50 protein-coding genes (1 of these 50 running past the window's edge) are annotated in these 52,403 nt (G+C 66.8%); 34 read left to right on the top strand and 16 right to left on the bottom strand.

What is annotated here, in order from left to right; genetic code table 11:
* Positions 1-59 precede the first annotated feature (59 nt).
* Positions 60-785: an enolase gene (locus tag ACVOLJ_RS07535; RefSeq protein WP_475277770.1), complete on the top strand. Its 726-nt coding sequence runs from the start codon at positions 60-62 to the stop codon at positions 783-785.
* 60 nt (positions 786-845) lie between these two features.
* Here the strand turns inward: ACVOLJ_RS07535 and ACVOLJ_RS07530 are convergent, their stop codons facing one another.
* Positions 846-1,292, bottom strand: coding sequence for a copper chaperone PCu(A)C (locus tag ACVOLJ_RS07530; RefSeq protein ID WP_475277769.1), 447 nt, complete (start codon positions 1,290-1,292; stop codon positions 846-848).
* Positions 1,293-1,326: 34 nt separating this feature from the next.
* Between ACVOLJ_RS07530 and ACVOLJ_RS07525 the strand changes: the two genes are divergently transcribed.
* The 4 genes from ACVOLJ_RS07525 (at position 1,327) to ACVOLJ_RS07510 (ending at position 5,233) form a co-directional block, all read left to right on the top strand.
* Positions 1,327-2,103 carry an enoyl-CoA hydratase/isomerase family protein gene (locus ACVOLJ_RS07525; RefSeq protein WP_475277768.1) on the top strand — a complete coding sequence of 259 codons (777 nt, stop codon included), beginning with the start codon at positions 1,327-1,329 and terminating at the stop codon, positions 2,101-2,103.
* Positions 2,104-2,361: 258 nt separating this feature from the next.
* Positions 2,362-3,315, top strand: coding sequence for an acyl-CoA thioesterase II (gene tesB, locus ACVOLJ_RS07520; RefSeq protein ID WP_475277767.1), 954 nt, complete (start codon positions 2,362-2,364; stop codon positions 3,313-3,315).
* A gap of 4 nt (positions 3,316-3,319) precedes the next feature.
* A complete protein-coding gene (locus ACVOLJ_RS07515) occupies positions 3,320-3,835 on the top strand; it encodes a pathogenicity-like protein (protein ID WP_475277766.1) in 516 nt (171 codons plus the stop codon).
* A 174-nt stretch (positions 3,836-4,009) separates the two neighbouring features.
* A complete protein-coding gene (locus ACVOLJ_RS07510) occupies positions 4,010-5,233 on the top strand; it encodes an RNA polymerase sigma factor (RefSeq protein ID WP_481563829.1) in 1,224 nt (407 codons plus the stop codon).
* Positions 5,234-5,284: 51 nt separating this feature from the next.
* Here ACVOLJ_RS07510 and ACVOLJ_RS07505 read toward each other — a convergent pair whose 3' ends face one another.
* Positions 5,285-5,848, bottom strand: a complete 564-nt coding sequence (locus ACVOLJ_RS07505) for an EF-hand domain-containing protein (RefSeq protein WP_481563828.1) — start codon at positions 5,846-5,848, stop codon at positions 5,285-5,287.
* 155 nt (positions 5,849-6,003) lie between these two features.
* On the opposite strand from ACVOLJ_RS07505, the gene ACVOLJ_RS07500 reads away from it, so the two are divergent.
* Complete coding sequence (locus ACVOLJ_RS07500) at positions 6,004-6,759, top strand: arginyltransferase (protein WP_481563827.1); 756 nt, start codon at positions 6,004-6,006, stop codon at positions 6,757-6,759.
* 38 nt (positions 6,760-6,797) lie between these two features.
* The gene (locus tag ACVOLJ_RS07495) at positions 6,798-8,003 is read left to right on the top strand and encodes an endonuclease/exonuclease/phosphatase family protein (RefSeq protein WP_481563826.1); all 1,206 of its coding nucleotides are present in this window, start codon (positions 6,798-6,800) and stop codon (positions 8,001-8,003) included.
* Positions 8,004-8,117: 114 nt separating this feature from the next.
* Here the strand turns inward: ACVOLJ_RS07495 and purT are convergent, their stop codons facing one another.
* Entirely contained in the window at positions 8,118-9,305 is a 1,188-nt protein-coding gene (gene purT, locus ACVOLJ_RS07490; protein ID WP_475277761.1) for a formate-dependent phosphoribosylglycinamide formyltransferase, read from the bottom strand.
* Between the two features lie 146 nt (positions 9,306-9,451).
* Between purT and ACVOLJ_RS07485 the strand changes: the two genes are divergently transcribed.
* The 5 genes from ACVOLJ_RS07485 to ACVOLJ_RS07465 are packed head-to-tail and all read left to right on the top strand — an operon-like array spanning position 9,452 to position 12,176.
* Positions 9,452-10,333 carry an SPFH domain-containing protein gene (locus ACVOLJ_RS07485; RefSeq protein ID WP_475277760.1) on the top strand — a complete coding sequence of 294 codons (882 nt, stop codon included), beginning with the start codon at positions 9,452-9,454 and terminating at the stop codon, positions 10,331-10,333.
* Positions 10,334-10,378: 45 nt separating this feature from the next.
* Complete coding sequence (locus ACVOLJ_RS07480; RefSeq protein ID WP_475277759.1) at positions 10,379-10,558, top strand: type II toxin-antitoxin system antitoxin; 180 nt, start codon at positions 10,379-10,381, stop codon at positions 10,556-10,558.
* A complete protein-coding gene (locus tag ACVOLJ_RS07475; protein WP_475277758.1) occupies positions 10,555-10,734 on the top strand; it encodes a DUF4177 domain-containing protein in 180 nt (59 codons plus the stop codon). The genes ACVOLJ_RS07480 and ACVOLJ_RS07475 overlap by 4 nt, the downstream gene beginning before the upstream one ends.
* Before the next feature lie 29 nt (positions 10,735-10,763).
* Positions 10,764-11,357 carry a PH domain-containing protein gene (locus tag ACVOLJ_RS07470; RefSeq protein WP_481563825.1) on the top strand — a complete coding sequence of 198 codons (594 nt, stop codon included), beginning with the start codon at positions 10,764-10,766 and terminating at the stop codon, positions 11,355-11,357.
* A 9-nt stretch (positions 11,358-11,366) separates the two neighbouring features.
* On the top strand, positions 11,367-12,176 hold the full coding sequence (locus ACVOLJ_RS07465; protein ID WP_481563824.1) for a M15 family metallopeptidase: 810 nt from the start codon (positions 11,367-11,369) through the stop codon (positions 12,174-12,176).
* 496 nt (positions 12,177-12,672) lie between these two features.
* On the opposite strand, the gene ACVOLJ_RS07460 is transcribed toward ACVOLJ_RS07465, so the two are convergent.
* From ACVOLJ_RS07460 to ACVOLJ_RS07445, 4 genes are all read right to left on the bottom strand, one after another.
* A complete protein-coding gene (locus tag ACVOLJ_RS07460; RefSeq protein WP_481563823.1) occupies positions 12,673-13,044 on the bottom strand; it encodes a DUF423 domain-containing protein in 372 nt (123 codons plus the stop codon).
* Between the two features lie 104 nt (positions 13,045-13,148).
* A complete protein-coding gene (locus ACVOLJ_RS07455) occupies positions 13,149-14,222 on the bottom strand; it encodes a polyketide cyclase (RefSeq protein ID WP_475277754.1) in 1,074 nt (357 codons plus the stop codon).
* 233 nt (positions 14,223-14,455) lie between these two features.
* Complete coding sequence (locus ACVOLJ_RS07450) at positions 14,456-15,097, bottom strand: response regulator (RefSeq protein WP_025873873.1); 642 nt, start codon at positions 15,095-15,097, stop codon at positions 14,456-14,458.
* Positions 15,097-16,302, bottom strand: coding sequence for a sensor histidine kinase (locus ACVOLJ_RS07445; protein WP_475277753.1), 1,206 nt, complete (start codon positions 16,300-16,302; stop codon positions 15,097-15,099). The genes ACVOLJ_RS07450 and ACVOLJ_RS07445 overlap by 1 nt, the downstream gene beginning before the upstream one ends.
* A 150-nt stretch (positions 16,303-16,452) precedes the next feature.
* On the opposite strand from ACVOLJ_RS07445, the gene ACVOLJ_RS07440 reads away from it, so the two are divergent.
* From ACVOLJ_RS07440 to ACVOLJ_RS07420, 5 genes are read left to right on the top strand one after another with little or no spacing between them, the layout of a single operon-like run.
* Positions 16,453-17,049 (top strand): GNAT family N-acetyltransferase, encoded by a 597-nt coding sequence (locus ACVOLJ_RS07440; RefSeq protein WP_475277752.1) that lies wholly within the window; start codon positions 16,453-16,455, stop codon positions 17,047-17,049.
* Between the two features lie 2 nt (positions 17,050-17,051).
* Complete coding sequence (gene minC / locus ACVOLJ_RS07435) at positions 17,052-17,837, top strand: septum site-determining protein MinC (protein WP_481563822.1); 786 nt, start codon at positions 17,052-17,054, stop codon at positions 17,835-17,837.
* Between the two features lie 35 nt (positions 17,838-17,872).
* Positions 17,873-18,682 (top strand): septum site-determining protein MinD, encoded by an 810-nt coding sequence (minD, locus tag ACVOLJ_RS07430; RefSeq protein ID WP_475277751.1) that lies wholly within the window; start codon positions 17,873-17,875, stop codon positions 18,680-18,682.
* A gap of 2 nt (positions 18,683-18,684) precedes the next feature.
* Complete coding sequence (minE, locus tag ACVOLJ_RS07425) at positions 18,685-18,945, top strand: cell division topological specificity factor MinE (protein WP_005408532.1); 261 nt, start codon at positions 18,685-18,687, stop codon at positions 18,943-18,945.
* A gap of 44 nt (positions 18,946-18,989) precedes the next feature.
* The gene (locus ACVOLJ_RS07420; RefSeq protein WP_481563821.1) at positions 18,990-19,469 is read left to right on the top strand and encodes a hypothetical protein; all 480 of its coding nucleotides are present in this window, start codon (positions 18,990-18,992) and stop codon (positions 19,467-19,469) included.
* A gap of 224 nt (positions 19,470-19,693) precedes the next feature.
* Here the strand turns inward: ACVOLJ_RS07420 and ACVOLJ_RS07415 are convergent, their stop codons facing one another.
* The 3 genes from ACVOLJ_RS07415 to ACVOLJ_RS07405 form a co-directional block, all read right to left on the bottom strand.
* Entirely contained in the window at positions 19,694-20,950 is a 1,257-nt protein-coding gene (locus tag ACVOLJ_RS07415; protein ID WP_475277749.1) for a DUF819 family protein, read from the bottom strand.
* A 106-nt stretch (positions 20,951-21,056) separates the two neighbouring features.
* A complete protein-coding gene (locus tag ACVOLJ_RS07410) occupies positions 21,057-23,135 on the bottom strand; it encodes a S9 family peptidase (protein ID WP_481563820.1) in 2,079 nt (692 codons plus the stop codon).
* Between the two features lie 171 nt (positions 23,136-23,306).
* A complete protein-coding gene (locus tag ACVOLJ_RS07405) occupies positions 23,307-25,271 on the bottom strand; it encodes an OPT family oligopeptide transporter (RefSeq protein ID WP_475277747.1) in 1,965 nt (654 codons plus the stop codon).
* Positions 25,272-25,474: 203 nt separating this feature from the next.
* Here ACVOLJ_RS07405 and ACVOLJ_RS07400 point away from each other — a divergent pair, with 203 nt between their 5' ends.
* Both ACVOLJ_RS07400 and ACVOLJ_RS07395 read left to right on the top strand, forming a co-directional pair.
* Positions 25,475-26,626 carry an acetyltransferase domain-containing protein gene (locus ACVOLJ_RS07400; protein ID WP_475277746.1) on the top strand — a complete coding sequence of 384 codons (1,152 nt, stop codon included), beginning with the start codon at positions 25,475-25,477 and terminating at the stop codon, positions 26,624-26,626.
* Positions 26,627-26,724: 98 nt separating this feature from the next.
* Complete coding sequence (locus ACVOLJ_RS07395; RefSeq protein WP_475277745.1) at positions 26,725-28,479, top strand: peptide MFS transporter; 1,755 nt, start codon at positions 26,725-26,727, stop codon at positions 28,477-28,479.
* Between the two features lie 54 nt (positions 28,480-28,533).
* On the opposite strand, the gene ACVOLJ_RS07390 is transcribed toward ACVOLJ_RS07395, so the two are convergent.
* The 4 genes from ACVOLJ_RS07390 to ACVOLJ_RS07375 form a co-directional block, all read right to left on the bottom strand.
* A complete protein-coding gene (locus ACVOLJ_RS07390) occupies positions 28,534-30,519 on the bottom strand; it encodes an alpha/beta hydrolase family protein (RefSeq protein WP_481563819.1) in 1,986 nt (661 codons plus the stop codon).
* A 67-nt stretch (positions 30,520-30,586) separates the two neighbouring features.
* Positions 30,587-32,572, bottom strand: coding sequence for an alpha/beta hydrolase family protein (locus ACVOLJ_RS07385; protein WP_481563818.1), 1,986 nt, complete (start codon positions 32,570-32,572; stop codon positions 30,587-30,589).
* Between the two features lie 95 nt (positions 32,573-32,667).
* Positions 32,668-34,659: an alpha/beta hydrolase family protein gene (locus ACVOLJ_RS07380; protein WP_481563817.1), complete on the bottom strand. Its 1,992-nt coding sequence runs from the start codon at positions 34,657-34,659 to the stop codon at positions 32,668-32,670.
* Between the two features lie 166 nt (positions 34,660-34,825).
* Positions 34,826-35,461, bottom strand: coding sequence for a LysE/ArgO family amino acid transporter (locus ACVOLJ_RS07375; RefSeq protein ID WP_475277741.1), 636 nt, complete (start codon positions 35,459-35,461; stop codon positions 34,826-34,828).
* Between the two features lie 141 nt (positions 35,462-35,602).
* On the opposite strand from ACVOLJ_RS07375, the gene ACVOLJ_RS07370 reads away from it, so the two are divergent.
* From ACVOLJ_RS07370 to ACVOLJ_RS07305, 14 genes are all read left to right on the top strand, one after another.
* Positions 35,603-36,508 (top strand): LysR family transcriptional regulator ArgP, encoded by a 906-nt coding sequence (locus ACVOLJ_RS07370; protein ID WP_475277740.1) that lies wholly within the window; start codon positions 35,603-35,605, stop codon positions 36,506-36,508.
* A gap of 102 nt (positions 36,509-36,610) precedes the next feature.
* A complete protein-coding gene (locus ACVOLJ_RS07365) occupies positions 36,611-37,195 on the top strand; it encodes a hypothetical protein (protein ID WP_475277739.1) in 585 nt (194 codons plus the stop codon).
* 79 nt (positions 37,196-37,274) lie between these two features.
* Positions 37,275-37,721, top strand: a complete 447-nt coding sequence (locus ACVOLJ_RS07360; protein ID WP_481563816.1) for an N-acetyltransferase family protein — start codon at positions 37,275-37,277, stop codon at positions 37,719-37,721.
* A gap of 189 nt (positions 37,722-37,910) precedes the next feature.
* Entirely contained in the window at positions 37,911-39,608 is a 1,698-nt protein-coding gene (gene mqo, locus ACVOLJ_RS07355) for a malate dehydrogenase (quinone) (RefSeq protein WP_475277737.1), read from the top strand.
* Between the two features lie 254 nt (positions 39,609-39,862).
* Positions 39,863-42,067, top strand: a complete 2,205-nt coding sequence (locus ACVOLJ_RS07350) for a TonB-dependent siderophore receptor (protein ID WP_475277736.1) — start codon at positions 39,863-39,865, stop codon at positions 42,065-42,067.
* 202 nt (positions 42,068-42,269) lie between these two features.
* Positions 42,270-43,913 (top strand): malonate decarboxylase subunit alpha, encoded by a 1,644-nt coding sequence (gene mdcA / locus ACVOLJ_RS07345; protein ID WP_481563815.1) that lies wholly within the window; start codon positions 42,270-42,272, stop codon positions 43,911-43,913.
* Positions 43,914-43,923: 10 nt separating this feature from the next.
* Positions 43,924-44,244, top strand: a complete 321-nt coding sequence (gene mdcC / locus ACVOLJ_RS07340; protein WP_475277734.1) for a malonate decarboxylase acyl carrier protein — start codon at positions 43,924-43,926, stop codon at positions 44,242-44,244.
* Positions 44,241-45,149: a biotin-independent malonate decarboxylase subunit beta gene (locus tag ACVOLJ_RS07335; protein WP_481563814.1), complete on the top strand. Its 909-nt coding sequence runs from the start codon at positions 44,241-44,243 to the stop codon at positions 45,147-45,149. The genes mdcC and ACVOLJ_RS07335 overlap by 4 nt, the downstream gene beginning before the upstream one ends.
* Complete coding sequence (gene mdcE / locus ACVOLJ_RS07330) at positions 45,146-45,856, top strand: biotin-independent malonate decarboxylase subunit gamma (protein ID WP_475277732.1); 711 nt, start codon at positions 45,146-45,148, stop codon at positions 45,854-45,856. The genes ACVOLJ_RS07335 and mdcE overlap by 4 nt, the downstream gene beginning before the upstream one ends.
* Entirely contained in the window at positions 45,849-46,499 is a 651-nt protein-coding gene (gene mdcG / locus ACVOLJ_RS07325) for a malonate decarboxylase holo-[acyl-carrier-protein] synthase (protein ID WP_475277731.1), read from the top strand. The genes mdcE and mdcG overlap by 8 nt, the downstream gene beginning before the upstream one ends.
* Positions 46,496-47,353 (top strand): triphosphoribosyl-dephospho-CoA synthase MdcB, encoded by an 858-nt coding sequence (mdcB, locus tag ACVOLJ_RS07320; RefSeq protein WP_481563813.1) that lies wholly within the window; start codon positions 46,496-46,498, stop codon positions 47,351-47,353. The genes mdcG and mdcB overlap by 4 nt, the downstream gene beginning before the upstream one ends.
* The gene (gene mdcH, locus ACVOLJ_RS07315; RefSeq protein WP_481563812.1) at positions 47,350-48,270 is read left to right on the top strand and encodes a malonate decarboxylase subunit epsilon; all 921 of its coding nucleotides are present in this window, start codon (positions 47,350-47,352) and stop codon (positions 48,268-48,270) included. The genes mdcB and mdcH overlap by 4 nt, the downstream gene beginning before the upstream one ends.
* 101 nt (positions 48,271-48,371) lie before the next feature.
* The gene (locus ACVOLJ_RS07310) at positions 48,372-49,739 is read left to right on the top strand and encodes an SLC13 family permease (RefSeq protein ID WP_481563811.1); all 1,368 of its coding nucleotides are present in this window, start codon (positions 48,372-48,374) and stop codon (positions 49,737-49,739) included.
* Between the two features lie 56 nt (positions 49,740-49,795).
* Positions 49,796-50,515, top strand: coding sequence for a GntR family transcriptional regulator (locus ACVOLJ_RS07305; RefSeq protein ID WP_481563810.1), 720 nt, complete (start codon positions 49,796-49,798; stop codon positions 50,513-50,515).
* Between the two features lie 92 nt (positions 50,516-50,607).
* Here ACVOLJ_RS07305 and ACVOLJ_RS07300 read toward each other — a convergent pair whose 3' ends face one another.
* On the bottom strand, positions 50,608-50,943 hold the full coding sequence (locus ACVOLJ_RS07300) for a hypothetical protein (protein ID WP_475277726.1): 336 nt from the start codon (positions 50,941-50,943) through the stop codon (positions 50,608-50,610).
* A gap of 154 nt (positions 50,944-51,097) precedes the next feature.
* Here ACVOLJ_RS07300 and ACVOLJ_RS07295 point away from each other — a divergent pair, with 154 nt between their 5' ends.
* A complete protein-coding gene (locus ACVOLJ_RS07295) occupies positions 51,098-52,045 on the top strand; it encodes a nucleoside hydrolase (protein ID WP_481563809.1) in 948 nt (315 codons plus the stop codon).
* A gap of 4 nt (positions 52,046-52,049) precedes the next feature.
* On the opposite strand, the gene ACVOLJ_RS07290 is transcribed toward ACVOLJ_RS07295, so the two are convergent.
* Positions 52,050-52,403: the end of an MFS transporter gene (locus ACVOLJ_RS07290; protein ID WP_481563808.1), read on the bottom strand. The gene runs 918 nt beyond the window's last position; 354 of the gene's 1,272 nt are visible here — the last part of the coding sequence; its start codon lies off the right edge, out of view; its stop codon occupies positions 52,050-52,052.

The following is a 52,403-nucleotide window of genomic DNA, read 5'->3' as shown; positions in this document are numbered from 1 at the left end:
ATACATCATGAGGTTGCCGGCCAGCGGCCGGCACTACCGACACTGTTCAAAGGACTGAAATGATCCACCAGACTGAACTGCGCGACCTGCTGCCCGGCATGGTCCCCTTCCCCACCGGCGTCTTTCCCGAAGACCAGGCCTGGCTCGGCCAGCACCTGCTGCCGCTGCTGAAGATCGACCTGGGGGTGCTGCGCCCGGAACTGGCCGGCCAGGTGGCGACGATGCTGTGCCCGATCGAGCCCTACGATGGCTGCATCGGCGACGAAACCGAAGCGCACCACAACGATTTTACCGGCACCAACTGGATCGCGTTCGAGCTGACGGCAGATAACCGCATGCGTTTCCTCGGCAATGCGGGTTACTTCATCGGTGATCAGGTGCAGGACGAGGATGCACTGGAACACATCGCGCAGATGCGCGGGAGCCATGCCAAGGCACAGGCGTACTTCCAGCAGCATGGCCGCCTGGCCAGCTACTCGCGCTATGGCGATGGCGAGCCCGGCGAGCAGGCCTGGCTGGATGTGCTGGGCGGGCAGATCTCGACCGGCAACTGGATCGAGACCGCCGAGATACCGGCAGCATTCGCACTGGCATTCACCGAGGCCGCCGACGACCGCCATGCACCTGACGATGCCGAGTGCGCCATCATCACCCGCGACGGCAACAAATTTTTCGCCGTGGCCGAAGTGGCCGGTTACAACTGGTGCGCCAGTGGCGCCGACGCGATCGTGATGCTGTACGAGCCGGTAAGCCGCACGGTGCTGTTCTCGTACGACTGGTCGTAAACCCGAATGACCGCCGCGCAGCGCGTTCGCCGGGCATGGCCCGGCGGAACGGGCGGTGCATCACGGGGCGATCTTGCGCACGGTCAACGTCGCGCTGGCTTCGGTATCGCCTTCCAACTGCAGCCGCAGCGGCAGCACCTGTCCTTCCTTCAACGCGCCCTTGCCCTGCATCAGCATCAGGTGCAGGCCGCCGGGCTTGAGCTCGGCACGCGCGCCCGGCGCCAGCGGCAGGCGCTCGATCGCGCGCATCCGGCTGACGCCATCGACGATCGTGGTCTCGTGCAGCGACACATCAGCGAAGCCGCTGCTGGTCGCGCCGGTAATCGCCACCGCCTTGCTGCAGCCGTTATGGATCACGCCGTAACCGGCGGTCATCGGCATCGCCGGATTCGGTGGCAGCCGCGCCCAGCCCTGCTCGACGGTGACGCACGTCGTTTCGGCGGCGGAAGCAGATGCTGCAGCCGCACACAGAACCAACAGTACGCCAACGAATGGTTTGGTTATCATCGTCTCAGTTCCCTCTTCGCAACGAGACCGCAGCATGACGACGCTCATCGAGGTGATCAACCATGGCCCCATCCGCGAACTGCGCCTGGCGCGGCCACCGGTCAATGCACTGGACACCGAACTGTGCCGGCAGTTGATCCACGCCATTGAACTGGCCATGGCCGAAGACGCGCACGGCATCGTGCTGTCCGGCAACGAGCGCGTCTTCACTGGCGGCATGGACGTGCCGCATCTGCTCTCGCATGGTGATGACAAGCACAAGCTTCTGGACACCTGGAACGCCTTCTTCGGCGCCGTGCGCACGCTGGCCGAGAGCCGTATCCCGGTAGTCGCGGCGATCACCGGGCACGCCCCGGCGGGCGGCTGCGTGCTGGCGCTGTGCTGCGATTACCGGGTGATGGCACGCAGTGCCGATCCGTCGCGTCCGTATGCGATCGGCCTGAACGAAGTGCAGGTCGGCCTGATCGCCCCCGAAGGCATCCAACGCCTGCTGCGGCGCGCGGTGGGTGCGCACCGTTCCAGCATCCTGCTCAGCACCGGTGCGCTGGTGCCCGCCGAACAGGCGGTGCAGATCGGTCTGGTCGATGAACTTGCCGAGGGTGACCTGGTGGTGGCGCGTGCGGTGGCCTGGCTGCAGAACCTGCTCAAGCAGCCGCGCCAGCCGATGCTGCTGACCCGCGCCATCGCCCGCACCGAGCTGCACGAGGCCCTGCACCCGGACCTGATCCAGCTGGACCGCTTCGTCGAGGCCTGGTTCGCACCGGATGCGCAGAATGCCCTGCAGGCGCTGGTCGCCCGGCTGGGCAAGTAACGCGCCGGGCTGCCGCCCGGCACCCGCAAAGGCAAAGTCAACGTCGAAAGCCGCTCCCCGCAGAGAGGCCGGATGGGGCCGATTGCGGGGGACGCTGCAAGTACGTCCCTGTAAGCTCGGTCGCGCCATCCATGGCGCTCACGCCCCCGCAACCAGCCCCACCCGGCCTTCGACAGTCGGCTGCGTGCCTGTTGTAGTGCCGAGCCATGCTCGGCTGAAGGCGTGGCTTCATGTAGAAAGCGGGAATGAGGGGGGCCTATGCACCGGTATAATCGATTCCTCTCTTCTGTTGTGGCCGCCCCCTTGAACGACACGCCCGAACCCGTCGTCTCCGAGCTGATCGACCTGCTCACCCTGGAGCGGCTGGAGGACAACCTGTTCCGCGGCCAGAGCCGCGACATCGGCACCAAGTACGTGTTTGGCGGGCAGGTGCTGGGCCAGGCGCTGGCCGCTGCCCAGGCCACGGTCGACAACGGCCGCCACGTGCATTCGCTGCACGCCTACTTCCTGCGTGCCGGCAACATCGACCACCCCATCGTCTACGACGTGGACCGTACCCGCGACGGCGGCAGTTTCTCGGTGCGCCGGGTTACCGCGATCCAGCATGGCAAGGTCATCTTCTTCTGCGCAGCCTCGTTCCAGCAGGCCGAAACCGGTGCCGAGCACCAGCACAAGATGCCCGAGGTACCGCAGCCGGAAGACATCGAGCCGAACCGCCCGCTGCCGGCCGAGGTGCTCGAACGCCTGCCGATCAAGGTCCAGCGCTGGCTCTCGCGCGGTGGCCCGTTCGAGTTCCGCCACGTCTACCCACGCGACGAACTGAACCCGCCCAAGCGGCCGCCCTACCACCAGGTCTGGCTGCGCCTGAGCGAGCGCGTCGGTGATGCCCCCGAGCTGCACCAGGCGCTGCTGGCCTATGCCTCGGACTTCCACCTGCTGGGTACGGCAACCTTCCCGCACGGCATCAGCTACTACCACCCGCACGTGCAGATGGCCTCGCTGGACCATGCGATCTGGTTCCATCGCCCGTTCCGCGCCGATGATTGGCTGCTGTACTCGCTGGACAGCCCCAGCGCGCAGGATTCACGCGGCCTGGCCCGCGGCCAGTTCTTCACCCGTGATGGCGTGCTGGTGGCCAGCACTGCCCAGGAAGGCTTGATCCGCGTGGTTCCGGACCAGGCAGCAGCGGCCGCCGTGCCGGCCAAGGATTGATCCGATGCGTCAGATTTTCAGCAGCCAACGCGTAGAGACCGTCGAAGGCGTGGCCGAGCTCCTGCGCAGCCACGACATCCAGGTGAAGGTCACCAACGGTCGCTCGTACAAGACCCGTCGCCGCGGCCAGTTCAGCTATACCGAGCTGGGTAACGCCAACGCCTACCCGGCGGTGTGGATCGTGCGCGCCGACGACCAGCCGCGGGCACGCGAAATCCTGCGCGAGGCGCGCCTGCTCGACACCACCCGCCGTGACCACCCGACCGCCGAGTTCGCCTTCCGCGATGATGTCGCCGCCCCCAGTGGAGGACGCAGCTGGGCCTGGCGCATCCGCATCGGCCTGCTGGTGGTGATCGCCGGTGTAGCCCTGGTGATTGGTCTGCGCCATCGCGGCGCTCCGGCGCCGGTCGCACCGGCCGCTGCCCCGCAGGCCCAGCCACAGCAGGCGCAGCCGCGGCCGGCCCCGCAAACGGCACCGGAAGAGGAAGAAGTGCGGGTCCGCATCCAGCCCGCGAAGTAACCGGGGGCGGTAGCGCCGGGCCATGCCCTGCGAGCGCAGCGGCCTGCGTCAGCAGCCGTATCGCCCTGTAGAAGAGCCGCCGGGCATGGCCCGGCGCTACCGTGACACATGGCCGGTCACAAACCGGCACGCGGCTCCGTCATGGGACACAATCCCAGCAGGAGAGCCGCCGCCATGACGACCTTCGCCGCATCGATCGACCAGACCCTGGAACGCGAACTGCCTGCGGCCGCGGGCGGCTGCCAGCATGCCTATGGGCGCATCGTGCTGGCCTGCCAGAACACGGTCACCGCCATTGCCCTGGCCATCACCGGCGACCGCCAGGCCAGCGAGGACATCGCCCAGGAAGCCTTCGTGAAGGGTTGGCAGCAGCTGCACCAGCTGCGCAGCGGGACCAGCTTCCTGCCCTGGCTGCGGCAGATCACCCGCAACCTGGCCCGCGACTGGCTGCGCGCGCAACGTGGCCGCCCGTTGACTGGCGAGGCGGCCGAAGTCGCACTGACCATGGCCGCCGACCCCACGCCAGGCGCCGTCGATCGACTGCAGCGGCTGGAAGAGGAAGTGGCCGCCGAAGACATCATCTCCGCCCTGCCCGCCGACAGCCGCGAAGTGCTGCTGCTGTACTACCGCGAAGGCCAGCATTCGCAACAGGTGGCCGACCTGCTCGGGCTCAGCGACGCGGCAGTGCGCAAGCGTCTGTCACGTGCACGGGTGCAGGTGCGCGAAGGCCTGCTGCAGCGTTTTGGCGAGTTCGCACGCAGCAGCGCGCCCAGTGCGGCGTTCGCAACGACAGTGGTCTCGATGGTGCTGGTGGCCGCACCCGGCACGGCCAGCGCAGCGATCCTGCTCGGCACCGGTGTCGGTGTCGGCGTGGGGGGCAGCAAACTCGGCCTCGGTGGCGCCAGCGTTGCCGGTGGCACCGCGCTGGGCTCCCTCACCGCCACGCTGGGCCAGCTGCACATGCTGCCGATGGCAAGCTGGATCGCGGTCATCGCGGGTGTGGTCGGCGGTGCGGTTGGCAGCTATCTCGGCGGGCGCTTCCTGATGTCCTACGCCGAGACCGAGGCCGAACGCGACGGGGTGCGCCGCTTCCTCTATCTCAACGTGGGCTCGAGCCTGGTCTGGTGCCTGGCGATGCTGTCGGCGGCCATCCTGCAGGCCCCGGTCTGGGCGCAGCTGCTGGTGCTGGCGGTGGGACTGGTCGTGGTCAACTACCAGTGCCTGGTGCCGCTGCAAAAGATGATGGCACCGATGATCGCGCGCGATTCCGCACGGCGCGGGCGCACCGGCATCAACTGGAAGTACGAATCGATGTACGGCCGCACCAGCCTCATCACCCTGAGCCTGCTGGTCGTCGGTCTGGTGCTGTACTCGCTGCTGCGCAGCGGCCGCCTGTAACCGACAACGCCGGCACTGCGCCGGCGTTGTCTCCTTTCATGCTGCTGGAACTCAGCGCTGCGGTTTCGGTGCGGCGCCATCACGCGGGCCGCCGTGGCGCGGGCCACCGTGCATCGGGCCCTTGGCAGCATCGAATTCGGCCTTGCTCAGCTGGCCATCCTTGTTGGTATCGGCGGCGGCAAACCAGGCATCGCGATGCTGCTTCATGCGCAGCTCGCGGTCGGCCTTGTCCAGGTAGCCGTCCTTGTTCACATCAAGCTGGTCGAAGCGCGCGGCCAGGCGCGGGTCGGCCTTGGCTTCCTCGCGGCTGATGCGGCCATCCTTGTTGGCGTCCAGTGCCGCCCAGCGCTCGCCACCGCGACCACCGTGGCGGCCGTGCTTCCAGCGCGGCATTTCATCGCGCGAGAGCTTGCCGTCCTTGTTCTTGTCCAGCTCGTCGAACTTCGCCGCCAGGCGCGGGTTGGCGGCCGCCTCGCTGCGGTCGATGACACCGTCGCCGTTGGTATCCAGCTTGGCCGGACGCTGCGCAGGTGCCGTCGGCGTGTCGGCCGCCAGCGCGATACCGGAGGCGGAGGTGCCCAGCAGCAGGGCCAGCAACAGGGGGGTACGGATCATGGGTCACTCCTGGGAATGGGGATGCGTCGGGGGTGATCACTTCACCCTCGGGAGACAACAACGCGTGGGGGCGACCCCGGTTGACGCGCCCGGCCGATCCATTCATCCGGCGGACAGTCGCCTCGCCTGCGACAGGCTGGGGCTATGCTGTGCCCATGGCGATACACGGTGACAGAGACGACGAACTGCGACTGTTCCAGACCGGCGAGCACCCCTGTGGGTACTGGCCGGACCGGGTTGCGCGCGACCTGGTGCTGGATCCGCACGACCGCCGCCTGGGCGAGCTGTATCCGCTGGCCCTGAGCTGGGGCTTCCGCCGCAGTGGCGACCTGGTCTATCGCCCGCACTGCGCGCACTGCCACGCGTGTGTGGCCGTGCGCATCCCGGTGGCCCGCTTTGCCCCCGATCGCAGCCAGCGCCGCTGTGCGGCACGCAACGCCGACCTGGAAGTGCGCATTACTGCTGCAACCCCGCGCGATGACCTGTTCGAGCTGTATCACCGCTACCTGGTACACCGGCATGCCAACGGCGGCATGGACGACCACGGCCCGCACGAGTTCGAACAGTTCCTGATCGGCAGCTGGTCGCACACCCGCTTCCTGGAAATGCGCCTGCCCGGCCACGACGGCCAGCCCAGCCAACTGCTGGGCGTGGCGGTGACCGACGTCACCGAGCAGGGCCTGTCGGCGGTCTACACCTTCTTCGACCCCGCGCACGCCGCGCGCGGACTGGGCACTTTCGCGATCCTGCAGCAGCTGGAATGGGCCCGTCGCGAGGGGCTGACGCATCTGTATCTGGGCTACTGGATCCGCGAACACCAGAAGATGGACTACAAGCGCCGCTATCGTCCGCTGGAAGCCTACGATGGCCGCCGCTGGCACGACTTCGACGACGAACTGGACGGACGCTGACAAACCACTGACACCGGGCCGGGTGCACAATACGCCCCATGAACATCCGACCCCAGATCCTTGCCCTGGCCCTGCTCTGCGGCGCCACCGCCCCCGCCTTCGCCACCTCTCCCGCGATGACCGAGAAGCCGTCCGCTGCGCTGCGTCTGGCCACCTACAACACCTCGCTTTACTCCGATGAGACCGGTGGCCTGATCAAGGAACTGGAAGGCGACAGCGAACATGCGCGCAAGATCGCCGCGGTGCTGCAGCAGGCGCGCCCGGACATCGTGCTGTTGAACGAATTCGATTTCGATGACGCCCACCGCGCCGCCGACCTGTTCCAGAAGCGCTACCTGGAAGTGGCCCAACCCGGCGGCGGCAAGCCGCTGCACTTCGCCTACCGCTATCTGGCCCCGGTCAACACCGGCGTGCCCAGCGGCCTGGACCTGGACAACAACGGCGTGGTCGGCGGCGAAGGCCGTGGCCGCGGCAACGACGCGTGGGGCTACGGCCTGCACCCGGGCCAGTACGGCATGCTGGTGCTGTCGCGCTATCCGATCGATGAAGCCAAGGTGCGCAGCTTCCAACTGCTGAAGTGGAGCGCGATGCCCGGCGCGATCCGACCGGTCGATCCGCGCACTGGCACGTCGTTCTACAACGATACGGTGTGGTCGCAGTTGCGGCTGTCGTCGAAGTCGCACTGGGACGTGCCGGTGAAGACCCCGGCCGGCGTGGTGCACGCGCTGGTCTCGCACCCGACACCGCCGGTGTTCGACGGCCCGGAGAAGCGCAACGCGGCGCGCAACCACGATGAGCTGCGGCTGTGGCAGGAATACCTGTCCAGTGGCGACAAGCCGTGGCTGTGCGACGACAAGGGGCACTGCGGCGGTCTGGCTCAGGACACGCGCTTCGTGATCCTTGGCGATCTCAACAACGACCCGGTCGATGGCGATGGCCGCCACGAGGCCATCGTCGAGCTGATCGAGAACGCGCGCGTGCTGCGCTACCCCACCCCACGCAGCGTCGGTGGCGAACAGACCAGCCTTGCCTATGCCGCCAAGGGCATCGAGCGCAAGGGCGCACCGTTCCACGCCACCGGCGATTTCGGCCCGAAGTCCGGCACGATGCGCCTGGACTATGTGCTGCCCTCGACCGGGTTTGAGTACATCGGCAGCGGCGTGTTCTGGCCGGCCAATGAAAGCCCGGAAGCGAAGATCGCCGATGGCAGCGACCACCACCTGGTGTGGGTGGACGTTAAATAACCTGGTAGCGCCGGGTCGTGCCCGGCGGCTTTTTCAAGCGTGAAGAGAGTACCGACCAACGGTCGGTACCCACCGAAATCCGGTAGGCGACGACCGTTGGTCGTCGCTCCTCCGTTACGGGCGCAGTTCGACGCCGATGGCTTCGGCTGCATCACGTGCGATGGCACGCGCTTGGTCGATGGTTTCCGCACGTGCCAGGGTCACGCCCACGCGGCGATGGCCGTGCACGCTGGGCTTGCCGAACAGGCGCACGGCAGTGTCCGGCACCTGCAATGCAGCGGCGACGTTGTTGAAGTACGGCACGCCCTCACCGTGCGCCAGCAGCGCGCACGAGGCCGACGGGCCGCTCTGGCGGATCACCGGGATCGGCAGGCCGAGGATGGCGCGCGCATGCAGCGCGAACTCGCTCAGTTCCTGCGACACCAGCGTTACCAGGCCGGTGTCATGCGGGCGCGGCGACACTTCGCTGAACCACACTTCGTCGCCCTTCACGAACAACTCCACACCGAACAGGCCCCAGCCACCGAGATCATCGGTGATCGCACGCGAGATTTCCTCGGCACGCGCCAGCGCCTTGTCCGACATCGGCTGCGGCTGCCAGCTCTCGCGGTAGTCGCCGTCCTTCTGCAGATGGCCGATCGGTGCGCAGAACGAGGTGCCATCGGCATGACGCACGGTCAGCAGCGTGATCTCGTAATCGAAGTCGATGAAGCCCTCCACGATGCAGCGGCCGGCTCCGGCGCGGCCACCGGTCTGCGCGTAATCCCAGGCCGGGGCGATGTCCGCCTCGCTGCGCAGGGTGCTCTGGCCCTTGCCCGAGGACGACATCACCGGCTTGACCACGCACGGCAGGCCGATGGCGGCCACGGCGGCGCGGTACTCGGCCTCGGTATCGACGAAGCGGTACGGCGAGGTCGGCAGGCCCAGGGTCTCGGCGGCCAGGCGGCGGATGCCTTCACGGTCCATGGTCAGGCGTGCAGCGCGCGCGGTCGGGATCACCCGCAGGCCCTGCTCCTGTTCCAGCTGCACCAGGGTCTCGGTGTGGATGGCCTCGATCTCCGGTACCACCAGGTGCGGCTGCTCCTGCGCGATCAGCGCACGCAGGGCCATCGCGTCCAGCATGTCGATCACGTGCGAACGGTGCGCCACCTGCATGGCCGGGGCATCGGCGTAGCGGTCGGCGGCGATCACTTCAACGCCCAGCCGCTGCAGCTCGATGGCCACCTCCTTGCCCAGTTCACCCGAGCCCAGCAGCAGCACGCGGGTGGCAGAGGGAGACAGCGGAGTTCCAAGCTTGGCCATGGCGGGGTTCCAGCAGCAATGTGAAGACGGGTGGGCATTCTATCCGGTCCGGGCGCAGCCCCCGGCGAATGAGCAACCGACGAACGGTTGCCCTAAGGTGATATCACTTTGATATCTTGATCTGGAACCCTCAAGGACGTACCGCCATGAAAGAGAAGTCACTGTCCTCCCTCAACGGCCTGGGCGCGCTCGCCGGGGCCCTGCTTGTGGCCGCCGCCGGCGGTGCGCTGTTCGTGCTGGGGGTCGCGGCGAAGGCCAGTACCGGCGCACCGAACGTGCTGCTGCTCCTGGCGGGGCTGCTCATCGCAGCGCTGGCGTTGATCGCCCTGGCCGGCCTGTACACCGTGCAGCCCAACCAGGCGGCGGTGATCAGTCTGTTCGGCAAGTACGTGGGCACGGTCAAGGACAACGGCCTGCGCTGGAACAACCCCTTCTTCAGCAAGCGCCGCGTCAGCCAGCGCGTGCGCAACTTCGAGAGCGGCAAGCTGAAGGTCAACGAGCTGGACGGCAGCCCGATCGAGATCGCCGCGGTGATCGTCTGGCAGGTGGTCGATGCATCTGAAGCGGTCTACAACGTGGACGACTACGAGAGCTTCGTGCACATCCAGTCCGAATCGGCACTGCGCGCCATGGCCACCAGCTACCCGTATGACCAGCACGAAGAAGGCCAGCTCGCTCTGCGCAGCCATGCCAGCGAGATTTCCCAGCACCTGAAGAACGAACTGGCCGAGCGCCTGGCCGATGCCGGCGTGCAGGTGATCGACGCGCGCATCAGCCATCTGGCCTACGCCGCCGAAATCGCCCAGGCGATGCTGCAGCGCCAGCAGGCCAATGCGGTGATCGCCGCGCGTACGCGCATCGTTGCCGGCGCGGTCGGCATGGTCGAGATGGCACTGGCCGAGCTGCAGAAGAACGGCGTGGTGCAGCTGGACGAGGAGCGCAAGGCACACATGGTCAGCAACCTGTTGACCGTGCTGTGCTCGGACCGCGGCACGCAGCCGGTGGTCAACACCGGTTCGCTGTACTGAGCCATCCTCGCAACGGGGCGCCCCACCGCCCCGCCAGGAGTCTGCATGAGCGAGAAAAAAGCCTATCCGCTGCGCATCAACGCCGAGGTCCTGGCGGCCGCACAGCGCTGGGCGGACGATGAACTGCGCAGCCTCAACGCGCAGATCGAGTACGTGTTGCGCGACGCGCTGCGCAAGGCAGGCCGCCTGCCCAAACCGAAGGCATCGCAGGAGGACAAGGAATGAGCAAGCGCTGGAGCTACCTGACCGTCGAGGTCAAGACCTCGCTGATGGGCCTGCAGAAGGCCGAGGACATCCAGGCCGAACTGAGCCGCCAGGGCCAGCTGGGCTGGGAACTGGTGAACATCATCATCCCGTCGCCGATGCGCCCGGCCCTGCTGGTGTTCAAGAAGGAAGCATGAGCGCGTCGCGCGCATAGGGAGATGACGTGATGAGTGGTAGTGACCCGAAAACCTTCGATGTTGCCGAGAGTTCGCCACTGCGGGTGTTGTGGGTGCTGCTGCCGCTGCTGCTGGTGCTGGGCATCGGCGCCTGGGCGCAGCTGCACGACAACCGCAGTGATGCCCCCTGGATCGAGATCACGCTGGCGCCGCCGTTTTTCCTGATGGGTGGCAGCGCGGCGTGGAGCATGGCGGTGGTGGTGTTGATCGGGGTCGGCCTGGGCTGGGCATTCTTCCGCCGCCAGGTAGCGCTGGCGGGCAACGTGCTGGACGTGCGTTCCACGCTGTACCGCCGTCGCACGCCGGTGGCCGATCTGCTGCTGGACCAGGCCGAGGTGGTCGATCTCGGCCGTGACCGCCGCTATGGCATCCGGTTCAAGACCAATGGCTACAGCATGCCCGGCTTCTACTCCGGGCACTTCCGCCTGCAGGGGGGCGGCAAAGGGTTCGCGCTGGTGACCGACCGCACCCGCACCCTGGTGATTCCGGTGCGCGGCGGCACTGCCCTGCTGCTCAGCCTGGAACGGCCGCAGGCGCTGCTGGACGCGCTGCGCAAGGTGGCCGCCCTCGCGCCACGGCAGTAAGCTGGAACGATGCACCGCACCGCTCCGCTGTTGATCAATACCGAGGCCATCGAACTGTGGCCAGCCACCCTGCTGCGCGCGCGCAGCAACCTGGATGCACGCCTGCTGTCGCGCGCGCGCTGGGTACTGCGGCGCAAGCAGGATGGGCGCTATCTGGCCGCTGTGCTGGCGCAGGGCGTGCATTCGCTGGTGCCGCGCCTGCCGCGCGAACCTGGCGTGGAGGAGGCCTTGGCATTGCTGGACGCGGCGCGCGCCCGTCCGTTTGCGGTCACGCTGGACCAGCAGTGGCTGCCGGTGGCGGGCCTGCAGCAACGGCTGCAACAGCTGGGCCTGGATGCGCAGCGCTATGCCGACCACAGCGGCCTGCCGCTGGAAGCCGAGCCCTGCCTGCTGCACTTCGCCGGCCGTGACCGCTTCGGCCGGCCCCTGTGGTTGCGCCGTGGCGCGGCCCAGGGCTGGCGCCGGATGCGCCTGCACGCCGCACGCGATGGCATCGCACTGGACGCCATTTCCGGCTTCCGCAGCCACGCCTACCAGCTGGGCATCTTCGAGCGGAAGCTGGCACGCGGGCTGAGCGTGCCGGAGATCCTGAAGGTCAATGCCGCACCGGGCTTCAGCGAACACCACAGCGGCCACGCGCTGGACATCGGCACGCCGGGCGACGCAGCGGCCGAAGAAACCTTCGAGGCGACCGATGCCTTCGCCTGGTTGCAGGCCAACGCCGGGCCGCATGGTTTCCAGTTGAGCTACCCACGCGACAACCCGCACGGGATCGTCTACGAACCGTGGCACTGGTGCTGGGGACCGGCCAACGGCTGAGCCCCTCGTGGCGGCTGCAAGGCGAAATCCATGGGGTTGTCCGGGCGGGTGGGCTGCGCAGGGGACGCCGTAAATACGTCCCTGTAGGCTCGGGCGCGCCATCCATGGCGCTTACGCCCCGGCGCAACCCACCCACCCGGCCACGGACAGATTCCGCGTGCGTCCGCCACGGAATGAAACAAGAGAGCAAAGACAAAAGCGGGTCGCCTTGCTCGAAGCCTCTATAACGGATCAGCGCGCGGCTGTTGGGTCCGCCTTCAAGCGAGCCGAGCACCGCAGGTCCGGCGAGGGCGAAGAGGTACGGGTGTCTGAGCGCAGCGAGTTCCCGGACCGCCCCTCGATGGGCCAAGGAGCACAGGGCACCGGTGCGCAGCGCCGGCTCGCGGCCGGCGGCGCGTTTCTTTTGGTTACTTTTCTTTTCGCGCGAAAAGAAAAGTAACGCCCATGAACGGTGCAGATCGCATCAGCATGGATTGAAGCGACAATCTCGATTCAGCTACCGCCTCAATGCGTTGATCGCCAGCAACACCCACCCGGCCATCAGCGTGGTGCCACCGATCGGCGCCAGCCGCGTCTGCAACTGCCACAGCGCGCCGCCCACCAGGCTGCCGGAAAACAGCAGCACGCCCAGCAGCAGCACGTACAACGCCAGATGCGCGATCGCGCCCTGCGCACGTGGACCCAGCGCCACCAGCACCGCGCCATGCGCGAACGCGTACAACGCCGCCATGTTCAGATGCTGCTGCGCCAGCGGATCGGCAACACCGTGCGAAGCGTAGGCGGACAGGCCGATCGAAGCCGCCGCCAGCAGCGCCCCCAGACAAGCCAGCAGAGAAGGTTTACGCGCGCGTCGTTCGGTATTGAACATGGCAGCTCCTTGCGCAGTGCCCGACAGCGGGCCCGGGATAAAAAAAAACGCGCCGCAGGAAGCGGCGCGTTTTCGTGTTCAACACTACATGGGTCAGCCGAGGCTTACTTGACGGCCCAGTAGATGTCGTACGTTGCTTCCGGGGTGAACGACTTGTCCACGCCGTCCTTCCAGGTTTCGTACGGACGGTCGATGACTTCGTTACCCGAGGTCACGGCCCAGGCGCGCAGGGCGCTGCGGGCAACGTCCAGGCCTGCCATGTGGCCGGTGTAGGCCGCATGCGCCGAACGGTGCGGTGCAGCGCGGACGTACTTGACCGGTGCGCCACCGTCGATCTTCACGCTCAGCTCTTCAGCCGAAGTGCCTTCAGCACCCTTCTTCTTCACCGGCTGTGCGATGTCGAAGGCGTACTTCTCAGCACCGAAATCGGTGGTGATGATACGCAGCGGGCCGGCGGCTTCCAGGCCATTGGCCTCGATCACGCGCTTGATCCACTCCTGGTTGTCCTTGATGGACTTGGTGATGGAATCCTGGCCGCGATCGACGTTGCCGGCGGTGACGACCAGCAGGTCCTCGGCCGGAACATCGACGATGCCCAGATCGGTCAGCGGGGCTTCGGCGGTGCGGTAGTCGACGTTCGGCACGGTGGCCAGCATGTTCGCCATGCGCGACAGGCCCATCTTGATGTCATCGCCGATCTGGCGGCTGACATACAGACCTGCGTAGCGGCCGAACAGGTCGAAGCCGTACTTCACCGAGTAGTCCTGGGTGATCTTGACGTTGCGACCGCCCTTGCCGGTCGGCTCCAGGGTGAAGGTGCTGACCTTGTCGTGACCCTTGGTGGCGTCGTCGATGGCGATCACAACACGCTTGTTCTCCTCGGCTTCGGTGATCTTCCAGGAACCGGTGCCCAGGTCCTTGGAGGTGAAGTCGAGGGTGGCACCGACGCCGGAGGCCGGGCCGGACAGCTTCAGTTCAACGGCGGGATCGCGCAGTACCAGCGGGTTCCAGTCCTTGAAGCGGCGCAGGCTGCTGACCGTGTCGTACACGATCGTCATCTTGCGGTTGGTCTCGATGCTTTCGGTGATGTGACGCTCGCCCGGCAGACAGACGCCAATGATGACGAACAGGCCAGCCACGATCCCCAAGGCGATCAGGAACTCGATAATACGGGTCATTCAGAGAGTCTCCGGGGCCGATCCCACGGCCGGGTTGATTGAAGCGAAGCGCCAATCCTAGCAGGCTTCGCGGGCATTGGTTATCGGGATTGGCGCACCGGTTTCCGTGCCGGCTGCGCATTTGTATGGACAAAGAATTCGAAGGGTAACGCATACCCGTACCCCACAAGAAGGGGTAACCCGGCATCAGGACCAGGGTTTCGGCCCAAGCCTTTGTCGCAAAAGGATTTTCCTCAGACCAATTGAAGTTCGAACGCCTTCAGCACGGCACGCGTGCGGTCGCGTACGCCCAGCTTGGAGAGGATGTTGGATACGTGGTTCTTGATCGTTCCTTCGGCGACCCCCAACGAATTGGCGATCTCCTTGTTGGAGAAACCGCTGGCCATCAGCCGCAGGATCTCGGTTTCACGGTCGGTCAGCGGATCGGGCCGATCCAGGCTGACGAAGTCGTTGCGCATGTGCTCCAGCCCGGAAAGCAGGCGCTGGGTGACCGCCGGTTGCACCAGCGAGCCGCCGTCGGCCACGGTCCGGATCGCCCCGACCAGCTGTGCCAGGGTCACGTCCTTGAGCAGGTAGCCCTTGGCACCGGCCTTCAGCCCGGCCAGCACCAGCTGGTCGTCATCGAACGTGGTGAGGATGATGGTCGGTGGCAGCTGTTCCTGCCGCGACAGCACCTGCAGCGCTTCCAGCCCGGACATCACCGGCATGCGCATGTCCATCAGCACCACGTCCGGACGGATCTGCGGGATCAGCTCGACCGCCTGGCGGCCATCGGCAGCCTCGGCCACCACTTCGATGCCGTCGTCCAATGCCAGCAGCGAGCGGATTCCCTGCCGCACCAGGGTTTGGTCGTCGACCAGGCAGACGCGAATCATCAACGCACTCCTTCAGGAACCTGGGTAAGGGCGGCCACCACCGTTGCCGGTACCGTCGCCCGCAGCCGGAAGCCTTCGCCGGGGCGGGTCTCCACCTGCAGCTGGCCTCCACATTGTTGCAGGCGTTCGCGCATGCCGCGCAAGCCATTGCCCACATTGACCGTTTCCGCCCCGACGCCGTCGTCCCGGGCCTCCACCACTACACGGTCGGGCGCCTCACGGTACACCCGCAGCCACAGGTGGCGGGCACCGGCGTGGCGCACCGTATTGGTGATGATCTCCTGGGTGCAGCGCAGCAGCACGTGGGCCCGCTGCGGGTCCTCCACGTTCAGCGGCTCTTCGATCTCCAGCTGGATGTCCAGCGAAGGCACGTGCTCGGTGAGCGGCCGCAGCGCGGCGGCCAGGTCGATGGCACCGGTCTCGCGCAGCTGGCTGACCACCTCGCGCACGTTGCCGAGCAGCAGTTTTGCCAGCGCATGGGAGCGTTTCACATGCTCCAGCGCCTGGCCCTCGGCCAGATGCCCGGCCACTTCCAGGTTGAGCGTCAAGGCGGTCAGCTGGTGGCCCAGCAGGTCGTGCAGTTCACGCGAAATGCGGGTGCGCTCGTTCACCCGCGCACTCTCGGCCAACAGGGCTCGGGTGGCCCGCAGTTCGGCGTTCAGGCGGCGCTGCTCCTCGCGTGCCTCGGCCTGGCGGCGGGCCACCAGCGCGATCACGAACACGAAGCTGGAGAAGCCCATGTAGCCGATCGCCTGCAGCACGGCGATGACCGGCGGGAAGCCCAGCGGCTGGATGTAGACCGGCAGCACGGCCAGATTGCTGGCCACCAGCCAGACCACGCCGATGCGTGGGCCCAGCAGCCAGGGCAGCAGCCCGGCCACCACCATCAACAGGATGCTGCCCAGCGCGGTGCCGGAGAAATAGCTCACGCCGATCGCGCAGGCGGTGAGCAGGATCAGGGCGGCATGGTCGAAGAAGCCCGGCCGGCTCTCACCCAGCGAGCGGGTCAGTACCCAGTACACGAAGCCGAAGGCAAGGTAAGCCGAGGCCCAGGGAATGATCCTGAAGCCGGCTTCGCCATCCAGGCTCTCCAGGGTCAGCGAGACCGGATCGATCAGGTAGATCGCCAGCCAAAGGCCGACGGTGCCCCAGGTGAACAACCCGGAGTAGCGCAGCATCGCATTGTGGTTCAGTCGGGCCAGCATCACCCATCGTAGCCTGTGCGCGGCAACGCCCAAGCGCCGAAAGTCATGTTCGGGCATATCCCCTGTTCATGCCGCAGCCCACCCCGGGCATGCAATAATCCTGCGCAGGGTCCATTGACTGGACCAACCGCGTTACCCCACGGAGTCACAATGTCGATTGTCATCCGCGACGTGCGCGAGCACGAGCTCGATTCCGTCCTGGCTTTGAACAACAATGCTGGCCTGGCCATCCTTCCCCTGGATGCCGAGCGCCTGCGCCTGTTCTATGCAACCGCTGAATATTTCCGCGTCGCCGAGCGCGACGGCAACCTGGCCGGCTTCCTGATCGGCTTCGGCAGCGACAGCCAGCACGACAGCAGCAATTTCGCCTGGTTCAAGCAACAGCTGAACACCGCCTTCTTCTATATCGACCGCATCGTGGTCGCCAGCCGCCGCCGCGGTGGTGGCGTTGGCCGTGCGTTCTATGCCGACGCACAGAGCTTTGCCGAGCTGCGCTACCCGCAGATGACCTGCGAAGTGTTCCTGGACCACGGCGCCGATGCCGCCCTGCTCTTCCATGGCAGCTTCGGCTTCCGCGAGCTGGGCCAGAACACCATGCCGCAGGTGGATGTGCGGGCCAGCATGCTGGCCAAGGAACTGTGCAGCTTCCCCTGGGTGAACGAAACCTATGGTGGCAAGCTGCCTGATGTAGCGTGGGCACGCGACCGGCAGCTGCCGGCGCAGGCACAGCGGCCGACGGGGACTTGAGCGTGGCGGTGAATTTCGATTACGAACAGGCCGGTGAACTGAAGATCGGCCAGGTGGGCATCGCCAACCTGCGCATCCGCACCCTCGATGTTGAACGCCTCGTGCAGGAAATGCAGGAGCGGGTAACGCGTGCGCCGAAGCTGTTCGGCCGCGCGGCGGTGATCCTCGATTTCGGCGGTCTCAGCCAGGTGCCCGACGTGGCCACGGCACAGGCACTGGTCGATGGCCTGCGCAGCGCCGGCGTGCTGCCGGTGGCACTGGCCTATGGCACCAGCGCGGTCGACCTGCTTTCGCAGCAGCTCGGCCTGCCGCTGCTGGCCAAGTTCCGCGCCCAGTACGAGCGTGCCGAGGCCGAACCTGCCCCGCCGCCTGCACCGGAACCGCGCCGCGTGGCCAAGGCCGAACCGAAGGTGGCCCCGGCCGCACCGGTGGCCAAGGTGGCCGATGCCGCCGCGCCACAGCCGGGCCGCATGCAGCTGGGCAACGTGCGCTCGGGCCAGCAGCTGTATGCGGAAAACTGCGACCTGACCGTGATGGCCACCGTCGGCGCCGGCGCCGAAGTCATCGCCGATGGCAGCATCCACATCTACGGGACCCTGCGCGGACGTGCGCTGGCGGGGGCCCAGGGCAACACCGCGGCACGTATTTTCTGCCGTGAATTCCATGCGGAACTGGTCGCCATTGCAGGCCATTACAAGGTACTGGACGATGTCCCGGAAACCCTGCGCGGCAAAGCCGTGCAGGTGTGGCTGGAACAGGACCAGATCAAGATCGCTGCGCTGGACTGACGCAGCACCCAAACAGAATCATCAGGAGAAGTCCTTTGGCTGAAATCATCGTAGTCACCTCCGGCAAAGGCGGCGTCGGCAAGACCACTTCCAGCGCCAGCCTCGCCTGCGGCCTGGCAAAGCGCGGCAAGAAGGTGGCGGTGATCGACTTCGACGTCGGCCTGCGCAACCTCGACCTGATCATGGGCTGCGAACGCCGCGTGGTGTACGACTTCGTCAACGTCGTGCACGGCGAAGCCACCCTCAAGCAGGCACTGATCAAGGACAAGCGCTTTGACAACCTGTACGTGCTGGCCGCCTCGCAGACCCGCGACAAGGACGCATTGACCCAGGAAGGTGTCGGCAAGGTGCTGAAGGATCTGGCCGCCGACGGCTTCGACTACATCATCTGCGACTCCCCGGCCGGCATCGAGAAGGGCGCCTTCCTGGCGATGTACTTCGCCGACCGCGCCGTGGTGGTGGTGAACCCGGAAGTGTCCTCGGTGCGCGATTCGGACCGCATCATCGGGCTGCTCGATTCGAAGACCCACAAGGCCGAATCCGGCCAGGACGTGCCGGCTTTCCTGCTGCTGACCCGCTACACCCCGGTCCGCGTGGAAAGCGGCGAGATGCTCAGCATCACCGACGTCGAGGAAGTGCTCGGCCTGAAGGCGATCGGCGTCATCCCCGAATCGGGTGATGTGCTCAATGCGTCCAACAAGGGCGAGCCGGTCATCCTCGATGGCGAATCGGCTGCCGGCCAGGCTTATGACGACGCCGTCGCGCGCATCCTCGGCGAAGAACGCCCGATGCGCTTCACCAGTGTCGAGAAGAAGGGCTTCTTCAGCAAGCTGTTCGGAGGGTAAGCATGGGCCTGTTTGATTTCCTCAAAGCGAAGAAGACCACCGCCGAAACCGCCAAGAACCGCCTGCAGATCATCATCGCGCAGGAACGCAGCCACCGTGGCGGCCCCGATTACCTGCCACTGCTGCAGCGCGAGCTGCTGGAAGTGATCAAGAAGTACGTCAACATCGACGTCGATGCGGTGAAGGTGGACCTGGTCAAGGATGGCCAGCACGACGTGCTGGATATTTCCGTGGCCCTGCCTGAAGGCCCGGACAAACCCTGACTGCCTGCCCCGCCCGTGCCTGCATGGGCGGGGCCGTATGACGCATGACCGACACCACGCCCGAACCGAACGTCACCCGCGTCGGCGACATCGCCTTCGCCGATGCACAGCGCCTGCTCGCGGGCTATCAGCTGTGCCTGCATCACGTAGCCGCAGGCGCGCCCATTCCAGGCAGCTACTGGGGCGAGCCGGAGGCCGGCATCATCGCCAGCGACGTCTATGTGCGCGATGACACGCCGGTGCACTCGATGCTGCACGAAGCCTGCCACCTGATCGTGCTGCCGCCGGAGCGGCGCGCGCAGGTGCATACCGATGCCACCGACTCGGTGCCCGAGGAAGACGCCACCTGCTATCTGCAGATCGTGCTGGCCGGGCAGCTGCCCGGCGTCGGCAGCGAACGGCTGATGGCCGACATGGATGCGTGGGGGTATACGTATCGGTTGGGGTCCACGAAAGCGTGGTTCGAGCAGGATGCCGAAGACGCGAGAGCGTGGCTGGTCGAACGCGGGTTGCCGGTGGCGTAAAGCCGCGGGCGCGGTTGGCCACGGGCGCGTGGCGACGCGCCGGACCTTGCGGCGCCCCTCTTTTCACTCGGCGCGGTTCGAGCAGGATGCCGAAGACGCGAAAACGTGGCTGGTCGAACGCGGGTTGCCGGCCGCGTAAAGCCGGTAGCGCCGGACCATGTCCGGCGGTTTACACGCCCGCCGCCGCAATGCGGCTCGCCGGGCATGGCCCGGCGATACCCCGTTCAGCCCTGCCCCGCCAGCGCGCGCAGGGTGATGCCGACGATGTAGGCCAGGTAGGTGCCGGTCGCATAGCCCATCGTGCCCAGCAGCACGCCTACCGGCGCCAGCGCGGGATGGAACGCCGCGGCCACCACCGGCGCCGACGCGGGGCCACCGATATTCGACTGCGAACCAATGGCGAAGTAGAAGAACGGCACCTTCAACAGCTTGCCCAGGCACCACAGCAGCACGATGTGCACGCTGATCCAGATGATGCCGAGCAGGAACAGCCACGGCCGGTCGAGCAGTGCCAGCAGGTCCATCTGCATGCCGATGCAGGCGATCAGGAAATACAGCAGCAGCGAGCCCAGACGTGATGCGCCGGCGCCCTCCAGCGTGCGTGCACGGGTGAAGCTCAGGCCCAGCCCGAGCGTGGTCGACAACACCACCACCCATACAAACGGCGCATCCAGGCTGAACTGCGACGCCCAGCTGACGTTGACCTTGAACCACGCCGCCAGCGGCGCGCCAATGGCATGGGCCAGGCCGACGCCACCGAAGGCCACGGCCACGATCAGCATCAGGTCGGTCAGGCTGGGAATACGCTCGTGCTCGGCCTGGAAGCGCGCGATGCGCTCTTTCAGCTCGTCGATGGCCGAGGTATCTGCGCCGCTGCGCGCATCGATCTTCGCCGCGCGGCCAGCCAGGAAGATAAGGGCGGCCATCCACACGTAGCCGACGCCGACATCCACCACCGCGAACTGTCCGAAGGTGGTGGCGTTGACGTCGAACACTTCGCGCATCGCCAGCATGTTGGCACCACCGCCGATCCAGCTGCCGGCCAGTGCGGCCATGCCAGCCCAGGTATCGCCGGCAACGGTGTCCGGATGAATGGCACGCATCACCAGGAAGGCCACCACCGCACCGAGCATGATGCTGGCCGACGCACCGAGGTACATCAGCACCAGTTTCGGCCCCAGCCGCAGGATGCCCTTGATGTCCACGGCCAGGGTCAGCAGGATCAGGGCCGCCGGCAACAGGATGTCGCGCGCGATGGGGTTGTAGAGCTTGGTGTTCTGGCCGTCGATGAGGCCAACGGTGTTGTAGATGCCGGGAATCAGGTAGCACAGCAGCAGTGCCGGCACGAAGGTATAGAAGCGCTTCCACGGGCCCTGCTCGCGCGAGGCGGTCCAGAACACGGCGCCGAGGGTGGCGGCGATCAAACCGAAGACGACGATGTCGTTCTGGATCATGCAGGCGCTCGTGTAGAGCCGAGCCATGCTCGGCTGCTGTTGGCAGAAGGTGTGCCGACCAACGGTCGGCACCCACAGGTGAAGCAGACCGCACAAGCAAAAGCGCCGCCCCGAAGGGCGGCGCCGGTAGCGCTTATTCGCCGATGTGCTGCTTCAGCCAGGCATTGACGGTGTCGTGCCAGAGGATGCTGTTGTTGGGCTTCAGCACCCAGTGGTTTTCATCCGGGAAGTACAGGAACTTGGACTCGATACCCTGGCGCTGGGCAGCAGTGAACGCGGCCAGGCCCTGCTCGACCGGAATACGGAAATCCTGCTGGCCGTGGATCACCAGGATCGGCTTCTTCCAGTCAGCGACATGGTTGACCGGATTGAACTTCTCGTAGTTCGCCGCCTTCTGGTACGGGGTACCGCCCTGCTCCCACTCGGTGAACCACAGTTCTTCGGTGGCGTAACCCATCATGCGCTGGTCGAACACACCATCATGATTCACCAGGCACTTGAACGGGCTGTTCCAGTTGCCGGCGATCCAGTTGACCATGAAGCCGCCGTAGCTGGCGCCCAGCGCACAGGCCTTGTCGCCGTTGAGGAAGTCGTACTTCTTCAGCGCCGCCGACCAGCCCTTCTGCAGATCTTCCAGCGGGCGGTCGCCCCAATGCTGGCTGATCGCATCGGTGAAGGCCTGGCCGTAGCCGGTGGAACCGTGGAAGTCGATCATCACCACTGCGTAGCCCTGGCCCGCATAGGTCTGCGGGTTCCAGCGGTAGCTCCAGCCGTTGCCGAAGCTGCCCTGCGGGCCGCCGTGGATCAGGAAGGCGACCGGGTAGGACTTGCCTTCCTGGTAGTTGTGCGGCTTGACCACGTAGCCGTGCACGGTGTCGTTGTTCCAGCCCTTGAACTCGAACTGCTCGTAGTCACCGAAGCTGACGTCCTTCAGCACCTCGCCGGCAGCCGGGGTCAGCGCGCGCAGCTCGCCGATGGCTTGGCCGGCAGCCGGCAGCAGGCCGACCAGCACCTGGTCGTTGCTCTTCAGGCTGTTGCGGGTGATCGCCACGCTGTTGCCGGCGATATCCACGGCGGTGACGCTGCCATCGCCGATCAGCTTGGTGGCCTTGCCGCTGGCCACGTCGATCTGGAACAGCGGGTGCTCGCCCAGATCATCAGCGGTGGTGTAGATGCTGGCGCCGTCGGCGGACAGTGCAATGCCGCCGGCCGAACGATCCCACTGCGGGGCGATCTCGCGCGTCTTGCCGCTGCCCAGGTCCATCGCCATCAGGCCGAAACGATCGGCCTCGAAGCCCGGACGCTTCATCGCACGGTAGAACAGGGTCTTGCCGTCGGCACTGAACACCGGGCCGGCATCCCAGGCGGGATTGGACGCGGTCAGGTTGACCGGCGCCTGCTTGCCGGCGGCATCGAAGCGGTACAGGTCGAAGTTGGTCGACCACGGCTCCTGCTTGCCGGCCACGCGGATGCTGGCGACCACGCTGGCGCCATCGGGCGACCATGCGAAATCATCGTTGCCACCGAACGGCTTGGACGGCGCGTCACCGTCGATGGTCGCGCTCAGCGCCGAGGCGCCCTTGACCGCACCGGCCTTGGCGGCCGGCAGCGGCGCCACGAACAAGGTGTTGCGGCGGCCGTCGTTCCAGGTATCCCAATGGCGCACGAACAGTGAATCGAAGACCTTGCCGCTGGCCTTGGCGCCTTCGACGTCCTTCAACTTCTTTTCGGTGCAGGCCAGGTCCGAGGCGCAGGCCTGGAACACGCCGGCGCTGAACAGCACGCGGTCGTCCTGCGGCGATACGTGGTAGCTGTCCACATCCACCGGGAAGTCGGTCAGCTGGCGCGGGGTGCCGCCACTGATCGGCAGCGCGTACAGCTGCTGGCTGCCGTTCTTGCCACTGAGGAAGTACACGGTCTGGCCATTGGCCGACAGCGAGGCGGAGTTGACGTTCCAGCCGGCCGGGGTGATCTGCTTCGGCGGCGCTGCGTCACGGGTACGCAGGTTGCGCGCGAACAGCGCCGTGCTCGACTTCAGCGCTGCATCGGTGCTGCGCTTGGCGAACACCACGGTGCCACCATCAGCGGTCAGGACAGGGGCGGAGACACGATCCATGGCCACCATGTCGCGGACTTCCAGGCCACGGGCAGCGGCGACGCTGGGCAGGGCAGCCAGCAGGCTCAGTGGCAGCAGGGCATGACGCAGTTTCATCGGGGTCTCCGCAGGACGGCAAAAAACCGATGGTAGGCCTGCGCGGCCGGACCTGCCAAGGCCATCGGTCATGGCTGTGATCGAGCAGCCGCCAGAAAAGGCAAACCGCGCCGTAGCGCGGTTTGTGGGGGACACCGGTAGTGCCGACCGCTGGCCGGCACCCCCACTCCCTTACGCCACGGCGCGCTTGCCGGTGCGGTAGATCAACCAACCGACCAGGAACAGCACGGCCAGGCCGATCCACTGCGCGGCCGGCAGGTGGAACGGCACGGCCAGTACGTCGGCGCGGCTGCTGACCACGATCGGCACGGCGATGGCGATACCCATCAGTGCCTCACCGGTGATCAGGCCGGCAGCGAACAGCACGCCCGGCTTGTGCACGCGGTCGCGGCCTTCTTCATCGTCGGCGCGCACCTTGTGGAAGCGCTCGACCAGGTAGGAGATCAGGCCACCGAGGAAGATCGGCACCATCAGCTCCAGCGGCAGGTAGATACCGATCGCGGCGGCCAGCACCGGTACGCGGAAGCGCGAGTTGCGCGACTTGAGCCAGCTGTCGAAGGCGATGATGGCCGCACCGACCACGGCACCGATGCCGATGAAGGTCCACGGCAGCTCACCCCCGAACAGGCCCTTTGCGACCGAGGCCATCAGGTTGGCCTGCGGCGCGGCGAGCGCGTTCGGGTGCAGCTCGGACTTGACGCCGATGCCGTAGGCGGTGGCCAGCAGGTTCAGCACCGGGGCCATGATCAGCGCGCACGAGAATGCGCCGATGCCCAGCATCAGCTGCTGCTTCCACGGGGTCGCGCCAACGATGTAGCCCGCCTTCAGATCCTGCAGGTTGTCGCCACCGACGGCGGCGGCGCAGCACACCACCGCGCCGATCATGATTGCCGCCACCGCACCCAGCGGCGCGCCGAAGGCACCCACCGGCTGCAGGCCATCCTTGCCCAGCAGCAGCACCAGCACCGCCGAAGCAAACAGGATGGTGGAGATGGTGATGCCCGACACCGGGTTGTTGGACGAACCGATCAGGCCGGCCAGGTAGGCCGACACCGAGACGAACAGGAAGCCGGCGACGATCATGATGAGGGTCATCGGGATCGACACGTGCCACTGGCCGACGATGGCCTGGTACAGCGCCAACAGCGGCAGGGTGAACACCACCAGGGCCACCAGCATCCACTTCATCGGCAGGTCGCGTTCGGTGTGCGCCAGTACCGGGCCACCGCTCTTGCGCGCAGCGGCAAAGCCGCTCTTGACGCCGTTGAGCAGCGACTTGCGCAGCGAGATCAGGGTCCAGATGCCGCCGATCAGCATCGCGCCCACACCCAGGTAGCGCATCTTCGCGCCCCAGATGGCGAACGCGGCCTCGGTGGAGGAGGCAGCAGCGACCGAAGCGGCCAGGCCCGGATCGGTGTTCATGAAGAACGCCTGGTAGATCGGAATGGCGATGTGCCAGGTCAGGATCGAGCCGGACACCACCACGATGCCGACGTTCAGGCCGACGATGTAGCCCACGCCCAGCAGCGCCGGCGACAGGTTGGTGCCGATGAAGGCGGTGATCTTGGAGCTGCCGACATAGGCCGAGGTGGCCCACGCATCGGGAATCAGGCGCATGCCGCTTTCCGCGGCCAGCTTCACGAACGCACCGATCACCGCCGACAGGCCGAGGATCTTCAGGCCCGGGCCCGGGTTCTCACCGGCCTTGAGCACTTCAGCCGCGGCCTTGCCTTCCGGGAACGGAAGCGGGTCTTCAACGATCATCGAGCGTCGCAGCGGCACCGAGAACAGCACGCCCAGCAGGCCGCCGAGACCGGCGATGCCCAGCACCCACCAGTACTTGAAGTCCGGCCAGTAGCCCATGATCACCAGCGCGGGGATGGTGAAGATGACACCGGCGGCGATCGACGAGCCGGCCGAAGCGCCGGTCTGCACGATGTTGTTTTCAAGGATGGAACCGCCACCCAGCAGGCGCAGCACGCCCATGGAAATGACCGCGGCGGGAATCGCGGTGGCGATGGTCAGGCCTGCGAACAGACCGAGGTAGGCGTTTGCGGCCGACAGCACCACCGCCAGCACGATGGCCAGGACCACCGCGCGGAAAGTGAGCTGCTTGGGCGCAGCGTCATGGTTCATGAAAGCCCCTGCTGGCAAAAAATCCCTGCCACGCTAGCGTTCAGGGCACAGCAAGTCCAGCGTGCCAAAGGATGGGGGCGCTGCCGGAGCAGCGATGGGCCCGCGTCGGCATCGCCAACTGACCCATGCGGCAAAGCCGGGCTGGGCGCGATGCAAACGATATGTTATATCTTTTCGATTCTGATCGCCCCCGCCCTGTCCGCATGCCCCCTTCCCCTTCGACCCGCCTGGCCTCCATCGACCAGCTGCGCGGCACCGTGATGCTGCTGATGCTGCTCGACCACGTGCGCGAGACCTTCTTCCTGCAGTACCAGGTCAGCGACCCGATGGACGCCGCCTCGGTGTCCCCCGCCCTGTTCGCCTGCAGGCTGCTGGCCCATCTGTGCGCGCCGGTATTCGTGCTGTTGACCGGCCTGTCGGCCTGGCTGTACGGCCAGCGCCACGCCGATCCGCGTCGCGCCATTGCCGCCTTCCTGCTCAAGCGTGGCCTGTTCCTGGTGGTGCTGGAGCTGACCCTGGTCAACTTCGCCTGGACCTTCCAGCTGCCGCCGGACACGATCTACCTGCAGGTGATCTGGGCCATCGGGCTGAGCATGATCGCGCTGGCCGGCCTGCTGTGGCTGCCGCGCCCGGCCCTGCTGGCGCTGGCGGTGCTGCTGGTGGCAGGGCACAACCTGCTCGACGCGGTGCGCGTGGAAGGCAACGGGGTGTTCGCGCTGCTGTGGAAGGTGCTGCACCAGCGCGACTGGATCGTACTGGGCGAACATCTGCGCCTGCGTACTTCCTATCCGGTGCTGCCGTGGATCGGCGTGATCGCGCTGGGATACCTGATGGGCCCCTGGTTTGCTGCCGGACGTGACCCGGAGCAGCGCCGTCAGTGGCTGCTGTGGACCGGCGTGGGCGCGCTGGCGCTGTTCGCGCTGCTGCGCTTCGCCAACCAGTACGGCGATGCACCCTGGCAGTACCAGAGCAGCACGCTGCGTACCTGGTTGAGCGTGTTCAACGTGACCAAGTACCCGCCGTCGCTGCAGTTCCTGCTGCTGACCCTGGGCGCAGGCCTGCTGTTGCTGCGCCTGTACGAATGGCCGCCGCTGGCCCGTGTGCTGCGGCCGCTGGCCGACATCGGCGCTGCACCGATGTTCTTCTACCTGCTGCACCTGTATGTGCTGAAGCTGCTGTATGTGGCCGCGTTGGCGACCTGGGGCCCGACCCAGGGCGACCTGTACGCCCTGGATTCGGTGGCCGGCCTGCTGCTGGTGGCCTGTGCGCTGGCGGTGGTGCTGTATCCACCGACGCTGGCGTTCGCACGGTTGAAGGCGCGAAGGCGCGACCTGGCGTGGTTGCGGTACCTGTAATCGACCGCGCGGGATGAGCGCCATCCACGCATGGCGTGGATTTACCGGGGCCGCCGGGAATGGCCCGGCGCTACCCGGCACACGCCTATAATCCGCCGATGAATTCCACTGCTATTGCTTCTGACGACTTCCTGGGCCATCCCAAGGGTGTCTACGTCTGCTTCTTCACCGAAATGTGGGAGCGCTTCTCCTTCTATGGCATGAAGGCGCTGCTGCTGCTGTACCTGACCAAGTACCACCTGTTCGGTGACAAGGCCGGCCTGGACCTGCTCGGTGCCTACGGCGGCCTGGTGTACTGCATCCCGGTGTTCGGCGGCATGCTGGCCGACCGCTGGCTGGGCATGCGCCGGGCGGTGCTGTTCGGCGGCATCCTGCTGGTGCTGGGGCATCTGGGCATGGCCTTCGAGGGCCACGCCGCCTACCGGGTCAACGGCGAAGTAGTGCGCGATACCTCGGCACTGGCGGTGACCTACCTGTCGCTGGCGCTGATCATCATGGGCGTGGGCTTCCTCAAGCCGAACATCTCCACCATCGTCGGCAAGCTGTACCCGCAGGACGATCCGCGCCGCGATTCGGGCTTCTCGCTGTTCTATGCCGGCATCAACCTCGGCGCGCTGTTCTCCTCGCTGGTGTGTGGGTTCCTGGGTGAGGTCTACGGCTGGAAGTACGGATTCGGCGCCGCCGGCATCGGCATGTTGGCCGGCCTGGCGATGTTCCTGTGGGGCCAGAAGTACCTGCAGGGCCATGCCGAACCGCCGCAGCCGGCCACGTTGAAACAGAAGGTGCTGGGCCTGCCGCGCGAATGGCTGATCTACCTGTGCGCGGTGATCGGCGTGCTGCCGGTGGCCTGGCTGATGTGGGCCGCCGGCAACGGCGCGTTCGCGCTGGGCGGTGAAATCAGCCTGGCACTGATGCTGATGCTGGTGGTACTGGGTGGGGTGCTGGTCTGGTTCGCTTGGTTCACCGGCAGCCAGTGCACCCCGGTGCAGCGCCAGCAGATGATCGCGCTGATGGTGCTGATCTTCATGGCACTGGTGTTCTTCACGATGTACGAGCAGTCCTATGGCTCGTGGGTGACCTTCACCGACCGCCTGCTGACCAAGGACATCGTGCCGTCGCTGGTGATCACCGGTGGTACGCCGCTGCCGTGGTCGATCATTTCGCTGCTGCTGGCGCCGCTGGGCTTCGTGGTCAGCGCGCGGCTGTCCGAACGCCGCCCCGGCTCGGCCGCACCGCGTGCGTTCTTCGTCGGCATCGTGGCGCTGATGCTGGTGCTGCTGATACGCGACTGCCTGGTGATTCCGCAGACCGCCGGCTCGCTGACCTATCTGGGCGGCCTGTTCCTGGTGCTGCTGGCACCGGCCTTCGCCGCACTGTGGACCTGGATGGACCGCCGTGGCTGGGAACCGGGCAAGCCGGTGAAATCAGCCTGGGGCCTGGTGATCGGCGCGCTGTCGTTCGTGCCACTGGCGCTGGCGGCGCAGCAGGTCGGCGCCACCGGCGAAATGGCCAGCGTGTGGTGGCTGGTGCTGGCCTACTTCCTGCTGGCCAGCGGCGAGATGTGCCTGTCGCCGGTTGGCCTGTCGGCAGTGACCCAGCTGGCGGTGCCGCGGGTGATGAGCCTGATGATGGGCACCTGGTTCCTGGCCACCGCGTTCTCGGAAACGCTGGCCGCGCTGTTCGGCAAGCTGGCAGCGATCGAGGTTCCCGAAGGCGAAACGCTGGACATGGTGGCCGCCGCCGGTGCCTATGCGCACCTGTTCTGGCTGCTGATGTGGATCGGCCTGGGCTGCGCGGTGCTGGCGTTCATCGCCGCGCCGTTGTTGAAACGGATGATGCATGGGGTGAAGTAAGGCCGGCAGCGCCCCACTGCGGCGGCAACCACGACGGGCGCCGCCGCTTCCGTTTCAGGGGGCCTTGTCCTTGCTGGACACCATTGGCGCCGCCGCCGTCGCTCCGCCCAGGCTGCGCGACAGGAAGGCCAGCAGGCGGGTGTAGTAGTCACGCTGGTTGGCTTCAACGTACAGGCCATGCCCTTCGCGCGGATAGTAGACCGCCTCCACCGGCACCCCGGCCTGCTTCAACGCCGCCTCCATGCGCTCGGTGTGCTGCACCGGCGCGCGCAGGTCTTCGCGACCGGCAGCCAGCAGTACCGGCACCTTGATGCCCGACGCCAGGTTCACCGGCGAAACCGCATCCAGCGTGGCCGGATCACCCAGCCATTCGCGCAGATAGGTGAGCCCCGAGGCACGGTCCTGGATGTCACCGCGCTTGAACATCAACGGCAGGTCGTAGACCCCGACCTGGCCGACCGCGCACTTGTACATCGCCGGCTCGCGGAAGACACCCATCAGGGCCGAGTACGCACCGTAGCTGGCACCGTAGATGCAGATGCGCGTGCCATCGGCGATGCCCTCGCTGATCGCCCAGCGCGTGGCATCGGTGACATCGTCCTGCATGGCGCGCCCCCATTGGCGGGCAGCCGCCTGGGTGTGGGCGCGGCCGTAGTTGCCCGAACCACGGAAGTTGACCTGCAGCACGGCATAGCCGGCCTCGGCCAGCAGCTGGTTCTCGCGCTCGAAGCCACCGTCATCGAACACGCCGATCGGGCCACCGTGCGGCACCACCACCATCGGCAGATTGCGCGCTTCACTGCCCCTGGGCAGGGTGAGGAAGCCGTGCAACGGCAGGCCATCGCGCGCCGCCAGGGTAAACGGGCGAACGCTGGCGCCGGCGTCGTGGTCGAACCAGCGATGACGGCTGGTGAGGAATGCGGCGTTGCGGGTGGCCGTGGTGTAGAGGAAGTAGTCACCGGGGTTGGTCGCCGAGCTCACCTTCACCAGCAGCCGCGCGTTGTCGCGGGTGCCGGAAACCAGGCTCACGACCTGCCCGGGGAAGGCCTTTTCAAGGCGCCGCTGGGTGCTGGCGGTTGCCGAGGTCTCGTCGAAGAATGCCGTGCGCGTGGTGGCGCCGACGAACTGGACACCCACCGGTATGCGCGTACCGGGCTGGTAGACCACACGGGTCGGGTCAACGCTGTCGTCCTGCAGCAGTGTCCGCCGCTCGCCGCTGGTCGGATCCCAGCTGATGACCGCGTCGGGACCACGGCCCTGTTCCACCACCAGGTAGGCCAGCCGGTTGTCGGCCGAAAAACCGATGGGACGTTCGATGCGATGGCTGCTGCCTTCGTCGTTGACCAGCGTCCACTGATCGCGATCTTGGCGATAGTAGAGCTTGTTGACGTTGTCGGCGGCGGCACCGTGGGCGAAGCGCAGCTCGCCCTGGTTGTCGGTGGTGAACGTCGCACGCTGCACCGGCGAACGCGAAACCAGCACGCGGCGGCCGGTGATGACATCCATCCGTTCCAGCCGCGTATTGGTGTCGTTGGCAAATGGCCACAGCGAGATCAGCACGTTGCGCTCGTCTGCCGCCAGCGGATCGGCCAGGAAGGCGGCAACCGGTTCAACCACGCGTCCGGTCACGAAGCCGGGTTCATCCGGGCGTGCACGGTAGCCGACCAGCAGGTCGCCGCGCTTGCCATTGGCATCGATGGCGTACAGCTCACCGGTCGGGCGCGGCTGGTCCAGCGGCCCCCATTTTTCGGCCAGGCCGATCAGCAGGCGGGTATCGCTTACCCAGTTCACCTCGGCCGCATGATTGTTGCGGGGTGGCCGGAAATTGCCGACCAGCTCCATGCTGTCGGTGCGCAGGATCGCCACGGCGGTCGCGCCATCCAGCGGCAGGGTCATGGCCATGTACTCGCCGGTGGGCGAAAGCTGGATGTCGTTGAACTCGGCACGGCGCACATAGCCGTCCAGCGAAACCTGCGCGGCCTGCACCGCCGGCGCTACGCAGATGGCCAGCAACACGGCGAACACTTTCGGGTACGTCATGAGGTCCTCCTTGAAGCCGGGCATCCCCCTGCCCGGCGCCGGGTCCGCAGCGCGCGGCTCGCCTGCCTTACGGTGCCTTGTCAGCGCCTGCGCTCGCGCTGGTGCTGGCGGTGCTGCCGCCCAGGCTGCGCGACAGGAAGGCCAGCAGCCTGCTGTAGTACTCGCGCTGGTGCTCGGGCCGGTGGAAGCCGTGCCCTTCGGTGCGGTAATACAGGCTCTCCACCGGTGAGCCGGCCGCTTTCAACGCCGCTTCCATGCGTTCGGTGTGCTTGATCGGTGCACGCGTATCCTCGCCACCGGCGGCAAGGAATACCGGCACCTTTACCTGTGCGGCCAGGTTCACCGGCGAACTGGCACCCAGCGTTTTCGGGTCACCCACCCATTCGCGCTGCCAGGTAATAGCCGAATCGCTGGACTGCGCATCGTTGGTGAACATCAACGGCAGGTCGTACACACCCACATAGCCGGCCGCGCACTGGTACAGGCCCGGCTCGCGCACCGGCCCCATCATGGCCGCGTACGCGCCGTAGCTGGCCCCATAGATGCAGATGCGGTTCCTGTCGGCGATGCCCTCTGCGATGGCCCACCGGGTGGCGTCGGTCACATCGTCCTGCATGGCCGCGCCCCACTGCTTCGCACCCGCCTGGGTGAACGCGCGGCCATAGTTGGCCGAACCACGGAAGTTGACCTGCAACACGGCATACCCTGCTGCCGCCAGCATCTGCGGCTCGTTGCTGTAGCTGCCCTCATCGAATACGCCGATGGGGCCACCGTGCGGAAGCACGACCAACGGCAGATTGCGCCCTTCGCTGCCCGGCGGCAGGGTGAGGAAGCCGTGCAGCGGCAGTCCGTCGCGCGCCTTCAGCGAGAACGGACGCACGCTGGCGGCCAGTTTCGGGTCGATCCATTCGCTGCGGCTGAGCAGATGCTCGGCCGCCTTCGCCCGGGTGTCGAACAGGTAGAAATCCCCGGGATTGCTGCCCGACCACGTCTGCACCACCACCTTGCCGCCATCGCGGGTACTGGAGGTGATGAACACCGGGCCGCCGAACGCCGCCTCAAGGCTGCGGTATTGACGGGCATCGGCGCCCTTCTCATCGAAGAACCGCGTGCGCGGCGCATCGCCGGCAAACAGCGCGCCCACCGGCACGCGGGTGCCCGGGCGGAAGATGATCGCGTAGGGATCGACCACGCCATCGCGCAGCACCTCGCGCCGTTCGCCGGTCTGCGGGTTCCAGCTGACGATGGCATCGGGCCCAGTGGGCTGCTCGACCTGCAGATAAGCCAACGCGCCATCTTCGGAGAAGCCGATTGCTGCTTCTACCCGGCGGCTCAGCGACTCGTCATTGACCAGCGACCACTGCGCATTGGTCCCGGCGCGGTAGTAGAGCTTGTTGACATTGTCCGACGCTGCGCCGTGGGCGAAGCGCACTTCACCCTGATGATCGGTAGTGAAATCGGCACGCTGCACGGGTGAACCGGAAACGCGTGCACGACGCCCGCTGACCACATCAAGCCGCTCGACCCGGGTGTAGGGGTCCTCGGCGAATGGCCATACCGCGATCAACACATTGCGGTCGTCGCCGGCCAGTTCATCGGTGAGGAAGGCCGCGACGTCCTCCACCTTCTTCGGCTGGATGCGCGTGCCCAGCCCGCGCCCCTGCACACGGTAGCCGACCAGCAGTTCCCCGCCCTTGCCATCGACGTTGACCCCGTACAGCTCACCGGTTGGCTGCGGCGTGTCGAGCGCGCCGAGCTTCTCGGCCAGGCCGACCAGCAGGCGCTCGTTGCTCACCCATTCAAAGGTGTTGGCGTGGTTCTTGTCCTGCGGGCGGAACACGCCGGCGGGCTTGCGGTCGGACGTGCGCAGGATGACCAGCGCGGTGGAGTCGTCCAGCGGTACGGTGCCGGCAAGGTATTGGCCGCCGGGCGAAAGCTTGACGTTCGAAAACGACTCCGGTTTCAGGTACTTCTCCAGGTCCACCCCGCCGGTACCCGCCGACGTCCCGCCCACCACCGCGCACAACAACGCGGCAAGCACAGTCCTGCGCATCCTTCCCCCTCCTTGCCCGGACACCCTGTCCAGATTGGCCGATTCTAGGCAGGTGAGCGATGGCTCCGCCAGTGACGAGGGCACCATCGCCGGACTCAGGGTGCCTTCTGCACATTGCCAGCGGCCGTCACCTGTGCCGTTGCTCCGCCCAGGCTGCGCGACAGGAAGGCCAGCAACTGGGTGTAGTAGTCACGCCGGTTGGCCGGGTTGTAGAAGCCATGCCCCTCGGACTTGTAGTACAGCGCCTGCACGGGGCTTCCTGCCTGCTTCAGCGCCGCCTCCATGCGCTCGGTATGCACCACCGGCGCACGCTGATCTTCGCGCCCCGCCGCCAGCAGCACCGGCACGCGGATCTGAGCGGCCAGGTTGACCGGCGACTGCTCGACCAGTTCCTTGGGCCGGCCGACCCATTCACGCAGGTAGGCCAATCCGGATTCGTCCTTCTGGATGTCGCCGCGGGCGTACATCAACGGCAGGTCATAGATGCCGACATAGCCGGCAGCGCAGCGGTACAGACCGGGCTCACGCACCGGCCCCATCATGGCCGCGTAAGCGCCATAGCTGCCGCCGTAGATGCAGATGCGTGCCGGGTCGGCGGTGCCCTGGGCGATTGCCCAACGGGTGGCATCGGTGACGTCGTCCTGCATGGCCCTCCCCCACTGCTGCTTTGCCGCCTGGGTGTGCGCACGCCCGTAGTTGGCCGAGCCGCGGTAGTTCACCTGCAACACCGCGTAGCCGGCAGCGGCAAGCATCTGGGCGTCCACGTCGTAGGTGCCGTCGTCGAAGATGCCGATCGGCCCGCCATGCGGCATCACCACCATGGGCAGGCCGGTGGCTGCCTGGCCCGCCGGCAGGGTGAGGAAACCATGCAGGGGCAGCCCATCGCGCGCCTTCAGGCTGACCGGCTGCACCGCAGCGCTCTGTGCCGGATCAATCCAGTCACTGCGGCTGATGAGGTGGCGCGCCTGCTTGTCGATGGTGTCGTACAGATAGAAATCGCCCGGGTTGCGCGCGGAACTGGATTCCACCAGCACCGTGCGCCCATCGCGCGTGCTGGAGGTGATGTAGACCGGGCCGCCCAACCCCGCTTCGAGACTGCGGTACAGGCGCGCATCGGCTGAGGTTTCATCGAAGAAGCGCGTACGTGGGCTGTCACCGAGGAACTCGGCCCCGACCGGAACGCGGGTGCCGGGCCGGAAGATGATCCGATGCGGATCGACCACGTTGTCGCGCAGCACCTCGCGCCGTTGGTTGCTCTGCGGGTCCCAGCTGACGATGGCATCCGGCCCCTCGGCCTGCTCGGTCTGCAGATAGGCCAGTCGCCCATCGTCGGAGAAACCGATCACCGCTTCGATGCGGCCGCTCAGCCTCTCATCGTTCAGCAGTACCCATTCGCTGCTGGCCCCTGCACGGTAATAGAGTTTCCTGCTGGTCTCATTGGCAGCGGTGCCGTAGGCAAAGCGCACCTCGCCCTGGGCATCGGTGGTGAACTGGGCCTGGGCGATCGGCGCCCGCGTCACGGCATTGCGACGGCCGGTGTTGACGTCCATCCGCTCCACCTGGGTGAAGGCGTTGGCAGTGAGCGGCGTGACCTCGACCAGCACGTTGCGGTCATCATCCTTGAGTTCATCGGTAAGGAAGGCGACCACCATGCCGGCCGGCTTGACCTTGATGTTGGTGCCCAGGCCGGTTTCCACCGTGCGGTAGCCCACCAGCAGTTCACCGCCCTTGCCGTCGGCATTGATGCCGAACAGTTCGCCGGTGAGCGAAGGGCGGTCGAGCACGCCGAACTTCTGTGCCATGCCCACCAGCAGCCGTTCGTTGCTGACCCAGTCGAAGGTGTGGGCGTGGTTGTTGCGGGGCGGCCGGAAGGTGCCGACCATCTTCATGTCGGCGATGCGGTAGATCGCCAGTGCGGTGCCCGCCTCGATCGGAACCGTGGCCGCCACGTACTCGCCGCCGGGCGAGATCTTGATGTCGGTGAATGATTCCTGCCGCAGATAGCGATCCAGATCGACCCCGCCGGCCCCCGCCGTCGCCCCTCCCACAGCCGTGCACAGCAGCACGGCAAGCACGATCCTGCGCATTCTTCCCCCTTGGAAACGGACACCTTGTCCGCAGCCCCGATTCTAGGCAGGCAGGCGGGGCATCCGCCAGATGGCAGAAAAGACAACGGCACCGTTGCCGGTGCCGTTGTTGCCACTACCTTGGAGAGAGAGAGTAAGGACGTGGGTTCGGGGGGCGTGCGCCGGGTCAATGGACCCCGCGCACCGCCAGAGTGAGGGCCAGGATGCTGAGGATCACGGCGATGGTGCCATCCAGCACACGCCAGGTGCTCGGCTTGGTGAACAGCGGCGCCAGCAGGCGGGCGCCCAGGCCCTGCGCGGTCAGCCACATGCAGCTGGCGGTGACTACGCCGGCGGCAAAGGCCATGCGCGCATTGCCGAAGTTCTCGGCAATCGAGCCGATCACCATCATGTCCAGCCAGAAGTGCGGGTTGATCAGCGAGAAGCCGACCGCGGCCATCAGCACGGCACGGCGGCTGCCATCGTCGCTGTCTGCCTCGCCCATGCCACCGCCACCGGCGATCGCGCGGCGCGCCGACTTCATCGCATACCAGGCCAGGAACACCACGCCGGTCCAGAGCACGGCGGTGGTCAGCCACGGCAGCGCCGTGGTGAGCGTGCGCAGGCCGGCCACGCTGGCGAAGATGAAGATGGCATCGATGGCCGCACAGGTGGCGACCACCGGCACGATGTGCTTGCGCAGGATGCCCTGGCGCAGGATGAAGGCGCTCTGGGCCCCGACCACGGCGAACAGGCCGATGCCGGTGGCTGCACCAGAGAACCAGGCACCGAGGCCGGTGCTGGCGGAGATGACCGAGAACATGGGATTCACTACCTTGTCTTGCTTGGGGGGACCGGTGCCTCGCGAAGGCGGACAGCACCGGGTACGGGCGCCATTGTCGCGCCGCAACATAAGAAAGACGAGCTAAACTTACTAAACCAACATTAGCGGAGCTTAATTGCCATGCGCATCGACCATGCCCAGCTGCGGGCCCTGGCCGCGGTGATCCGCGAAGGCAGCTTCGACCGCGCCGCGCAGGCGCTCAACGTCACCCCGTCGGCCATCTCGCAGCGGGTGAAGGCACTTGAAGACCGTATCGGCCGCCTGCTGGTGAAACGTGGCACCCCTGCTACCGCCACCGCCGAGGGCCAGCTGCTGGTGCAGCTGGCCGAGCAGACCGCCTTGCTGGAGCACGACGCCCTGCACCGGATGGGCCTGGCCGATGAAGACCTGCCGCAGGCCAGCATCCCGGTGGCGGTGAACCACGACAGTCTGGAGACGTGGTTCCCGCAGGCCGCGCAGCAGTTCGCACAGAACACCGGCACCACGCTCGACCTGCGCGTGGAGGACCAGGACCACACGGTCGAGCTGCTGCGCCAGGGCACCGTGCTGGGCGCGGTGACCACCCTGGATGAGCCGGTACAGGGCTGCCAGATCCATGCACTGGGCAGCATCCGCTACGCCGCCACCTGCACCCCGGAATTCCGCGAGCGCCATTTCGCCAAGGGCGTGACCGCGCAGGCGCTGGCCAGCGCACCGGTGCTGGTATTCAACCGCAAGGACGACATGCAGTCGCGCTTCGCCCGGCGCATGGCCGGCGACGACCTGCCCAGCACCGCGCCCACCTGGTGGATTCCCTCCACCCGTGCCTTCGTGCAGGCCAACCTGGGCGGCCTGGGCTGGACCATGAACCCGCTGCCACTGGTGAAGCGGCATCTGGACGCAGGACGCCTGGTCTACGTGCGCCAGCGCGCATGGGAAGACGTGCCGCTGTACTGGCAGCACTGGAAGGGCGATGTGCAGACCATGGCGCTGCTGACCGCTGCGGTGCTGGAGGCGGCCTCGGCGCTGGTGCGGCAACGGCGCTGAAAAGGAGACGGCGGCGATCACCGCGTCAGTGGCATGAACGCGGTGATCCCCGCCGTCCGCTTTTTATGTAAGCATCGGCGCCAGCGTCAATGGGGGTGGCCGATGGAAACCGAACCGGTATTCCTGCATATCCGCGTGGTGATGGGCATCATCCTGGGCCTGTCGATCACCACCCTGCTGAAAGGGCTGGCACAGGTGATCGAGCACCCGCAGCGGCGCGGCTGCTCGGCCCTGCACCTGTGCTGGGTGGCATGGACACTGGTCTCGCTGGTCACGTTCTGGTGGTGGGAGTTCCGCCTGATCGAAGTACACCGCTGGACCTTTGAAACCTATCTGTTCGTGATCACCTACTGCGCGACCTGGTTCCTGCTGTGCGCGCTGTTGTTCCCCGAAGACCTGCGCGACTACCGCAGCTACGGCAACTACCTGATGCAGCGCAGGCGCTGGATCTTCAGCGTGATCGCGGCACTGACGCTGCTGGACCTGGTGGACACCGCGATCAAGGGCGAAAGCCGCTGGCGGCTGCTCGGCCAGGCCTACCCCCTGCACTCGGCGCTGATGCTGGTGGTGTGCGTGCTGGGCTGGAACCTGCGCAGCGTGCGTAGCCAAGGGGTGCTGGCCGCGCTGGCGCTGGCCTACCAGATCGGCTATTTCGCTGCCGAGTACTTCACCATCGGCAGTGATTGAACCGCGCGGCCGGCCTCCATCCAATCTCCATGCGGCGCGGTGACAATCGAGGGGTTCCGTTCAACCACAGGTTGCCCGCATGACGATCCACTACCGCGATGCCCGTCCCGAGGATTCAGCCGCCTGCATCGAGCTGCGCGGGCGTACCCGCGAAAACGCCTTCAGTGCCGCGCAGCTGGCGGCGCTGGGGATCACCGTGGACAGCTGGGCGGCCGGCATCGCAGGGAGCGATTCGATTGGCCGCATCGCCTGGGAAGACGAACGCATGGCCGGCTACTGCTTTGCCGACCGTGACAGCGGCGAGGTTCTGGTGCTGGCGCTGCTGCCGGAATTCGAGGGGCACGGCATTGGTCGGCAGCTGCTGGATGAGGTGGTGGCATTGACCCGCGAGGCCGGTCACCAGCGCCTGTTCCTGGCCTGCTCGGCCGACCCGCGTTCGCGCTCGCATGGCTTCTACCGGCATCTGGGGTGGCGGCCGACCGGGGAGATCGATGAGGCCGGCGACGAGGTGCTGGAGCTGGTCTGACGGCTCGAGCCGCGGGGCATGGCCCGGCGCTACCGGGATCTGGCTGGCGGACCGGATGCTGCGTTGCATCAAAAACGGACCGGAACCGGTTAGAATCCCATCAGGATGTTGCAAGGCGTTGTTTCTTCACGCTCTTTCCCTGACCCACGCGCATCCTGACCCTCTCCCATCGCCAACGATTCCGCCCCCATGAAGAAATTTGGCAAGGCCCTTCTCGCCCTGCTCGTGCTGCTGTTGCTGGTCGCCGCGCTGTTCCTGTACTGGCCGCTGACCAAGCGCTCGGTGCCCGCCGCCAGCAATGAAAAGCCTGTCGACGTTGTACTGGTCGGCGCCGGCATCATGAGCATCACCCTGGCCACCTACCTGCAGGAACTGCAACCGGACTGGAACATCCAGGTCTACGAACGCCTCGACGGCGTCGCCGGTGAAAGCTCCGACGGCTGGAACAACGCCGGTACCGGCCATTCGGCCTTCGCCGAGCTGAACTACACCCCGGAACTGCCCGACGGCAGCATCGAAACCAAGCGCGCGGTCGGCATCGCCGAATCGTTCGAGGTTTCGCGCCAGTTCTGGTCGCACCAGGTGAAGGAAGGCCGGCTGAGCCAGCCGAGCGACTTCATCAATCCGACCCCGCACATGAGCTTCGTCTGGGGCGATGACAACATCGCCTACCTGCACAAGCGCCAGCAGGCGCTGGTGAAGAATCCGCTGTTCTACGGCATGCAGTACTCCGAAGATCCGGCGCAGATCAAGCAGTGGGCGCCCCTGCTGATGGAAGGCCGCGACCCGAAGCAGAAGGTCGCCGCGACCTGGATGCCGCTGGGCACCGACGTCAACTTCGGTGTCATCACCCGCCAGCTGACCACCGGCCTGCAGCGCAGCCAGAACTTCGGCCTGCACCTGAACCATGAGGTCAGCGCGCTGCGGCAGAACCCGGACAAGAGCTGGAACGTGACGGTGAAGGACCTCAAGGCCGACACCGAAAGCACCACCCGCGCCCGCTTCGTGTTCATCGGTGCTGGCGGTGCCGCGCTGAAGCTGCTGCAGATGTCGGGCATTCCCGAATCGAAGGATTACGCCGGCTTCCCGGTCGGCGGCCAGTTCCTGGCCTTCCAGGGCCAGGACGTGACCTCGCGCCACAGCGTGAAGGCCTACGGCATGGCCGAAACCGGTTCGCCGCCGATGTCGGTGCCGCACCTGGATGCGCGCAAGCTGGACGGCAAGCCGGTGGTGCTGTTCGGACCGTTCGCGCTGTACAGCACCAAGTTCCTCAAGCACGGCTCGTGGTGGGACCTGTATTCGTCGGTCAACCACAACAACGTCGGCCCGATGCTGGAAGTGGGCAAGGACAACCTGGACCTGGTGCAGTACCTGATGGCCCAGGCACGCTTGAACGACGCCGATCGCCAGGCCGAGCTGGTCAAGTACTTCCCCCATGCCAAGCCGGGTGACTGGAAGCTGGTGACCGCCGGCCAGCGTGTGCAGATCATCAAGCGCGACCCGCTGAAGGGTGCGGTGCTGCAGTTCGGCACCGAGATCGTGACCGACAAGGACCACACCCTGGCCGCGCTGCTGGGTGCCTCGCCGGGCGCGTCGACCTCGCCGCCGATCATGCTGGACCTGATGGCCAAGGCCTTCCCGGAACAGATGAAGGCCGGCTGGGAAGCGCGCCTGCGTGAGATCGTGCCGTCCTACGGCCGCAAGCTCAACGAGAGCGCGGCACTGACCAACGAAATCCGCACGCTGACCAGCCAGAGCCTGCACCTGCCGTACCTGGAAGTGCCGGTGGAAGCCGGTGCAAGCCCGGCCGTGGCACCGACCGCGGCCCCGGCTGCGGCGCCGGCCAAGGAAAAGCGCAACGCCAACGAGGAGCTGCAGGCGCTCTAAGCCCGCGGTTACTTCGGCAATGACGGACGGCCACCTTCGGGTGGCCGTTCGCGTTTGCGCGGCGCCACGCCCTGCTGGCTGCCACGAAACCGCTGGTGGATGACGCGAATTGTAATGTTGTTAAGAATTATTTACATTTGCGTCCTGCGCAGTGACCGCGCCGCTCCCAGATGGACCTGATGTGCCCGATGCCGCCGCCCGGGTGCTGGACGACTGTTGCCGCCCCTTCCCCGCCTCCCAGCTTCGAGCCCACCATGCCCCTGTCTTTGCCTACCCGCCTGCCCCGCCGCGCGCTGCTGCCGGCTGCCCTGCTCTCTTCCCTGGCGCTGGCTGCACCGCCGGCCTTCGCCGAGGCTGCAGCCGCCGCCGATGCGTCCGATGCAAAAACCCTGGACCGGGTCAGCGTGCGCGCGGAATCATCCGCACCGCCGTCCAGCACCACCCGCCTGCCGATCACCCTGCAGGAGACTCCGCAGTCGTCCACGGTGATCGGCCTGCAGCGCCTGCAGGACGAATCGCTGTTCAGCCTCAACGACGTCATGCGCAACATCACCGGCGTCAGCGTGTCCTTCTATGACACCCAGCGCCCGCTGTACTACGCGCGCGGTTTTGCCATCACCGACTTCCAGGTGGACGGCATTCCCACCTACAGCGGCTCGACCAACCAGGAGTACGACACCGCCTTCTACGATCGCGTGGAAGTGATCCGCGGTGCCAATGGCCTGCTCAGCGGCGCCGGCGTGCCCTCAGCCACGGTGAACCTGCTGCGCAAGCGCCCGGGCAAGGAATTCGACGCCTCGTTCTCGGTCAGCGCTGGCAGTTGGGACTATCGCCGCATGGAGGCGGACGTGACCGCGCCGCTGACCGCCGATGGCCGCTTCCGCAGCCGCGTGGTCGCCGCCTACACCGATCGTGATTTCTATTACGACCGCTACAAGGAAAACAAGATGGCCGGCATGGCCGTGCTGGAAGGCGATGTGACCGACAGCACCACGGTCACCGTCGGCTACCAGACCCAGGACAACAATCCGGTGGGTTCGACCTGGGGCACCGTGCCGTTCTTCGACAGCCAGGGCAATTTCGCCCATCTGCCGCGCTCGACCAACCTGGCACCGAAATGGAGCTACTGGCAGCGCGAAACCAGCACGGTGTTCGCCAACCTGGAACAGCGCTTCGGCGAGAACTGGCTGCTGAAGATCAACACTGCCTACACCCGTGGCAACGTGCAGAACATGCGCCTGTACGGTACCGGCAATCCAGACCCGGCAACCGGCGCGGGCATCTACCTGCGTACCGCTGCCGGTGATTCGGAAGATACCCGCCGCAATGTCGATGCCTACCTGACCGGCACCTTCAACCTGTGGGGCCGCGAGCACGATGTGACCGTGGGCGCGCAATGGGCCGACCTGGAGGCCACCACCAACACGCTGGCACTGAACTACCCGCGCGACTGGGCCACCTGCGGCCGTGAGCGCTGCTACTACATCCCCAACGTGCATACCTGGGATGGCGACATCTCCGAGGTGACCTACACCCTGACCGGCGCGCGCCGCGTGGCCAAGACCACGCAGAGTGGTTTCTACGTGGCCACCCGCCTGCGCCTGGCCGATCCGCTGGCGCTGATTGCCGGTGCACGCCTGAGCCGCTGGCAAACCCTCAGCCGCTCGTACAACGCGGCCGGTGCATATACCGGCACCAGCGGCGCCTACAAGGTCAGCGACGAAGTCACTCCCTACGTGGGCCTGGTCTACGACATCACCCCGAACGTTGCTGCCTACGCCAGCTACACCGAGATCTTCAACCCGCAGAACAACAAGGACCGCAACGAGAACCTGCTGGCGCCGGTGCAGGGTTCGAACCTGGAAGCGGGCCTGAAGACGCAGTGGTTCGACGGCCGCCTGACCGCCAACGCGGCCATCTTCGAAGCCAAGCAGGACAACTACGCGGTGCGCGACATGGGCGTGCCGGAAGGCTCGCTCAGCGACGGCAGTTCGGCCTTCATCGGCGTCAACGGCACCAAGGCCCGCGGTTGGGAAGTGGACGTCAACGGCGAGATCCTGCCGGGCTGGACGGTCAATGCCGGCTACACCCATGTCAAGGTGACCCGCGCCGCCACCGACCTGCTGTATGCCAACCCGGCCGAGAACCTGCTGCAGCTCAATACGCAGGTGCAGCTGCGCGGCGCACTGGAACGCCTGAGCGTGGGTGCCGGCGTGCAGTGGCAGAGCAGCGTGCAGGGATACAACATTCCCTATCCGGTGGGCGCAGGTACAACGGTGACGGTGAACCAGCCGGCCTATGCGCTGGTGCAGTTCAACGCCAACTACCGCATCAGCGACAACTGGACGGCGACGCTGAGCGTGCGCAATGCGCTGGACAAGACCTACTGGGCCAACCTGGACTACAACAACTACGGCGAACCGCGCTTCGTCGCGGCCAGCCTGCGCTGGAAGTTCTGAGGCGCGCTGGAAAGCCGGTGGGTGCCGGGTGGGTGCCGACCGTTGGTCGGCACGCCCTTCGCCCTGCTCCGCCACGACCAACGGTCGTGGCCTACCTGAATGGGCCCGCCTTCGCGCGGGCCCTTCTTTTTGCTGCGCCGCGGGTTGCATACCCGTCCATAATTATGGCGTAATTACCCCAACCTCATCCGGATCTCTGTCGATGAACCGCAGTTGGGATACACGGGAACGCAGCCGCCAGGCCCGCCTGGAACGCGCCGCGCCATGGGCCAGGGGCCGCGAGGTCGCCGCCGGCGATATCGCCGAGCTGCTGCACGCGCTGCTGGAACCGGGCGACAAGGTCTGCCTGGAGGGCAACAACCAGAAGCAGGCCGATTTCCTCGCCCAGGCGCTGGCCGATCTGGACCCGGCGAAGGTGCACGACCTGCACATGGTGCAGTCGGTGCTGTCGTTGCCCTCGCACCTGGATGTGTTCGAGCGCGGCATCGCCTCGAAACTGGACTTCTCCTTCTCCGGCCCGCAGTCGGTGCGGCTGGCCAACCTGGTGGCTGAAGGGCGCATCCAGATCGGTGCCATCCACACCTACCTGGAACTGTTCGGCCGCTACTTCATCGACCTGACCCCGCGCGTGGCGCTGGTCGCCGCACAGGCCGCCGACCGCGACGGCAACCTCTACACCGGCCCCAACACCGAAGACACTCCGGTAATCGTGGAAGCCACCGCGTTCGGCGGCGGCATCGTGATTGCCCAGGTCAACGAGATCGTCGACACCCTCCCCCGCGTCGATATCCCCGCCGACTGGGTCAACTTCGTGGTGCAGGCACCACGCCCGAACCACATCGAACCGCTTTTCACCCGCGACCCGGCGCAGATCTCCGAGATCCAGGTGCTGATGGCGATGATGGCCATCAAGGGCATCTACGCCGAGTACGGGGTGAACCGGCTCAACCATGGCATCGGCTTCGATACCGCGGCGATCGAACTGCTGCTGCCGACCTACGCCGAATCGCTGGGGTTGAAGGGAAAGATCTGCCAGCACTGGGCGCTCAATCCGCATCCGGCGTTGATTCCGGCCATCGAATCGGGCTTCGTCAAATCGGTGCACTCGTTTGGTTCGGAGCTGGGCATGGAAAAGTACATCGCCGCGCGCGGCGATGTGTTCTTCACCGGTGCCGATGGCTCGATGCGCTCCAACCGCGCGTTCTCGCAGACGGCAGGGCTGTATGCCTGCGACATGTTCATCGGCTCCACGCTGCAGATCGACCTGCAGGGCAACAGTTCCACTGCCACCCGCGACCGCATCGCCGGCTTTGGTGGTGCACCGAACATGGGCTCGGATGCGCGTGGCCGCCGCCACGCCAGCCAGGCCTGGATCAAGGCCGGGCAGCAGGCGGCGCGACCGGGCGAGATGCCGCGTGGGCGCAAGCTGGTGGTGCAGATGGTGGAAACCTTCCGCGAGCACATGGCACCGGCGTTCGTCGAGCGCCTGGATGCGTGGGAACTGGCCGAGCGCGCAGCCATGCCGTTGCCGCCGGTGATGATCTACGGCGACGACGTCAGCCATGTGCTGACCGAAGAAGGCATTGCCAACCTGCTGCTGTGCCGCAGCCCGGAAGAGCGCGAACAGGCGATCCGCGGCGTGGCCGGCTACACCACGGTGGGCAGGGGCCGCGACCGCGCGATGGTGGAAAACCTGCGCGACCGTGGCGTGATCCGTCGCCCGGACGATCTGGGCATCAACGTGCGCGATGCCAGCCGCGATCTGCTGGCCGCACGCTCGGTGAAAGACCTGGTGCGCTGGTCCGGCGGTCTGTACGACCCGCCCAAGCGCTTCCGCAACTGGTAAGGGGCACGCGATGGAAACCCTCGACTATCGATTCGACGGCACGACGCCGGTGCACTTCCCCAGCGATGCGGTGCTGGTGGGCGTGCTGGCATCGGGCAATCTGGAAATCCTGCTGGAACCGGCAGCGCTGGACGGTGCGATGACGGTACGCATCATCACGGCCGCACGCGGCTTTGGCACGGTGTGGCAGGCGGTGATCGCCGACTTCGCCCATCGCCACCCACTGCGCGATGTGCGTGTTTCGATCAACGATGCCGGGGCCACGCCGGCGGTGGTCAGCCTGCGCCTGGACCAGGCGGTGGAAACCCTGCGCGCCGGAGGCCAGCCATGAACCTGGCCCCGCGCCACAGCTATTACGAAGCCGATGCCCGTGCACGCATCGCTGGCCTGCTGGACGCCGGCTCGTTCCAGGAACTGCTGGGTCCGGCCCGACGTGTCATCAGCCCGCACCTGGCACAACTTGATCAACCCGCCGCGTTCGACGATGGCATCGTCGTCGGCGAGGGAATACTGCATGGCAGGCGGGTGCTGCTGGCGGCACAACAGGGCGAGTTCATGGGCGGCGGCGTTGGCGAGGTACACGGTGCCAAGCTGACCGGCCTGCTGCGCCGTGCGGCCGAAACACGACCCGACGGCGTGCTGCTGCTGCTCGATACCGGCGGCGTGCGCCTGCATGAAGCCAATGCAGGGTTGATCGCCATTTCCGAGATCATGCGCGCCACCCTGGCGGCGCGTGCGGCAGGTGTGCCGGTGATCGCGTTGATCGGCAGCGGCAACGGTGCGTTCGGCGGCATGGGCATCGTCGCTCGCTGCTGCACCACGGTGATCATGTCCGAAGAGGGACGGCTGTCGCTGTCCGGGCCGGAAGTGATCGAAACGGTGCGTGGCGTGGAGGAATTCGACTCGCGCGATCGTGCGCTGGTATGGCGGGTGACCGGGGGCAAGCACCGCTACCTGATCGACCAGGCCCAGGTGTTGGTGCCCGATGCGATCAGCGCCTTCAGCCAGGCCGCGTTCGATGCCCTGCAGGTGGACAGCGCCGAGGCCGACACCGATACCGCGCTGGCGGCCCTTCAGGCCCGCCATGCCGCGTTGAAGGCGCGCGTGGAGGCCTGGGGTGACTGCACCGATGGCCTGCAGATCTGGGCACGCCAGGGCATTGCCGATCCGGAGCGCCTGCCGCTGCTGGAAACCGATGCTTTCCTTGCCGCCACCGCGTCCCGGAGCCTGCCATGACCGCGCCACTGCAGCCCCTGCTCGACGCCTTGTTCCCGCGTGGCCATGCCATCGCGGTGAACGATTCGGTGCTGACCGGTACGGCCACCACCGACGATGGCGAGGTGACGGTGATCGGTACCACCGACAGGATCGAGGTCGGCGTGGACCACGCATTGACCCTGGCCGATGCGGTGCTGGCCAGCACCGCCGCCTACCCGCAGCGCCCCATCGTGATGCTGGTCGACACCGCAGGCCAGCGCCTGGCCCGTCGTGATGAACTGCTGGGCATCAACGGCTACTTCGCCCATCTGGCACAGACGCTGGACCTTGCCCGCCGACGCGGCGCGCGCCTGGTCACCCTGGTCTACGGCGAATCGGTCAGCGGCGGCTTTCTTTCGTTCGGCCTGATGGCCGACCACATCCATGCGCTGCCCGATGCACAGGTGCGGGTGATGGACCTGCGTGCGATGGCACGGGTGACCAAGCAACCGCTGGAAAAGCTGCAGGCGCTGAGCCAGACTTCGCCGGTATTCGCGCCAGGCGTGGAGAACTACGTGGCGATGGGTGCGGTGACCTCGCTGTGGGATGGCGACCTCGCCCAGCACCTGCAACAGGCACTGCGCACGCCCGCCAGCGGCGACCAGCGCGCCGCCCTCGGTGCCGAACGCGGCGGGCGCCGTCTGGCAGCGCAGGTCGCCCACGCAGTGAGCCGCGGCGATGCCTGACCACCCCGCCCGCCATACGCTGGTCTGGCTGCCGGTCCATGCCGGTTGGCGTGCCGATGTGGCCGCGCATGAGCCGCGCCTTTCGGCGTGGTTCGCGCAGGGGCTGCCAGCGATGGTGGCACGACGTGCGGCCGATGATCCTGATCCACGCCTGCGCTTGGGCGTGCCGCTGCCCCCAGCCGAGGGCAAGCAGCGTCTGGCGCTGCGCGTTGCGCGGCAGGACATCGGGCAGCTGCAGGCACCACCGGCACTGAGCGACGTGCTGGCAGCCGCCGGGTGCCGGATTCCACTGCCCTGGCATGCGCCGCTGCTGGCACTGGCGGCGCTTGCGCCGGCACGTGTGTTCGGTGCGTTCGCCTGGCAGCACCTGACCGGCCTTGACTACGTGCAGCCGCGTTCGGACATCGACCTGTTGTGGCAGGTGGTCGACGCCGCGCAGGCCGACGCACTGGTCGCGCAGTTGCAGGCGTGGGAGGCCCGCCACCCGCATCGCATCGATGGTGAACTGTGCCTGGTCGATGGTGGCGCGGTGAACTGGCGCGAGTACGCAGGATGCAGCCGCGAGGTGCTGGTGAAGCGGATTGACGGCGCTGCGCTGGAGCCGCGCGCATCGCTGTTCAATCCTGCCCGGGTTGCCGCATGAGCGCCGTGCGCTGCCTGCCTGCTGCGCGGACCACGCCGGTGGACTGCGCGCGCATCGGTCGTCTGGCCGTCGCCAGCCTGCACAGTGAACTGGCCTGTGCGCCGAAGCCCGGCCTGGTCACCCCGTTCGACACCGGCAGCCATGACGACATGGATGCCGCTACCTTCCTGCGCAGCCTGTTCGCGCTGCGGCACTACTTCACCGCCATGGCGCGGGAAGGCGCCGCAGGGGCGAGTTTTGACGTGCTGCGCGCGCATGGCATCGCGGCCGAAGCGACCATGCTGCGCGCCACCGGCGGCATCAATACGCACCGTGGTGCGATCTTCAGCCTGGGCCTGCTGGTGGCAGCGTCCGCAGGCTGCCGACGCGTGCACGGACACCCGGCAACCGCTGCGCAGGTATGCCTTGCCGTTGCGCAGTGGAAGCAGGCACTTGGCGCAGCGCCGCTGGACCCGCACAGTCCCGGCCAGCGCGCGCGCGCGCTGCACGGCGTGGCCGGCGTGCGCGAACAGGCGATGGACGGCTATCCGATCCTGCGTGAACTGGCCTTGCCCGCCCTGCGGCATGCGCTGGACAACGGCCTGCCGCACGAAGCCGCGCAGTGCCACACGCTGATGCAGCTGGTCGCGCAGGTGGACGACCTCAACCTGCTTCACCGGGGTGGACTTGAGGGTCTGCGCTGGGCGCAGCAGCAGGCCGCCGCCTTCGTTTCCTCGGGTGGCGCCTTCGCACCGGGTTGGCGTGTGCGCCTGCAGTGCATCGGCGAGGCATTCGCCGCGCGCCGGCTGAGCCCCGGCGGCAGCGCCGATCTGCTGGCCTGCGCGTGGTTCCTGCTGCGGCAGGAGGTGGCATGAGCCTGGCCCTGCTCTGCCCCGGACAAGGCGCGCAGCACCCTGCGATGTTCGACCGCGTCCGCGATGTGGTCGCCGCGCGCGGTGTGCTGGATGCCGCCAGCCACGTGCTGGGCCGTGATGTGCTTGCCGCTGCATGCGCGGAGGACCGCTTCGACAACGCGCAGGCGCAACCACTGCTGTGTGCGGCCAGCCTGGCGCATTGGCAGGGACTGCGCGACAACCTGCCAACACCCACCGTGCTGGCCGGCTACAGCATCGGCGAACTGGCAGCGCATGCCATCGCCGGCAGTTTTGATGCGGCAACCTGCCTGGCGTTGTCGGCGCAGCGTGCGGCGCTGATGGATGCAGCAGGCCCGGCCGACGCGGGCATGCAGGCGGTGCTTGGCCTGGATCGCCCTACGCTGCAGCCGCTGTGCCAGGCCCATGGCGTGCACGTGGCCATTGCCAATGGCCATGACCATTTCATCGTGGCTGGCAGCTTGCCGGCGCTGCGGCGGTTGACCACCGCAGCCCTGTCACTGGGTGCCGAAGCAAAGCCATTGCCGGTGCATGTGCCTGCACATACGCCGCTGCTGTCGGCCGCCGTGCAGCCGTTTGCCTCGGCACTGCAGGCTGTCCCGCCAATGGCACCGCACCTGCCGTTGCTGGCTGGCATCGACGCGCGCCCGGTACGCGACAGCGTGGCCGTGGTGCATACGCTGTCGGCGCAACTGGCGCAGACCATCGAGTGGGCGCAGGTGATGCGCCAGGCGTTCGAACGCGGTGCACGGGTGTTCCTGCAGCTGGGGCCGGGCAACGCGCTGGCACGCATGGTCGCACCGGCCTACCCGTGCTGCGAAGTCCGTGCCGTCGAGGATTTCCAGAGCCTGGACGGCGCTGCGGCCTGGGTCCGCAACGCGCTGGAGAGGCTGCAGTAACGGGTTTGAGCAGTACGTAACGCGCAGTACGCAACAGGCCATACCCCGGGATGGCGGGCTTCCATCCGTGCAGTACGCGAATCAGGTGTCTGGGAGGGCGCATGAGTCCACAAATTGCAACGATCATCGGTCTGGTGATCATGTTCATCGTCGCCACCGCCATGCCCATCAACATGGGCGCGGTTGCCTTCGCGCTTGCCTTCATCGTTGGTGGCCTGTGGGTCGACATGGGCGGCAAGGAAGTGCTGGCCGGGTTCCCGGGTGATCTGTTCCTTACACTCGTCGGCATCACCTATCTGTTCGCCATCGCGCAGAAGAACGGCACCATCGACCTGCTGGTGCACTGGGCGGTCAAAGCGGTGCGCGGACATATCGTGGCCATCCCGTGGGTGATGTTCGTGATCACCGCGGTGCTGACCGCCTTCGGCGCGCTCGGCCCGGCAGCGGTGGCGATCATCGGCCCGGTCGCGCTGCGCTTTGCCAAGCAGTACAACATCAACCCGTTGATGATGGGCCTGCTGGTCATCCACGGTGCACAGGCCGGTGGCTTCTCGCCGATCAGCGTGTACGGCAGCATCACCAACGGCGTGGTGCAGAAAGCCGGGCTGGACGTGACCGAGATGGCGGTGTTCCTGACCAGCCTCGGCTTCAACTTCATGATGGCCACGATCTGCTTCCTTGCCTTCGGTGGCATCGCGCTGCTGCGTCGCGGTTCGATCACCGCAACCGCTGCGCTGGGTAACGCGGAGCTGGCGATGGCTGGCGGCCCACAGGCTTCGTCGCGGCAGTTCGCCATCGAGGGTCACGGTGCACTGGTCGCTGCCGGCGGCGGCACCCTGTCCAACGACCCGGTCGCGCTGGATGCCGTGGGCCTGACCCGCGAGCGCTTGTTCACCCTGGTCGGCCTGCTCGGCCTGGGCGTCGCGGCGCTGATCTACAACCTCAACGTTGGCCTGGTCTCGATCACCGTCGCCGTGGTGCTGGCGCTGCTGTCGCCGCAGAGCCAGAAGGGTGCGGTGGATGGCATCAGCTGGTCGACGGTGCTGCTGATCTGCGGCGTGGTCACCTATATCGGTGTGCTGGAACATGCCGGCGCGGTGGATTTCATCGGCCATGGTGTTTCCAGCATCGGCATCCCGCTGCTGGGCGCGCTGCTGGTCTGCTACGTGGGCGGCATCGTGTCTGCGTTCGCATCGTCGGCTGCGGTGCTGGGCGCCACCATCCCGCTGGCGGTGCCGTTCCTGATGCAGGGTCACCTGAGCGCGGCCGGCGTGATCTGCGCGCTGGCGGTGTCGTCCACCATCGTCGATGTCAGCCCGTTCTCGACCAACGGCGCACTGGTGGTGGCCTCGGCGGCGAAGGAAGAGCGCGAAACGCTGTTCCGCCGCTTCCTGGTCTACAGCGGCCTGGTGGTGGCGTTCGGTCCGCTGCTGGCCTGGCTGGTGTTCGTGGTGCCGGGCTTGTTTTAAATGACATGGGGTTGTGCGGGCCTGGGGCGGGCACTACCTGGCGTTACACTTCATACATGGCCATCGCTCCTGCTCCGCGTTCACCGAAGAAGCGTGCACCTCTGTATGAAGAGGTGGCCGAACGGGTGCGCGAGCGCATCTACGACTACCGCCTGCCACCGGGCGAGTGGATCGATGAGCCGGCGTTGTGCGCGGAACTGGGGATCAGCCGCACCCCGCTGCGCGAGGCGCTGAAGCTGCTCGCCGCCGAAGGCCTGGTGCAGATCGATGCCGGGCGCGGAGCGCGGGTCACCCGGCTCACCCTGGAAGACCTCAACCAGTTGTTCCCGGTGATGGCGATGCTGGAAGGCCGCTGCGCGCACGAGGCGGTCAAGCACATCGACGATGCCGGCGTGCAGCAGCTGGAAGACCTGCACGCGGCCATGGAATCCGCAGCGGCCGAGGGCAACATCGCCGAGTACTACCGCAACAACTACCTGATCCACGAGACCGTGCAGCACTACGCCGGCAACCCGTGGTTGATCCGCATCACCCACGACCTGCACCGCATCCTGAAGATGCATCGCGGCCGCCAGTTGCTGACCCCGGGGCGCACGGCGCAATCGCTGGCCGAACACCAGGAGCTGATGGACTGCTTCCGCCGTCGCGACGCGGCAGGCGCCGAACGCACGATGGAACGGCATCTGCTCAGCCAGGGCCAGGCGTTGGCTGCGTATGTCGCCAGTGGCGGTTTGTTGAACGTGCCCGCACCGCTACCGACCCAGGGCGGAAGCTGAGTTCATGGGGTTGCCGGCCAGCGGCCGGCACTATCCCCGCAAGGTCAGGTCACCGTAGTGCCGGCCGCGGGCCGGCAATCTGGAACCCCGCCTCAGTCGCCGCCGCAGCTGCCGCCGTCACCGCCCCCACCGCTGTCGCCGCTGCTGCAGTCCGAGCTGCTGTAGCTGTGATGACTGTGGCTGTCGCCGGAATAGCCGCCGGAGAAATCGGCGGGCCCACCGCCACTGCCATCGCCCCGCCCGGCTGAGCCATCGGCGGTGGCCATCGCCATGCACAGGATCGCCCCGACCAGCGGCAGCAGCCAGACCACCAGCAGCTGCCCGGCGCGGCTGCTGACCGGAAGGTCGTCGCGCCCCAGCACCACGAAGCTGGCCACCAGGTTCAGCCCCAGCACCAGGGCAATCAGGACGAGGGTCACAGCCAGCATGGCGCAGTTCCTTGCGACGGGTTCGGGCCCGCAGACGATACCACCGCCGCCGGTTCGCCCTGCCTGTCATGAAGATGGGACAATGTGGGGCGCGCCGGCCTACCTGCAAGGCCGCCGGCCCCCCTGCACCACACGGAAGAAGAAGAACAACAACATGCTGAAAGTCATTTTCGATACGGACCCGGGCGTCGACGACGCACTGGCCCTGCTGTACCTGCACAAGCACCCGCAGATCGACCTTATCGGGGTTACCACCACCTTCGGCAATGCATCGGTGGAATCGACCACCCACAACGCGCTGTACCTGAAGCAGGCCTGGGGCTTCACCGCCCCGGTCGCGCGCGGTGCCGAAGGCCCGCTGCAGCCCGAAGCCACCCCGGAAGCCTGGCCGGTGCACATCCACGGCCACAACGGCCTGGGCAACCACCCGGTGCCCGACGCCCTGGACGTGGCGGCGGATGCGCGCCCGGCGGCCCAGCTGATCATCGACCTGGTCCGCGCCCATCCGGGCGAAGTGACCCTGGTGGCAGTCGGCCGCATGACCAACCTGGCCCTGGCCCTGCAGCAGGCCCCTGACATCGCCGGCCTGGTGCGCGGCGTGGTGCTGATGGGCGGCGCTTTCCACGTCAACGGCAACATCACCCCGGCCGCCGAGGCCAACATCTGGGGCGATGCCGAAGCGGCCGACATCGTGTTCACCGCCAACTGGCCGGTGACCGCCATCGGCCTGGACGTGACCACCCGCGTTGAAATGAACCGTGACGGCCTGGACAAACTGGCCACCATCGGTGGAGCCGATGCCGAACTGGTGCGTGCGCTGTCGCAGGACTACGTGGACTTCTACCTGCAGGCCGGCCACAAGGGCATGGTCGTGCATGACTGCTGCGCCTGCATCGCGCTGACCCGCCCGGAACTGTTCCAGTTCGAGCGCGCCAGCGTGCGCGTGGCCACTGATGGTGTTGCCCGCGGCATGACCATTCCCAAGCCGGAAGGCATGGGCTTCGGCCCCAGCGTGTGGGACGGCCATGTGCTGCAGTCGGTGGCCATCGGCGTGGATGCGGCCGCTGTACTTGCAGACATCGAGCAGACCCTGGCGGTCTGAATGCTCACCCGCCCCGCGAACCGGGGCGGGTCCTGGGCGCCGTCTCCGGCAGCGTCCACAGCACCGGCAGCACCAGCACCGCCACCAGCGCGATCATCGCCCCTGGCGCTGCCGCCCAGCCACTGCGTTCCACCCACCATTGCGCCAGCCACGGCGTCGCCCCGCCGAAGACGGCGGTGGCCATGGTCACCCCCAGTGCCAGCCCACTGACCCGGCCCTCGCCGGGGAACTGCTCGGCCGTGGCCGGTGCTGCCACCGCGCTGATGCCGCCGGCCACGCAGGCCAGCACCACCGCCGCCAGCGCGATGCCCAGGGGGGCGGCATCGGCCATCCACGCGAACATCGACAACGGCAACAG

It is taken from the genome of Stenotrophomonas sp. STEN046 (assembly GCF_056759755.1).
This window is presented reverse-complemented; position numbering and strand designations above follow the sequence as displayed.

Excerpts from the sequence above, each read along its gene's own strand:
- mdcA (WP_481563815.1), top strand. The coding sequence starts at position 42,270 with ATGAACCGCAGTTGGGATACACGGGAACGCAGCCGCCAGGCCCGCCTG.
- ACVOLJ_RS07480 (WP_475277759.1), top strand. The coding sequence starts at position 10,379 with ATGAGCGAGAAAAAAGCCTATCCGCTGCGCATCAACGCCGAGGTCCTG.
- ACVOLJ_RS07300 (WP_475277726.1), bottom strand. The coding sequence starts at position 50,943 with ATGCTGGCTGTGACCCTCGTCCTGATTGCCCTGGTGCTGGGGCTGAAC.
- ACVOLJ_RS07485 (WP_475277760.1), top strand. The coding sequence starts at position 9,452 with ATGAAAGAGAAGTCACTGTCCTCCCTCAACGGCCTGGGCGCGCTCGCC.
- ACVOLJ_RS07310 (WP_481563811.1), top strand. The coding sequence starts at position 48,372 with ATGAGTCCACAAATTGCAACGATCATCGGTCTGGTGATCATGTTCATC.
- ACVOLJ_RS07505 (WP_481563828.1), bottom strand. The coding sequence starts at position 5,848 with ATGATCCGTACCCCCCTGTTGCTGGCCCTGCTGCTGGGCACCTCCGCC.
- ACVOLJ_RS07295 (WP_481563809.1), top strand. The coding sequence starts at position 51,098 with ATGCTGAAAGTCATTTTCGATACGGACCCGGGCGTCGACGACGCACTG.
- ACVOLJ_RS07350 (WP_475277736.1), top strand. The coding sequence starts at position 39,863 with ATGCCCCTGTCTTTGCCTACCCGCCTGCCCCGCCGCGCGCTGCTGCCG.
- ACVOLJ_RS07515 (WP_475277766.1), top strand. The coding sequence starts at position 3,320 with ATGCGTCAGATTTTCAGCAGCCAACGCGTAGAGACCGTCGAAGGCGTG.
- ACVOLJ_RS07450 (WP_025873873.1), bottom strand. The coding sequence starts at position 15,097 with ATGATTCGCGTCTGCCTGGTCGACGACCAAACCCTGGTGCGGCAGGGA.
- mdcH (WP_481563812.1), top strand. The coding sequence starts at position 47,350 with ATGAGCCTGGCCCTGCTCTGCCCCGGACAAGGCGCGCAGCACCCTGCG.
- ACVOLJ_RS07525 (WP_475277768.1), top strand. The coding sequence starts at position 1,327 with ATGACGACGCTCATCGAGGTGATCAACCATGGCCCCATCCGCGAACTG.
- ACVOLJ_RS07535 (WP_475277770.1), top strand. The coding sequence starts at position 60 with ATGATCCACCAGACTGAACTGCGCGACCTGCTGCCCGGCATGGTCCCC.
- ACVOLJ_RS07530 (WP_475277769.1), bottom strand. The coding sequence starts at position 1,292 with ATGATAACCAAACCATTCGTTGGCGTACTGTTGGTTCTGTGTGCGGCT.
- ACVOLJ_RS07360 (WP_481563816.1), top strand. The coding sequence starts at position 37,275 with ATGACGATCCACTACCGCGATGCCCGTCCCGAGGATTCAGCCGCCTGC.
- ACVOLJ_RS07385 (WP_481563818.1), bottom strand. The coding sequence starts at position 32,572 with ATGCGCAGGACTGTGCTTGCCGCGTTGTTGTGCGCGGTGGTGGGCGGG.
- ACVOLJ_RS07370 (WP_475277740.1), top strand. The coding sequence starts at position 35,603 with ATGCGCATCGACCATGCCCAGCTGCGGGCCCTGGCCGCGGTGATCCGC.
- mdcB (WP_481563813.1), top strand. The coding sequence starts at position 46,496 with ATGAGCGCCGTGCGCTGCCTGCCTGCTGCGCGGACCACGCCGGTGGAC.
- ACVOLJ_RS07395 (WP_475277745.1), top strand. The coding sequence starts at position 26,725 with ATGAATTCCACTGCTATTGCTTCTGACGACTTCCTGGGCCATCCCAAG.
- ACVOLJ_RS07470 (WP_481563825.1), top strand. The coding sequence starts at position 10,764 with ATGAGTGGTAGTGACCCGAAAACCTTCGATGTTGCCGAGAGTTCGCCA.
- ACVOLJ_RS07455 (WP_475277754.1), bottom strand. The coding sequence starts at position 14,222 with ATGACCCGTATTATCGAGTTCCTGATCGCCTTGGGGATCGTGGCTGGC.
- mdcG (WP_475277731.1), top strand. The coding sequence starts at position 45,849 with ATGCCTGACCACCCCGCCCGCCATACGCTGGTCTGGCTGCCGGTCCAT.
- mdcE (WP_475277732.1), top strand. The coding sequence starts at position 45,146 with ATGACCGCGCCACTGCAGCCCCTGCTCGACGCCTTGTTCCCGCGTGGC.
- ACVOLJ_RS07375 (WP_475277741.1), bottom strand. The coding sequence starts at position 35,461 with ATGTTCTCGGTCATCTCCGCCAGCACCGGCCTCGGTGCCTGGTTCTCT.
- ACVOLJ_RS07400 (WP_475277746.1), top strand. The coding sequence starts at position 25,475 with ATGCCCCCTTCCCCTTCGACCCGCCTGGCCTCCATCGACCAGCTGCGC.
- minE (WP_005408532.1), top strand. The coding sequence starts at position 18,685 with ATGGGCCTGTTTGATTTCCTCAAAGCGAAGAAGACCACCGCCGAAACC.
- ACVOLJ_RS07465 (WP_481563824.1), top strand. The coding sequence starts at position 11,367 with ATGCACCGCACCGCTCCGCTGTTGATCAATACCGAGGCCATCGAACTG.
- mdcC (WP_475277734.1), top strand. The coding sequence starts at position 43,924 with ATGGAAACCCTCGACTATCGATTCGACGGCACGACGCCGGTGCACTTC.
- tesB (WP_475277767.1), top strand. The coding sequence starts at position 2,362 with ATGCACCGGTATAATCGATTCCTCTCTTCTGTTGTGGCCGCCCCCTTG.
- ACVOLJ_RS07410 (WP_481563820.1), bottom strand. The coding sequence starts at position 23,135 with ATGAAACTGCGTCATGCCCTGCTGCCACTGAGCCTGCTGGCTGCCCTG.
- ACVOLJ_RS07420 (WP_481563821.1), top strand. The coding sequence starts at position 18,990 with ATGACCGACACCACGCCCGAACCGAACGTCACCCGCGTCGGCGACATC.
- ACVOLJ_RS07510 (WP_481563829.1), top strand. The coding sequence starts at position 4,010 with ATGACGACCTTCGCCGCATCGATCGACCAGACCCTGGAACGCGAACTG.
- ACVOLJ_RS07390 (WP_481563819.1), bottom strand. The coding sequence starts at position 30,519 with ATGACGTACCCGAAAGTGTTCGCCGTGTTGCTGGCCATCTGCGTAGCG.
- ACVOLJ_RS07475 (WP_475277758.1), top strand. The coding sequence starts at position 10,555 with ATGAGCAAGCGCTGGAGCTACCTGACCGTCGAGGTCAAGACCTCGCTG.
- ACVOLJ_RS07415 (WP_475277749.1), bottom strand. The coding sequence starts at position 20,950 with ATGGCTCGGCTCTACACGAGCGCCTGCATGATCCAGAACGACATCGTC.
- ACVOLJ_RS07335 (WP_481563814.1), top strand. The coding sequence starts at position 44,241 with ATGAACCTGGCCCCGCGCCACAGCTATTACGAAGCCGATGCCCGTGCA.
- ACVOLJ_RS07380 (WP_481563817.1), bottom strand. The coding sequence starts at position 34,659 with ATGCGCAGGATCGTGCTTGCCGTGCTGCTGTGCACGGCTGTGGGAGGG.
- ACVOLJ_RS07405 (WP_475277747.1), bottom strand. The coding sequence starts at position 25,271 with ATGAACCATGACGCTGCGCCCAAGCAGCTCACTTTCCGCGCGGTGGTC.
- ACVOLJ_RS07445 (WP_475277753.1), bottom strand. The coding sequence starts at position 16,302 with ATGCTGGCCCGACTGAACCACAATGCGATGCTGCGCTACTCCGGGTTG.
- ACVOLJ_RS07305 (WP_481563810.1), top strand. The coding sequence starts at position 49,796 with ATGGCCATCGCTCCTGCTCCGCGTTCACCGAAGAAGCGTGCACCTCTG.
- mqo (WP_475277737.1), top strand. The coding sequence starts at position 37,911 with ATGAAGAAATTTGGCAAGGCCCTTCTCGCCCTGCTCGTGCTGCTGTTG.
- ACVOLJ_RS07500 (WP_481563827.1), top strand. The coding sequence starts at position 6,004 with ATGGCGATACACGGTGACAGAGACGACGAACTGCGACTGTTCCAGACC.
- ACVOLJ_RS07495 (WP_481563826.1), top strand. The coding sequence starts at position 6,798 with ATGAACATCCGACCCCAGATCCTTGCCCTGGCCCTGCTCTGCGGCGCC.
- ACVOLJ_RS07460 (WP_481563823.1), bottom strand. The coding sequence starts at position 13,044 with ATGTTCAATACCGAACGACGCGCGCGTAAACCTTCTCTGCTGGCTTGT.
- ACVOLJ_RS07440 (WP_475277752.1), top strand. The coding sequence starts at position 16,453 with ATGTCGATTGTCATCCGCGACGTGCGCGAGCACGAGCTCGATTCCGTC.
- purT (WP_475277761.1), bottom strand. The coding sequence starts at position 9,305 with ATGGCCAAGCTTGGAACTCCGCTGTCTCCCTCTGCCACCCGCGTGCTG.
- ACVOLJ_RS07365 (WP_475277739.1), top strand. The coding sequence starts at position 36,611 with ATGGAAACCGAACCGGTATTCCTGCATATCCGCGTGGTGATGGGCATC.